Below are 55,676 nucleotides of genomic sequence, written 5' to 3'. Positions count from 1 at the left end.
CTGCGCCCGGGCCTGCGCGGTCGGATCCTGCCGGCTCTGCGCTGAACCCAGTCCCGACAGCCGCCGCTGGAATCGTGGTCTGCTATATTAGCTACATCCCGAATGACGACCGTCCGATCCACGAAGATGCAAGCCGCTCCCATTCCCGACAACGAGGCCGAGCGCCTGGCCGCGCTGTACGAATTGCTGATCCTCGATACGCCGCCCGAAGAACGCTACGACAAGATCGTCGAGTTCGCGGCCAACGAATTCGACGTCCCGATCGTGCTGGTCAGCCTGCTCGACACCAACCGCCAGTGGTTCAAGGCCAGCGTCGGCACCGACCTGTGCGAGACCGGCCGCGAGCACTCTTTCTGCTCGCACGTGATCCTGCGCGACGACATCCTGGTGATCCCCGATGCGCAGGGCGACGAGCGCTTCGCCGACAACCCGATGGTGGTCGGCGCTCCCCACATCCGCTTCTACGCCGGCGCCCCGCTCACCACCGCGCCCGGCATCCGCCTGGGCACGCTGTGCCTGATCGACCGCCGGCCACGCACGCTCGACGCCCTCGAACTGGGCATCCTCGGCACCTTGCGCGACCTGGTCGTGATGGAGATGCGGCGCGCAAGCGAGGCCGCCAATGGCTGAGCAAATAAAGAGCGGTGCGCAGATTCTGCTGGTTGAACCGGAGGCGCTGCTGCGGCGCACAGTGGTGATGACCGCGCGCAGCATGAACCTGGCCCAGGTGCACGAGGCGGCCAGCACCGAAGCCGCGCTGCGCATGCTGCGCTCGCGCACCTACCACGGCGCCGTGATCGCCGTCGAATGCCGCGGCAGCGGCAGCGCGCGCCGCTACGACCTGAGCCTGATCGACCAGCTGCGCTTCGGCGACGCCGGCAGGCAGGACATCCCGATTGCGATCATGGCCGACCAGGCCACGCCTGAATTGTTGAGCGAGCTACGTGATCGCAAAATCAGCCGGGTGATCCTGAAGCCGTTTCGGGCCAAGGTACTGTTGGAGACCATTGCCGGGTTCGGCGCGGCCAAGTCACCGGAGCGCGTGGTGTTTCCGGGCGCCTGATATGAATCTTTGCTCTTCTTTACGGCGCCATCCCCTATTAAGTCATCCGCACATCTATAATCGACCGGAAGTCACCCTGACCATTCTTGTTCAGTTCCTAAAAAAATAACCACATGGAAGTTATCAAATGGTTCTTGAATCTCCTTGGACGGGTAGATAAAACGGCACCACTATGGCCATGCTCCTGTACGGAACCGCCGTTTCACTTCGAGAACTACACAACTTTGGAAATTGGTGAAGACACTCACGGCGCCGATGTCTCTGTTTTAACGTGCAAGCATTGTGGTGATCTGTGGCTCACTTATCAGATCGAATGGCCGCATTATCGTCAGTCTGGTCGGTGGTGGCGCGTTAGAGTATCACCGGAGAAAAAGCATTCACTGACGACCGCTACGGCAAAAGAATTTGTTGAATGTTCTCCCGAAGCGTTTGCAGGCGGGAGCTTCTTCAATTCACATGGTCACCGGATCACGGCGCCGATCAATGTCGGGTAGCTGAAAAAAATGGCAGGTTCTCAAGGTTTCGTCGGGCGATAACTGATGGCCGAGCGCCTTACGTACGCTTCAGGCTGTGGTAAATATCGTTGCAAGAACAGCGCGCCAAATCTGTTATCTCGAAAGACACGTGGCGAGTCCATTCCGGCATCAAATTAACCGTCGAGGAACAATCAGAGACTATGTCGAATCACTCTTCTACAAAAGCATTTTACAGTTGGATTTGCGCAGCACCAGCAATCGCCGCCATCGGTTTAATGGTTCTGGAACACATGGATTTCGGGGCCAATGTAGGCATTTTATTGCCTCTCATTGGGATCATTGTTATCGCCGTACTTTTTGTCACCGCGCTGGCTGTCGGTTTGTCAACGCGCACTACACTCGCTAGTCTGCTGGGAATGTTCACAGGCTTGGTGTTGACTGTGGTGGTCGGTGTGTCGTTGATTTAGCAAGGCCGGCATTCAAATCCTCACAGCTGACCGATTCAAAAAATACCGATCGGACTGTCCATGCCATTGAACTTCCGTATTCGCATGAGTCGGTGATTCAGGACATAGTCGATCGGCGAGTGATGTTCGAAATTGTTTGATGGCGAGATGATGCCCGCAGGGTATTTCTTTTGCTTGCTCATCCACCTATCTGCACGCAGTATGTGGGCCGATGTCGTCAGCCGCACTCAATCCACGCTGCGCCACCACGCCTGCCCAGCATGCGGGCGCTTGAGGTCGAGCGCCTCCCCCATCTCGGGCGTGGTCAAACGCACATTGCCCTGCTGCGCCAACGCCACGATACGCTCGAACGGATCCTGCCAGCGGTGCATGCCAAGGTCGAAGGTGCCGTTGTGCACCGGCAGCAGCCAGCCGGCGTTCAGGTCCATGAAGGCTTGCAGCGTCTGTTCCGGCTGCATGTGCACGTCGGGCCACATCTTGTCGTAGGCGCCGGTCTCGAGCAGCGCGACGTCGAACGGGCCGTACTTGGCGCCGATCTCCTTGAAGCCCTTGAAGTAGCCGGTGTCGCCGCTGAAGAACAGGCGCAGGTCGTCGTGCAGGATCACCCACGAGGCCCACAGCGTCGAGTCGCGGTCGGTCGGCGTACGGCCCGAGAAGTGCTGGGCCGGCGTCGCCACCAGGGTGACCTGGCCGACTTTGGTCTCTTGCCACCAGTCGAACTGGCGCACCTTGGCGGCGTCGACACCCCACTTCACCAGGCGGTCGCCCACACCCAGCGGGGTCAGGAACACCTCGGTCTTGGCCGCCAGCTGCTTGATGGCGGCGTAGTCGAGATGGTCGTAATGGTCGTGCGACAAGATCACGGCCTTGATCGGCGGCAGCTCGTCGATCGTGATCGGCGGTGCATGGAAGCGCGCCGGGCCGGCCCATTGCACGGGCGATGCGCGCTCAGAAAACACCGGATCGGTCAGGTAGAACTCGCCCGCCAGCTTGATCAGCATGGTCGAGTGGCCGAGACGGTACAGGGTGTTGTCGGGCGCGTCCAGCACTGCGGCCCGGCTCAGCGCGCGCACCGGAACCTTGCCCTTGGGGACGGTGCCGGCCGGTTTGTCGATCATGGCCTTCCACCACAGGCCCGCCATCTCGCCGAAGCTGTACTGGCGCAGCGGCACAGGGTTGCGGAACTTGCCGTCGTGGTATTGCGGGGATGCTTGTGCGGACCCGTTGGCGGTCGCGGCGATGGAGGTGCAGGCAGCCATGATAAGAAGTGCTCTCAGAATGAAGGTGGCGAAGAATAAGCGCATGGTCTCGATGGATTCGCGTGGTGAATTCGTTAAAACTACACTACACAGTGTAGTGTCGAAAATTGAGGAAGTAAACTACTGAGTGTAAAATTCAGTCATGACCGCTTCTACCCGCCTCACCGACCGCAAGCGCAGCGCGATTCTCGCCGCTGCCGCCGAACAATTCCGTATCCACGGCTACGAAAACGCCAGCGTGGATGGCATCGCCGCGCTGGCCGAGGTGTCCAAGCGCACCGTCTACAACCATTTCCCCAGCAAGGAAACGCTGTTCGCCGAAACCATCCTGCAGATGTTCGAGAGCAGCGCCGGCATGCTGGAATTAAGCTACCGGCGCGACCTGAGCCTGCGCGAACAGCTCGAGGAACTGATGCGCCAGAAGATGCGCAGCCTGGCCGACCGCGACTTCCTGGACCTGGCGCGGGTGGCGATCGGCGAGGCGATCCACGCGCCCGAGCGCACGCTGCCGATCCTGGCCCGTCTTGGCGAACTGGAAGAAGGCGTGACGCGCTGGATCCGCGCCGCGCAGGACGACGGCCGGCTTAGGCCCGGCGACCCGGCCTTCGCCGCCACCCTGCTGCAGGGCCAGGTCAAGACCTTCGCCTTCTGGCCCCAGATCGCGATGGGCGCTGCGCCGCTGGCGCAGGTCGAGCAGGAGCGGGTGATCGACGCCGCCGTCTCCATGTTCCTCTCGTATTTCGCCGTCGACGCCGACTGAATCACCTTGGATCAGGCGCATTGACAACCCTCCGACGGTTTACATACACTGTTATATAACACGTTATGGAGATAGCAAAAATGGACGACATCCTGCGCGACCATGGGGCAGTGTTTTTAGGAAGCCGTCTGAAACGCCTGGGCGAACGGCTGCAGGCCGGCGCGGCGAAGGTCGCAACGTCGGCGGGATTGACGCTGCAGCCGGCCCAGATCCCCCTACTCGCCGCGCTCGGCGAGCGCGCGATGACGATCGGCGAAGTGGCCCAGTTCGTGGGCATCAGCCAGCCGGGGGCGACGCGCGGCATCGGCCAGCTGATCGAACTGGGCCTGGCGCAATCCCAGCAAGGCGAGGACGGGCGCCAGCGCACGGTGTCGCTCACCGAGGCCGGCCAGGCCGCGCTGGCGTGCACCAGGATGCAGGTGATGCCGCAGGTGGGCCAAGCCGTACTGGCGCTGCTGGGCGGGCAGGCCGATGACTTCATGCGCCAGCTGGCGCAGCTGGAAGACGCGCTGGAAGCGACGCCGCTCGAGGTGCTGGCGGCCCAGTCCACGCCCAAGCTGCTGCGCATCCGCGCATTCAGCGACGACCTGGCCGGCCACTTCCACGACATCAACGCCGAGTGGATCAACGAGATGTTCAGCCTGGAGGATACCGACCGCGAGGTGCTGCAGCATCCGCGCGCCAGCATCATCGAGCCCGGCGGCGAGATCCTGTTCGTCGAGGCCGAGGGGCTCGGCATCGTCGGCACCTGCGCGCTGCAGAAGACCGGCGCGGGTGGTTTCGAACTGACCAAGATGGGCGTGCGCAAGAGCGCGCGCGGCCTGAAGGCGGGAGAGTTCCTGCTGGCGGCGATGATCGGGCGCGCCATGGCGCTCGGGGCCGAGCCGCTCTACCTGCTCAGCAATGCCAAGTGCGCCGCCGCCGTGCACCTGTACGAAAAGGCCGGCTTCCGCCACGACGCCGAGATCATGGCGCGCTATGGCGCGCGCTACGAACGCTGCAACGTGGCGATGCGCTACGTGGCGCCAGCGGCCGGCGCTTGACGTCGCTGCGGCCGCCGGCGCAAGCCGGTCAGGCGGCGCGGTCGCTCTTCGCGGCGTCGCCGGCGCGCAGTGCCGCCGCGCGCCGTTCCCAGTAGTCGGCGTTCTCGATGCCCAGCGCCAGCGGATCGAATTCCGGATCCTTGCCGGCCGCCTTCTGCGCCTCGTAGTCGCGCAGGCACTTGAACGCCACCTTGTGCAACAGCAGGATCGCGATCAGGTTGAGCCAGGCCATCAGCCCGACGCCCATGTCGCCCAGTCCCCACGCCACGTCGGCGGTCTTCACCGCGCCATAGATGGTGGCCGCCACGATGCACAGCTTGAGCAGCACGTTGAGCCACGGGTGGCGGCCTTCGCGGTCCATCCAGGCGATATTGGTTTCGGCGATGTAGTAGTAGGCGACGATGGTGGTGAAGGCGAAGAACAGCAGTGCGATGGCGACGAACAGCGCGCCGAAGCCCGGCATCACGTTCTCGAGCGCGGTCTGGACGTAGCCGGGACCGGACGCCACGCCCTGCACGCCGACGAACATCGGAGTGCCGTCCGGCGCCTCGACGTTGTACTGGCCCGTGATCAGCAGCATGAAGGCGGTGGCCGAGCACACGAACAGGGTGTCGATGTACACCGAGAAGCCCTGCACCAGGCCCTGCTTGGCCGGATGGCTGACCTCGGCGGCCGAGGAGGCGTGCGGGCCGGTGCCCTGCCCGGCTTCGTTCGAATACACGCCACGCTTGACGCCCCACATGATGGCCAGGCCGAGGATGGCGCCGAACGCCGAATCCAGGCCGAAAGCCGAAGTGACGATCAGCTTGATGACGCCCGGCAGCGCTTCGATATTCATCACCACGATCACGAACGCCACCAGGATATAGGCCAGCGCCATGAACGGCACCACGATCTCGGCGAAGTGGGCGATGCGCTTGACGCCGCCGAAGATGATAAAGGCGAGCACCAGCGCCAGGCCGATGCCGGTCCAGGTCGGGTCGATGCCGGCTGCGGTGCGCAGGCCTTCGGCGATCGAGTTCGACTGCACGCCCGGCAGCAGCAGGCCGGTGGCGAACAGGGTGGCGATGGCGAAAGTCCAGGCATACCACTTCATGCCCAGGCCTTTTTCGATATAGAAGGCCGGGCCGCCGCGATACTGCTTGCCGACCTGTTCCTTGTAGACCTGGCCCAGCGTCGATTCGACATAGGCCGAGCTGGCGCCGAGGAAGGCCATCATCCACATCCAGAACACCGCGCCCGGGCCGCCGAAGGTGATGGCGGTGGCGACGCCGGCGATATTGCCGGTGCCGACGCGTCCGGCCAGGGTCATGGCCAGCGCCTGGAACGAAGACACGCCCTGCTCCGAACTTTTACCTTCGCGCATCAGGCGCGTCATTTCCACCACGTGACGCACCTGCAGGAAGCGTGAGCGCACCGAGAAATACAGGCCGACGCCCAGGCACAGGGCAATCAGCGCCGGGCTCCAGACCACGCCGTTGATGGCATTCACCAGATCAATCATCTCCACCTTTCGTTATGACAGTGGCGCAAAGCCATCTGCCTTATGACTATGTTGAAAAACAGTGCAACGGGAACATTGCAAAGATACAGGAAGTTGAATGTTCGTCCAGCAATTTTCGTGCCGCCCGACAATCGGTGCGCCATGGTAGGATCGCGCCATGGACCGCCGAACCGACTACAAGACCGCCCTTCTCATCGACGCCGTGATGCACGACGCCGCCGACCAACTGCGCCCCGCCGCGCACCAGCTGGCCCAGCAGGGCGTGCCGCTCGAAGTCAGCCTGCGCGTGCTGACCCGGCCGGCCGAACGGCGCCACCAGGTGACCGCGGAAGACGTGCGCAACGCGCCTTGACGGCCGGCGCCGCCGTGGAAGGAATCCTCTGATTTCCGGCTCTCCGGCGGGCGGCAGGGTTTGCTACACTCGGCTTACCAACAACAACACTGGAGACTTACCATGCGCCACTTGACCAAGGCCGGCCTGGCCGCCACCCTGTTCGCCCTGTCCGCCGCTGCCCTGGCCCAGAACGCCTCGCCGGTCGGCACCTGGAAAACCATCGACGACGAAACCGGCAAGCCGAAGGCGCTGGTGCGCATCACCGAAGACGCGGGCATCCTGACCGGCAAGATCGAAAAACTGTACCGCCCGGCCGACCAGGACCAGAATCCGACATGCGTGAAATGCAGCGACACGCGCAAGGGCCAGCCGATCATCGGCATGACCATCCTGTCGGGCCTGAAGAAGGACGGCAACGACTACAGCGGCGGCGAGATCCTCGACCCGGCAGCCGGCAAGACCTACAAGAGCAAGGCCACGCTGAAGGACAACGGCAGCAAGCTCGAAGTGCGCGGCTATATCGGCGCCCCGATGTTCGGCCGCAGCCAGACCTGGGTGCGCGAGCAATAAGCATCAGAACATCTCACCGGCGGCTCGGCGACGCGCCGCCATCATTTTTGCATCCGTTTCAATGACCCTGAACCAGGCCTACCTCTACCTCGGACTGGCGATCGTGTCCGAAGTGATCGGCACCACCGCCCTGAAAGCCTCCGACAGCTTCACCCGTCCCTTGCCGAGCCTGGTCACGGTCGGCTGCTATGCGCTGTCGTTCTACCTGCTCACCTTCAGCCTGCGCGTGCTGCCGACCGGCATCGCCTACGCGATCTGGTCCGGGGTCGGCATCGTGCTGATTTCGCTGGTAAGCTGGTTCTGGTTCAAGCAGACGCTGGACCTGGCGGCCATCGCCGGGCTGGCGATGATCGTCGGCGGCGTCATGGTGATCAACCTGTTCTCGAAGAGCGTCGGGCACTAGCAAACGTAGCGCTGTTCCCACGACGCCGGTTGTCGGCTATGCTGTGGTCAATACTTTTTGATCCGATCCGCCCGACAGCATGCCCTCGAACACCGTCTCCCGCGCCGCGCGCCCCGTCTTTCGCGGACGGGCGATGCGCGTGCTGCGCCTGCTGAGCCTGGCGGGCGGCGTGTTCGGCATCCTGCTGCCGGCCGCGCTGCTGGCCTCGACCGCGCACGGGATTCCCGACTGGGCCGAACCGTATATCGTGCTGGTCGGCCTGGCGCTGGCCTCGAGCGGCTTTTTCCTGGTGGCGATGACCGGGCACCGCATGAAGAGCGACCACCTGCTGCGCTCGCTCACGGCGCTGCTGTTGATGGTGCCGTTCGGCGCCAGCGCCATCGTCATCTGGCACGCCAGCAACATGATGATGGTCTACCTGTGCACTTTCCTGTTGGTGCTGACGGTGCTGCTCTATTTTTCTTTCATCTATCCACTGATGCACGTGCCGCAAAAAAAGATCGTGCCGAAACGGGCGCCGCGTCCGATCCAGTGGACACCGCTGCGGCGCAAGGCCGCGCCCGGCAGCCGCTATGGCCAGCCGGCTTCGCGCGTCATCCGCTAGCGCGACGGCTTGCTCAGCCGGGTACGCGCGACAATTTCACGACAAATTTTCTCACCGGAAGTGACAAATCGGCCGCGCCCGATTGGCACATTCTCATTAGTCAATATTGACTATGTGATATCGTGGCGCGACTGCCATTCCGGCAGGCCGTTTTCCCGTGACTTGCCATGAATCCGACAAATCCTCATCGTGCGTTGCGCAAGGAACCGTCATGATGTTCCTGCGTTTTGTCTGCCTTGCCGCCGGCATCCTGGTGCTGGTGGCGCCACCCATGATCCTGTTCCCGGTCGGCGCCGCGAGCCCGGACGCCCGCTTTGCCGCCGCCTTCCTGGCCTGTATGGCGTTGGCCTCGGACGCCTTCTTCCTGATCGGCATGGCCGGCCATCGCATGCGCCGCGTTCCGATGCTGCGCTTGCTCGCCGCGCTGCTGCTGGCGCCGCCTTCGCTGGCCAGTGCCGCCATCCTGTGGCAGGGCGGCGCGCCGGCGCTGCTGTGGATGTGCAGCCTGATGCTGGGCCTGGCGCTGGTGGTGTACCTGACCCTGGTATACCGCGTGGTGCGCGCCCAGGGCCATCGGCCGCTGCGCCGGCGCGAACCGCGCGAACCGCAGCTGCGCGCCCTGCCGCGCGCCTGAGCCGGCGGTGCTCCGGCCTTTCGCTACAGCCAGCCGGCGTCGCGCGCCATGCGGTAGGCCTCAACCCGATTGCCGGCGCCGAGCTTGCTGATTGCTTCCGACAGATAATTGCGCACCGTCCCTTCGGACAAGTGCACCTGGCGCGCGATCTCGCCGCTGCTGCGTCCCTCCCCCGCCAGGCGCAAGACTTGCCGTTCGCGCTCGGTCAGCGGATCGTTGCCGCTGTTCCAGCTTTCCAGCGCCAGCTCGGGGGCGATCGCACGGCCGCCGCCATGCACGGCGCGGATCGCCTGCGCCAGCGCCTCGACCGGCGCATCCTTGAGCAGGTAGCCACGCACGCCGGCCTGCATCGCGCGCCGCAGGTAGCCGCCCCGGGCGAAGGTAGTCACCACCACCACCTTGCAGGCCAGCTTGCGCTGGGCCAGCGCCTGGGCCAGTTCGATGCCGGTCAGGTGCGGCATCTCGATATCGGTCAGGACAATGTCGGGAACTAATTGTTCGGCCAGCGCCAGCGCCTCGCGGCCGTCGGCGGCGCCGCCGGCCACCTCGAAATCCGGCTCCAGCCGCAGCAGTGCGCTGAGGGCGCCCAGCACCAGTTTCTGGTCTTCGGCGATCAGGATGCGGATCATGCCGCCGCCTCCAGCGGCACCTGCAGCTCGAGCGCCAGGCCGGCCCCTGTTCCGGCTCCAGCACCGGCGCGCAGGGACAAGCGTCCGCCCAGCGCCGCCGCGCGCGCCTGCATGCCGTCCAGGCCATTGCCGGGTTTCAGGTCGTCGGTGCTGCGCAGGCGGCCGTCGTCCAGCACGCGCAGCACGGCGCGCGCCTGGCCGCCATGCTGCTCGCGTCCGAGCGTCAGCGTGCAGCGCGAGGCGCGCGCGTGGCGGATGATGTTGGTCACCGCCTCGCGCACGGCCAGCGCCACCACGTGCTCGGCGGCCGGCGCCAGTTCGACCCGCTCGACCCGTTCGTCCAGCGCCACGTCGGCCGCCAGCAGGCTGGCGCGGGCGCTGGCCAGGGCTTGCGCCAGGCCGCTGTCGCGGTAGCCGCTCACGGCGGTGCGCACCTCGGCCAGCGCGGCGCGCGCGGCCGCTTCGATGTCGGCGACTTCCCGGGCGCAGGCGCGCATGTCGTGCGGCGCCAGCTTGCCGGCCAGCTCGGCCTTGAGTGCGATCAGCGACAGCGAATGGCCGAGCAGGTCATGCAGGTCGCGCGAGATGCGTTCGCGTTCGGCGATGCGCGCCATGTGCTCCACCTCTTCCTGTTTGCGCATCAGCTGCCGGCGCGACGCGCGCATGCGCACGTCCATCATGGTCGACAGCCCCACCGGCAGCCCGACCAGCAGCAGCGGCAGCAGGAACACCATCTGCATCGGACCGGCCAGGAACGAAGCCGCGCCCCCGCAGGCGATCACGGCCAGCATGGCGCCGACCGCGCGCGGCGCCGTCGGCAGGCTGGCGCACATGGCGCAGGCGAAGATGAAGAAGCTGGCGGCGCCCGCGTTCCAGGGCGTCCACAGCACCCCGATCAGGCAACTGGCCGCCGCGCAAGCCGCCACCTGCCAGCCGCGCGCCCAGAAGCTGACGCAGTACAGCGCAATGAACAAGGCGATGGTCAGCGCCAGCAGCACCAGTTCCAGCGGTTCCGGCGTCACGTAGGCAAACTTCCAGAACATATAGCCCAGCGACAGCAGCCACAGGTATTGCAACTTGCCGTAGTCGGGCGGGATCCAGGGCCGCGCCAGCGCTTGCCGGATGGTGGTCATCATGGTTGGCTCCGTATTCTTATTGTTCCAGCAGGCGCACGTCCACCAGTTCGAAGCGATACTCGCCCGGTTGCGGTCCGGCACTGAATGCTAGCATGGCCACCGCTGCCGGATCGATGCCGGCGAAGGCGTTCAAGGGAATGCTGATTTCTTCCCACTCGGCCTTGGCGACGAACGCCACGCTGCTGGGCCGCATGTTACCGGCGCCCATCATCAGCACCTGGTAGGTCTTGCCGTCGCCGCGCACCCGGAAACGCAGGGTCTTGGCCGCGCTCAGGTCGGCCGCCCCCATCGGCTGGGCGCCGGGCATGAAGGCCACGCTGGACCAGGCGAACGGCAGGCCCGGCGCGACCGTCGCCTGCACCGCCAGCGGCGCCTGGCCGTCGGGCAGCGCCGGCAGGACGTCAAGCTTGACGCTCGACTTGCCGCCCGCGAACTGGTCGGTCGACGGCACCCAGCCGCTGCCGAAGGGACCGGCGAGGCGGGCGGCGCTGAAATCGCTGATGCGGCCGTCCGGTGGCAAGACCTGGCGCGTGGCGCCGCCGAGTTCGCGCGCCACTTGCTGGCGTTTGGCGTCGCGCAAGGCGGCCGTGCTCTGCCCGTCCTTCCAGACTTCGACGATGCGGCGCGTGGCCTTGATGTCCGCCGCCGGATTGCCGTCGACCAGCAGCAGGTCGGCCTTGCACCCCGTGGCGATGCAGCCGCGCCGGCCCAGCTTGAAGGCGGCGGCGGGCGCGCTGGTGGCGGCGGCCAGCGCCGCGGACGGACTCAGGCCGGCTTCGACCAAAGCCGCCAGTTCGCGGTGCATGCTGATGCCGTACAGGGTGCCGGCATTGCCGGCGTCGGTGCCGGCCAGGAGCGGCACCCCGGCCCGGTGCAGCGCCGCGGTGACCGCCTTCGGCGTGGCCAGCTGTTGCGGATTGGCCTGCGCGCCGTAGCGTGCCTTGAGCGTAGCGGCGCCTTCGCGGTTGACCAGCGCTGCCAGGCCGGGATCGGCCAGCAGGTCGTCGCCACGCACCCCGGCCATGCTTTCCAGCACGGCGAAGGTCGGGATCACGAATGCGTTCCTGGCTTTCGCCAGCCGCGCCAGGCTGGCGACCGCCTCCGGCTGCGGCGCGGCGCCCAGGAACAGGTGCACCAGCCCATCGGCGCCGGCTTCCAGCACGGCGCGCGCGTCAACCTCGTTGCTGACGTGGACCACGGCCAGCTTGCCGCGCCGGTGCGCGGCCTCGATCAGTGCGCCGGCAGTGGCGACGTCGAGCGACTTCATCTTGCTGGTGCCTTTGCCCCCTTGTTCCAGCACGATCTTGATGAAGTCCGAACCTTCGGCGATGCGCGCGTCGACGAAAGCCTGGGCTTGGTCCGGGCGAGTCAGGGTCGGGATCGGGAAGCCGTACTGGGTGCCATGGCCGTTCGGCGCCGTGGCCAGCGTGCCGGCCGAAAACATGTCGGCCGCGCCGGCATTGGTGCCGGCCGCCATGCTGCGTTTGACCTCTTGCATCACGGGCACGGCGGTGAACATGTCGACCTGGGTGGTGACGCCGAACATCAGCGGCAGGTCGAATTGCTTGAAGGCGTGGGTGTGGGCGTCGATCAGGCCCGGCAGCAGGGTGCGTCCGGCGCCGACGACGATACGCGCGTTGGCCGGCGCCGTGCCGCGAAAATCGGCGTCGACGATGACGCCGCCATCGAACAGCACCGAGCGCCGCTCGTGCATGCTCTTGCCGTCGAACACGCGCACGTTCTCGACCAGGGTGGCGGCGCCCAGCGCCAGGGTGGATAGCGTAAAACCGGCAGCGGCAAGTACTGCTTTCAGGACTGGAGTGGACATGGTTTCCTCACGGGTTGTGTGAAACCAGTATGCGCAGTCCGCCGCCGCGGCGGCAGAAGCGCTTGCCATCAATCCTGGATGACAAATGTCAGGTGCGCTATGACCGGCTTATGCCGGCGGCAGGTTGTCCCACAGGTCGCCCGTCGGGCTGATGCGCGGCGCGGCGACGCCGAAGTGGTGGTAGGCCAGCGGCGTGGCGATGCGCCCGCGCGGGGTGCGCTGCAGGTAGCCCTGCTGGATCAGGTAGGGTTCCAGCACGTCCTCGATGGTGTCGGCCGCTTCGCCGATCGCCGCCGCCAGGTTGCCGATGCCGACCGGGCCGCCGGCGAACTTGAACAGCACCGCTTCCAGCAGCTTGCGGTCCATCACGTCGAAGCCGACGGTGTCGACGTCCAGCATCTTCAGGGCGCGGTCGGCCATCTCGCGCGTGATCTCGCCATTGCCCTTGACCTCGGCGTAATCGCGCACGCGGCGCAGCAGGCGGTTGGCGATACGCGGCGTGCCGCGCGCACGCTTGGCCACTTCGCGCGCGCCGTCCTGGTCGATCGGCGCTTCGAGCAGCGCGGCGCTGCGCGCCACGATCTTGGTCAGTTCCTCGACGTTATAGAACTCGAGGCGCGCCACGATGCCGAAGCGGTCACGCAGTGGATTGGTCAGCATGCCGGCGCGGGTGGTGGCGCCGACCAGCGTGAACGGCTGCAGGTCGAGCTTGACCGAGCGCGCGGCCGGGCCTTCGCCGATCATGATGTCGATCTGGTAGTCCTCGAGCGCCGGGTACAGGATCTCCTCGACCACCGGCGACAGGCGGTGGATCTCGTCGATGAACAGCACGTCGTTCGGCTCGAGGTTGGTGAGCAGCGCGGCCAGGTCGCCCGGACGCTCGAGCACCGGGCCCGAGGTCTGGCGCAGGTTGACGCCCATCTCGCGCGCGATGATGTGGGCGAGCGTGGTCTTGCCCAGACCCGGCGGGCCGAACAGCAGCGTGTGGTCCAGCGCTTCGCGTCGTTTTCGCGCGGCACTGATGAAGATTTCGAGCTGGTCGCGGATCTTTTCCTGGCCGACGTATTCGTCCAGTTGCTTCGGCCGCAAGGCGCGTTCGATCGCTTCCTCGTTGGGCGAGGATGGCGCCGCATCGATGATGCGCTGCTCGGTGAAACTGTCGGTCTGGATACTCATATCGTATTTGCCTTAAGCCTTGGACAGCGCCTTCAGCGCGAACTTGATGCCGTCCGAGACGCTCGAACCGGCCGGCATGTTCTTGGTCGCCAGCAGCGCTTCCTTGTCGGAGTAGCCGAGCGCGGCCAGCGCATTCAGGACGTCGGTCTGGGTGTCGTCGCGCGCGGCGCCTGCGGTGACGCCGATGTCGGCGCCGAGTTTGCCCTTCAGTTCCAGCAGCAGGCGCTCGGCGGTCTTCTTGCCGATGCCGGGGACTTTGACCAGGCGCCCGGTTTCCTGCAGCGTGACCGCCTGCGACAGCTCGGCCACCGTCATGCCGGACAGGATCGCCAGCGCCATGCGCGCGCCGATGCCGGTGATCTTGATCAGCTGGCGAAACAGCGCGCGTTCGGACGCGGTGCCGAAGCCGAACAGCAGGTGGGCGTCTTCGCGCACCACCAGGTGCGTGAACAGCACGGTTTTTTCGCCGGTATGCGGCAGGTTGTAGAAAGTGCTCATCGGCACGTCGACTTCATAGCCGACGCCGTTGCAGTCGACCAGCACGTGTGGCGGCGTTTTTTCGAGCAGGGTTCCGGAGAGGCGACCGATCATCTGGGGTGTTCCTTGGATGTTTTCTTTAAACGCTTAAGAGACGAGACGGCTGTTCTTCATGCGCAGCGCCTGCATGTCGGGCGACAGCGAGCCCAGCAACGCCAGCGTGTCCATGCCGTGGGCGTGGCAGATCGCCACGCCGAGGGCGTCGGCGGCGTCGCTGCCCGGCAAGCCCGGCAGCTTGAGCAGGCGCGCGACCATGTCCTGCACCTGCGGCTTGGCCGCCTTGCCGGTGCCGACCACGGCCTGCTTGACCTGCACCGCAGTGTACTCCGCCACGTCCAGGTCGGCGCCGACCAGCGCAGTGATCGCGGCGCCGCGCGCCTGGCCCAGCAACAACGTGGATTGTGGATTCACGTTGACGAACACTTTTTCGATGGCCGCGCACTGGGGGCGGTAGGTGGCGACGATTTCGCTGACGCCGTGCAGGATGATCTTCAGGCGCGGCGGCAGCGCGCCCTCGAGCCCGGTCTTGATGGTGCCCGAAGCGATGTAGCGCAGCTTGGCGCCGTGTTTTTCAATGACGCCGAACCCCGTCGTGCGCAGGCCCGGGTCGATGCCGAGAATAATCATTATGGAATGTTACCCCGGCTGGGGGTGTTCGTGGGAAAAATACTGTGCAAAAACACAGGTGCGTATCCAATTGGACTACATCCTGTTTGATGTCCGTAGGGTTGGCGGGTTTCCCGCCGACGCGTTCAACGACCGGTTGAATGCAAGCACGGCATCCATTTCAATGCCGGTTGAACGCGTCGGCGGCGGCGCGCGGGGCCGCCGAGGCCGACCCTACGTTACTGCTGACTGCTGATCAATGACGGAAGTGACGCGTACCGGTGTACAGCATCACCACGCCGCGTTCGTCGGCCGCGTCGATCACTTCCTGGTCGCGCATCGAGCCACCCGGGTGGATCACGCAGGTTGCGCCGGCGTCGACCACGACATCCAGGCCGTCGCGGAACGGGAAGAACGCATCCGACGCCACCGCCGAACCCGCCAGCGACAGGCCGGCGTTCTGGGCCTTGATCGAGGCGATACGGGCCGAGTCGATGCGGCTCATCTGGCCGGCGCCGACGCCCAGCGTCATGCCGTTACCGCAGAACACGATCGCATTCGACTTGACGAACTTGGCCACGCGCCAGGCGAACATCAGGTCTTGCAGCTGCTGCTGGGTCGGCTGCTTCTTGCTGACCACGCGCACGTCGCCCAGTTCCACGTTCTTCGCATCCGGCGACTGCACCAGCAGGCCGCCGCCGACGCGCTTGACGTCGTAGGCGTTCTGGCCGGCGCCCAGGGCGATTTGCAGCAGGCGCACGTTCTGCTTGGCCGCCATGATCTGGCGCGCTTCAGCGGTGAACGACGGCGCGATCAGCACTTCGACGAACAGCTTGGCCAGCGCTTCGGCCGCCTTGCCGTCGACTTCGACGTTGAAGGCGATGATGCCGCCGAACGCCGAGGTCGGGTCGGTCTGCAGCGCGCGCGAGTAGGCGTCCAGCGCATCGACGCCGATCGCCACGCCGCACGGATTGGCGTGCTTGACGATCACGCAGCCGGCCGATTGCCCCAGGCCGCCGAGCGACTTGACGCATTCCCAGGCCGCGTCGGCGTCGGCGATGTTGTTGTACGACAGTTCCTTGCCCTGCAGCTGGGTGTAGTTGGCCAGCGCGCCGTCGATGGTGACGATGTCGCGGTAGAACGCGGCGCCCTGGTGCGGGTTCTCGCCGTAGCGCATGTCCTGCACTTTCTCGAAGCCCATGTTCAGGGTCTGCGGGAAGCTGGAACGGGTCGCGTGCGCGCGGTCTTCGCCCAGGCTGGTCAGGTAGTTGGTGATGGCGCCGTCGTATTGCGCGGTGTGCGCGAACACTTTCTTGGCCAGGCGGAACTTGGTCTCATAGCTGACCGGGCCGGTCGCTTCGCCGGCGCCCTTCATTTCGGCCAGCACCACGCCGTAATCAAGCGGGTCGACGATCACCACCACGTCGCGGTGGTTTTTGGCCGCCGAGCGCAGCATGGTCGGGCCGCCGATGTCGATGTTCTCGATTGCGTCTTCCAGCGAGCACTGTTCTTTGGCAACGGTCTGCTGGAACGGGTACAGGTTGACCACCACCATGTCGATCTGCGGAATGCCGTGCTCTTCCAGCTTGGCGACGTGCTCGGGGAAGTCGCGGCGGGCCAGGATGCCGCCGTGCACTTTCGGGTGCAGGGTCTTGACGCGGCCGTCCAGCATTTCCGGGAAGCCGGTGTAGTCGGCGACTTCGGTCACCGGCACGCCGTTATCCTGCAGCAGCTTGGCGGTGCCGCCGGTGGACAGGATGTTGACGCCCAACGCGCTCAGCGCACGTGCGAAATCGAGCACGCCGGTTTTGTCGGAAACGGAAATCAGAGCTTGTTTGATCATGGTGTGGCCTATGGTTGGTAATTCGTGCGGCGGGAGTGCGGACCTGGATTGGCCACACGCCACGACGCGCGGCCACGACATGCCACGCTTAGAGCAGCCCGTGCTCCTGCAGTTTCTTGCGCAAAGTGTTCCGGTTGATGCCCAGCATCTGGGCCGCGTGCGACTGGTTGCCGTCGGCGCGCGACATCACGACCTCGAGGACCGGCTTTTCGACGGTCAGCACCATCATGTCGTAGATATTGGACGGCTTTTGCTCGCCCAGATCGTTGAAATAGTCTTCAAGACTCTTTTGGACGACTTCCTGGATACTTTCTTTGCTCATGTCTTCTGCTGCTTCATCCTGGTGTTGATAAGTGCTCCGCTCTCGCGCAGCGCGTCCCCTGTTGTTCTTCTTCTGGTGCCTGCTATGCCGCGATCGCGTCGAGGGCAGGATGCGCGGGGCGGTATTGTAACCGCTCGCCATGCCGCCGTTGCGATTCAAAAAAGGCATCGACTGCGGCCAATTGCTCGGTGGTCGATTCCAGCAGGTTCATACGCTGGCGGAATTCTTCCCCACCCGGCAGATCCTGCACGTACCAGCCGATGTGCTTGCGCGCGCTGCGCACGCCGATGAAGTCGCCGTAGAAGGCGTAGTGCGCCGGCAGGTGCTCGTTCATCAGCGCGCGCACTTCTTCCACCAGCGGCGCCGGCAGGTGTTCGCCGGTGCGCAGGTAGTGGTCGATCTCGCGGCAGATCCAGGGCCGGCCCTGGGCGGCGCGGCCGATCATCACGGCGTCGGCGCCGGTGTAGTCGAGCACGAACTTGGCCTTTTCGGGCGTGGTGATGTCGCCATTGGCGACCACCGGAATCGCTACCTCCGCCTTGACGGCGCGGATGGTGTCGTACTCCGCCTCGCCCTTGTAGCCGTCGGCGCGGGTGCGGCCGTGGAGTGTCAGCATCTGGATGCCGGCCTGCTCGGCCATGCGCGCGATGCGCAGCGCGTTCTTGTTCTGGCGGTCCCAGCCGGTACGGAACTTGAGCGTCACCGGCACGTCGACGGCTTCCACCACGGCGTGCAGGATGCGCTCGACCAGGTCTTCGTGCTGCAGCAGGGCCGAACCGCACCAGCTGTTGCAGACCTTCTTGACCGGGCAGCCCATATTGATGTCGATGATCTGGGCGCCGCGCTCGACGTTGAACTTCGCGCAGTCAGCCAGGTCTTTCGGATCGGCGCCGGCGATCTGCACCGCCTTCGGTTCCATCTCGCCCGCGTGGTCGGTGCGGCGCGAGGTCTTTTCGCTGGCCCACAGGCGCGGATTCGACGCCGCCATCTCGGACACCGCGTAGCCGGCGCCAAGCTGCTTGCACAGCTGGCGGAACGGCCGGTCGGTCACCCCGGCCATGGGGGCGACGAAGACGTTATTTCGCAGATGATAAGGACCGATTTGCACAGAAGAAAATCACAAAAGTTTCTCGGGAACCTGCTATTTTACCCCAAGCGCTGCTCAAATTATCAGCACAATTTTTTCGATTGTTGCGCGTGCGATATTGGCAACGTGCTAAAAAAGGGGTTTGCTGGTGCGATCGGACAGCAACAACGGCCGCGTGTTTACGCAATGACGCAAGGTCTCCATACTGCCAAACCCGGCATTGGAGACAGCACTACCGGCTACGACAGCTCGTCCAGCACTTTGCGTTGCAGGTGCTCTACCTCACCCCAGCTCAGCAAGGTCAACTTTCCATCTTGCACCACGAAGCGGTTGACGCTCGCGTTGTGGATCTTGAAGTCGCGCGGCGTCTCCAGCGGCAGCCCGAGCGCCGCACGATAAGCGCACTCGAGCACCCCGCCGTGCGCCACCAGCGCCAGCGTCTTGCCCGGATGCTGTCCCGCATGCCCCAGGATCGCGCTCAATGCCCGGTCGAAGAACTGACGGAAGGTCTCCCCGCAATTCTCCCCTGGCGGCAGTTCGGCATCTACATTACGCGCCTGCCAGGCCGCAAACTGGAGCGGAAAGCGCGCCGCGATTTCGCTGTACAGCAGTCCTTCGAAGCCGCCATAACAGCGCTCGCGCAGCTTCGGATCGCGCAGGACACTATCCGACGATTGGCCACGCGCCAGCGCGATCGCCTCGGCCGTCTGGCGCGCCCGCCCCAGGTCGCTCGACAGCACCAGGTCGATCCGCTCGCCCGCCAGTGCCCGTCCCAGCGCCGCCGCCTGGCGCTCGCCTTCGGCATTGAGCGCGATATCCAGATGCCCCTGCAGCCGGCGTTCGGCATTCCAGGCGGTTTCGCCGTGGCGGATCAGGAGGATGGTGGTGGCGCCCGGCGGCGCGTGTTCGACAGTCGACGACATGAGGTTCCAGTGCCCGAACCTCGGGGCATGATCGGGTAGTGTTGAAGCACGCTCGTCAACCCGGCTTCAGGAAGCCGGGTTGACGAGCACGCGTGTAAAGCGGCGGACCTACTTCAGCTGGTCGGCCGCGCCATTGGCTTCCAGCGCCGGATTGAGCGAATACACGCCGAAGATGCGCGCCTCGTCCAGGATATGGCCACGGATCGCCATGCGCGCCTCCTGCCCCGTAAAGCGGCCGTCAAGCGGCAGGCGCGGGATGTCGAGCGCGTACAGCGTGAAGATATAGGCGTGCACCCGCTCGTCGTTCCACGGCGGACAGGGACCGTCGTAGCCATAGAACTCGCCGGCCATGTCGGGGTCTTGCGCGAACCAGCCGGTGTAGTCGTTGACGCCATGGCGCAGCTGGTGCTCGGTGCCGTTCTTGATGGTGAACGGCACCAGCGGCCCGGGCTTGCCGTGCGGCGTGACCATGTCCGAGAACATGCCTTCTGCCAGCGACTTGAGGCAGACCGGAATGTCGACCAGGGTCCAGTGGAAGAAGTCGACGCGCGGCAGCGAGGCCGGCACGCGGCGCCCTTCCTTGTTAACGTCGGTTCCATCGGACGGCACGTCGGGATCGTGGCAGATCAGCACCAGCGACTGGGTGCCGGCCGGCACGTCGTCCCAGGCGATGTGGGGGTTGCGGTTGCTCGACAGCTTGACGTGGGTGTCAGGATCGCTGACCGCGAACGCGCAGGCGGCGGGGATTTCCGCGCCGTCGGTGAATGAATCGCTCCAGATTCGCATGGTTCCTCCCTGGCTGGTAATTTTGACCGTGGCGGCCGGCGCGGGTTTCAGCGCGATGCCCCGACCGGATCAAACCGCAGCCAGAACGTGACCGGCCCATCGTTCACCAGAGACACCTGCATGTCGGCGCCGAATACGCCGGTCTGGACAATGCCATGCCGCTCGCGCGCCTGGCGCACGAGATAGTCGAACAGGCGCCGCCCGTCTTCCGGCGCGGCGGCCGGCGAAAACGACGGCCGGGTGCCGGAGCGGGTATCGGCCGCCAATGTAAACTGCGGCACCAGCAGCAGGCCGCCAGCGGTATCGGTGACGCTGCGGTTCATCTTGCCGGCCTCGTCCGAGAAGACCCGGTAGCCCAGCAGTTTGGTGAGCAACTGGTCGGCTTCGCGCTCGCTGTCGCCCTTTTCAGCGCATACCAGCACCATCAGGCCGGGACCGATGGCGCCGACGGTCTCGCCGTCGACGCGCACCGCCGCTTCGCTCACGCGTTGCAGCAGGCCAATCATGCGGACAAGGTGACGCGCGCGAACTTGCGCTTGCCGACCTGCACCACGAAGGTGGCGGCGTCGATCTGCAGACCCTTGTCGCTGACCACGGCGCCGTCGATGCGCACGCCACCCTGGTCGACCATGCGCATCGCTTCCGAGGTCGAGGCGCACAGGCCAGCCTGTTTCAACAGTTGCGGCAGGCCCAGCGGCGCGCCCGACAGCGCGACTTCCGGCACGTCGTCCGGGATGCCGCCCTTGCTGCGGTTGACGAAGTCGGCCAGCGCGTCGTCGGCCGCCTGGGCCGAGTGGAAACGCGTGACGATTTCCTTGCCCAGCGCAACTTTCGCGTCGCGCGGGTTGGCGCCGCCGTCGACCTCGGCCTTCAATTTGGCCAGTTCGTCGATCGAGCGGAACGACAGCAGGTCGAAATACTTCCACATCATCGTGTCCGAGATGCTCATCAGCTTGGCGAACATGGTGTTCGGCGCCTCGGTGATGCCGATGTAATTGTTTTTCGACTTGGACATCTTGTCGACGCCGTCCAGGCCTTCCAGCAGCGGCATGGTCAGGATGCACTGCGGCTCCTGGCCGTAATCTTTCTGCAATTCACGGCCGACCAGCAGATTAAATTTCTGGTCGGTACCGCCGAGTTCCAGATCCGACTGCAAAGCAACCGAATCATAGCCCTGCATCAAAGGATAAAGGAACTCATGCACCGCAATCGGAGTCCCACTCTTGTAACGTTTGGTGAAGTCGTCGCGTTCCATCATGCGCGCCACGGTGTAGCGCGAGGCCAATTGAATCATGCCACGCGCGCCGAGCGGGTCGCACCATTCCGAGTTGTAGCGGATTTCGGTGCGCGCCGCGTCAAGCACCAGCGACGCCTGGCGGAAGTACGTCATCGCGTTTTCCTCGACCTGCTCGCGGGTCAGCGGTGGACGGGTGGCGTTGCGGCCCGACGGGTCGCCAATCATCGAGGTGAAGTCGCCGATCAAAAAGATCACCTGGTGGCCCAGGTCTTGCAGCTGGCGCAGCTTGTTCAGCACCACGGTGTGACCGAGGTGCAGGTCGGGCGCGGTCGGGTCCAGGCCGAGCTTGATGCGTAGTGGCTTGCCGGTCTGCTCGGAGCGCGCCAGTTTCTGGGCGAATTCGCTCTCGATCAGGAGTTCATCGGCGCCGCGTTTGGCAATGGCGAGCGCCTCGCGCACCTTGTCGGTCAACGGCAAGGAAACAGGCGAATTCGCCGGGGCACCGTTACCGGAAGCAACTTTGGAAGTCATAGAATCTTGTAGGAAATTGGCTAAAACGGTTGTAGGACCACTTCTTTTGGTATAATTCACGATCCTGTTTTCGTTTCCTAAAGAAAACTTTACGAATCGATAAGAACATGGCCCTTGAAAGTTCAGCCGCAAATTTTAACTGATTGCATGAACCCTATACAGAAAATCACCCAAAACGGCCTGCTGCAGCTGGTGCCGAAGACCCGCAAGGCCCGCATGCTCGGCGCCGGCGCCGTCTTCCTCAGCATGTGCGCCTTTGGCGCCGTGGCTGTGGCCCCGATCGCATCCGATCCTTCCGACCTGCCCGTCCAGTCGGTGGCACAAGACCTGGAACTGCCGAACCTGGCCGACCAGATTGCCGCCCTCCAGCAAGACGAGCAGCAATTCATCCACGAAGAACGCATCCGCCGCGGCGATTCGCTCGGCTCGATCTTCACCCGCCTCGGCATCGAGGACGCCCAAGCCCAGAAGTTCGTTCGTTCCGACAAAGTCGCCCGTCGCCTGCTGTCGCTGCCTAACGGCAAGCGCATCCAGGCAGAGACCGACGAGAACGGCATGCTGCTGTCGATGAGCGCCACCGTCGTCGATGGCAAGAGCGGCAACGCGCGCACCATCACGGTCGAGCGCAAGGGCGAGAAGTTCGTCGCCCTCGACCAGCCGGCCAAGCTCGAGCGTCGCGTCGAAATGCGTTCGCGCGAGATCGCCTCGTCGCTGTACGCAGCAACCGACGACGCCAATATGGACGGCGGCACCATCCCTGATTCGGTGGTCGGCGAGATCATCGAGATGTTCTCGACCAGCATCGACTTCCGTTCGGACGTCAAGCGCGGCGACCGCTTCAACGTGGTGTACGAAACCTTCTGGCTGGACGGCGAACTGGTGAAGACCGGGCGCATCCTGGCCGGCGAATTCGTCAACCGCGGCACCAGCTACCAGTCGGTGTGGTACGAAGATCCGATCAGCAAGCAAGGCGGCTACTACAGCCTGGACGGCAAGGCGCTGAAAAAGGCCTTCCTCAAGTCGCCGCTGCAGTATTCGCGGATCTCGTCGGGCTTCTCGATGCGTACCCACCCGATCTCGGGCAAGTGGAAAGCGCACAAGGGCATCGACTACGCGGCCGTGACCGGCACCCCGATCCGCGCCGTCGCCGACGCTACCGTCGACTTCGCCGGTAACGGCAATGGCTACGGCAACATGGTCGTGCTCAAGCACTGGTCGAACTACAGCAGCGCCTACGCCCACATGAGCCGCATCGCTCCGGGCATGAAAAAAGGCGCCAAGATCAGCCAGGGCCAGGTGATCGGCTATGTCGGCTCGACCGGCTGGTCGACCGGCGCCCACCTGCACTACGAATTCCGTGTCGCAGGCGTGGCCCAGGATCCGAACAAGTTCAAGTCGCTGGTCCAGCAACCGCTGAGCCAATCCGAACTGGCACGCTTCCGCATGGCAGCTGCCGAGATGAACCACCGCTTCTCGCTGCTGGCGCCAAGCGGCAACGGCATGGCGGCGCGCTGATCCAGTTGTAACAACGCAACACCGACGCCCTCCGTCGCATGCAAATGCCGGAGGGCGTTTTGTTTTGGGCGCATCCAACGCAGGCGGAAAAACAATGAACGCGACACCTTCCCTCTTCATCGGCCTGATGTCCGGCACCAGCCTCGACGGCGTCGACGGCGTGCTGGCCGACTTTTCCAACGGCGCGATCCAGACCCTGGCCGCCGCCTTCACCCCCTTCCCGCCGGAACTGCGCGCCGAACTGATGGCGCTGCAGGCCGCCGGCCCGAACGAACTGGAGCGGGAAGCGCTGGCCGCCAACGGCCTGGCCCTGGTCTACGCCGACTGCGTGCGCGCCCTGCTGCCGTCCAGCCCCGGCCCGGTCACGGCGGTCGCCGCCCACGGCCAGACCATCCGCCACCGCCCCGAACTGGGTTTTACGCGCCAGACCAACAACCCGGCGCTGCTGGCCGAGCTGACCGGACTGGACGTGGTGGCCGACTTCCGCAGCCGCGACGTCGCCGCCGGTGGCCAGGGCGCGCCGCTGGTGCCGGCCTTCCACCATGCGGCCTTCGGCACGCCGGGCACCAGCCGGGTGGTGGTGAACATCGGCGGCATCGGCAACATCAGCGTGCTGCACGCGGATGGGCGCGTGACCGGTTTCGATACCGGCCCAGGCAATGTCTTGATGGATTTGTGGATCGCGCGCCACCACGGCCGCGCCTATGACCAGGATGGCGCCTGGGCCGCTTCGGGCGCGGTTGATCCGGCGCTGCTGGCCACGCTGCTCGACGAACCCTATTTTCGCCAGCCGGCGCCCAAGAGCACAGGCCGCGACCTGTTCCACGAACAGTGGCTGAATGACAAGCTGGGGCAGCATCCGGACCTGGCGCCGGCCGACGTCCAGGCAACCCTGCTGCGCCTGACCGCGACCACCATCGCGCAAGCGATCCAGGGCGAAGGCGTGACGCCGGACGCAGTCTACGTCTGCGGCGGCGGCGCCTATAACGGCGCACTGCTGCGCGCCATCGGCGCCGAGCTGGGCGGCGTGAAAGTGGAATCGACGGCGGCGCTGGGCGTGGCCCCGAACCGGGTCGAGGCGCTGGCCTTCGCCTGGCTGGGCTGGCGCTGCCTGCAGCGCGAGCCGGGCAATCTGCCGGCGGTCACCGGCGCCCGCGGCCTGCGCGTGCTGGGCGCGCTGTATCCTGCATGATGCACCCCCATCGCGCACGCTGCCAAAATGCAAACGGCCCGCTTGCAGCGGGCCGTCGACTACCCGGAACGATCCGGGTGGCGTGGCGTGGAACTCAGGCCGAGAACGACGAACCGCAACCGCAGGTCGAGGTGGCGTTCGGATTCTTGATCACGAACTGCGCGCCTTCGAGGTCATCCTTGTAGTCGATTTCGGCGCCGACCAGGTACTGGTAGCTCATCGAATCGATCAACAGCTGGACGCCGTTCTTTTCCATCGTCGTGTCGTCATCGTTGACGATCTCGTCGAAGGTGAAGCCATACTGGAAGCCCGAGCAGCCGCCGCCCTGCACGAAGACGCGCAGTTTCAGATCGGGATTGCCCTCTTCTTCGATCAGCTGTGCAACTTTCTCTGCGGCGCTGTCGGTGAAGTTGATTGGTACGGGAATAGTGTCGTGCTCAAGCACTTCTGCGACTGCGTTCATGGGAAAACTCCTGAAAGATCAAACTCCGCCCATTATAGACGGTTGGGGAAAGTCATGCTGCCGACCCTTCGACAATGTCGGTCAGATGAAACACCGGCTCATCGTAGGCCGGCTGCGGCTCGTGGGTGAGCTTGCCGGTGACGAGCGCGCCGCCGTGCATTTCGAGCAGGCGGTAGTGTACATCCCCATGTATGCGGCCTTTCGGCTGTAATTCAAGCAGTTCCGACGAATAAACGGCCCCGGCGATGAAGCCGTTCACCACCAGGCTGGCGCAGCGCACCTCGCCCTCGATGCGCGCGTGTTCGGACACGATCAGCATGCTGTCGGCGCCGTCCAGCGCGACCACGTTGCCGTGCACCTCGCCGTCGATGCGCAATCCGCCGCTGAACTTCAGGTCGCCCTCGATGCGGGCCGAGATCCCGACCAGGCTGTCAATTTCGCTTTTGGCTTGTCGACCGAACATGGAACCACCTCTGCAGAAAAGAGCGCGCCTGGCGCGGATTGACCGTTGAACTCGATTAAGTCCAACGATCAATTTACCCTGCTCAACAGTGCTCGCCTTGATCTGCGTCGCGTGGCCACCCGGGATTGAAGTTTATGGCAACAGTGCAATCTGCTTGAGCCCGGTCGACTCTTCCAGGCCGAACATCAGGTTCATGCACTGCACCGCCTGGCCCGAAGCGCCCTTGACCAGGTTGTCCTGCACCACCAGGATCACGACCATGTTACTGCCTTCCGGACGGTGCAGCGCCAGGCGCAGCATGTTCGAGCCGCGCGTCGAGCGGGTCTCAGGGTGCGCGCCGAACGGCATCACGTCGACGAACTCGCTGTCCTTGTATTGCTCTTCGAACAGGGCCTGCAGCGCGGCGTTGTCGATCTCCTTCGTCAGGCGCGCGTACAGGGTCGCGTGCATGCCGCGGATCATCGGCACCAGGTGCGGGGTGAAGATCAGGCCGACCTTCTGCTCGGTGAAGCGGGCCAGCTGGGCCGAGGTTTCCGGGGTGTGGCGGTGACCGTGCACGCCATAGGCCTTGAAGTTGTCGCTCGACTCCGAGAACAGCGTGCCGATCTCGGCCTTGCGGCCGGCGCCGGAGACGCCCGACTTGCAGTCGGCGATCAGGCTGCCGGCGTCGATGATGCCGGCTTTCAGCAGCGGATAGAAGCCCAGCTGCATGGTGGTCGGGTAGCAGCCCGGATTGGCGACCAGGCGCGCGCCCTTGATGTCGTCGCGGTTCAGTTCCGGCAGGCCATATACCGCTTCCTCGATCAGCTCGGGCGCGGTGTGCTCGATCTTGTACCATTTCTCGAAGGTGGCGCGGTCCTTCAGGCGGAAGTCGGCCGCCAGGTCGATCACCTTGACGCCGGCCGCCAGCAGCTCGGGCGCCTGGGCCATCGCCACGCCGTGCGGGGTGGCGAAGAACACCACGTCGCACGATTTCAGGTCGGCCTTGTCCGGGCTCGAGAACGCCAGGTCGACGCGGCCGCGCAGCGACGGGAACATGTCGGCCACCGGCATGCCGTCTTCCTTGCGCGAGGTGATCGCGGTCAGTTGCACGTCAGGGTGAACGGCCAGCAGCCGCAGCAATTCCACGCCCGTGTATCCGGTTCCGCCAACGATGCCAACTTTGATCATGTCCATTCCTTCTAGAAAATTGGTTTCCTGCCGATGCTGCAGGACGAAAGCGCAATTTTAACAGCCTGACCAGATGGCCGCGCACCGGCCGGCGCCGGCCTGGCATCAGGCCGGCGCATCCACCATGGTTTCCGGATAAAAGATGGCGCGCGCATCCAGCGTCGACTGCAGGCCGACCTGCTCGCCGTGTTGCGCCAGCCAGTCGCCGGCAGCCTGGCGTCCGACCGCGTGCAGATGCTGCAGGAACGGCCACTCATTGTTGAACTTGCTCGAGATGTCGAGGTTCTGCAGCTCGCCGTTGCCGGTGACCATGTGCAGGCGCACCGCCGCCGCATGGGTCTGTTCAGCCTGCTCTTCGTCGAGCAGCATGCCGAAATGCTGGATCGCGCTGATCTCGCGGATGAAGGCGGTATTGAAGGCGATCTCGCTGGCGCGGTTGGCGATGTCGGCCACGCTCAGCGGCAGGCGGTTGCGCGCGATCGGGTTGTTCTGGACGATCAGGATGTCGCCCGCCCCACCCCCGCTGGCCAGCGGCGCCAGCGAGGGATTGCCGGCGAAGCCGCCGTCCCAATACGTTTCGCCCTCGACCTCGACGCCGGAAAACACTTGCGGCAGGCAGGCCGAGGCCGCCAGGCGGCAGGCATCCATCTCATCGCGTGTGAAAATCTTGCCCTTGCCGGTGCGCACATTGGTGGCGGTGACGAACAGGCCGATCTCTGCGCAACTGCGCACGCGCCCGAAATCGATGAGCGAGCCGAGCAGAGTGCACAGGGGATTGATGCTGACCTGGGTCATTGGCGGCGGCATCACCGCGCTCATCAGCTGCAGCAGGTGGTAGGCGGGCGAGGCCTGCATCGAGCCCTGGCCGGCCAGGTAGTCGGCCGGCGTGCGGCGCATCGGGCTGAACAGGCTCATGGTGCCGAGCGTCTGCCAGAACCGGTGCAGGGCCTGGCGCGCGCCTTCGCGTCCGCCACCCTGGGCAAAGCCGTCGAGCATCACCGCTGCATTGATGGCGCCGCCGCTGGTACCAGACACGGCCGTGATGTCGAAACGCTCGTCCTCCAGCAGCCGGTCGAGGACGCCCCAGCCGAAGGCGCCATATGAACCGCCGCCCTGCAGGCCGAGACTGAGCTTTTTCGTGGGTGTGTTCACTACAGGATTCCAGGAAGGTTGAGGTGCTGCGAAGTCTACTATGCAGCCCCGGCCGCCCCCGTTTCCTTTCCCACGCACAAATAAGCAAAGTGGGGGACGAAAAAAAACCGCCGGCACAAGGGCGGCGGTTTTTTCGTATTGCAGCACAAGGCTGCAATGGTGAAACGAATTAACGCTTCGAGAACTGCTTCGCGCGACGTGCTTTACGCAGGCCGACTTTCTTACGCTCGACTTCACGCGCGTCACGGGTGACGAAGCCGGCACGTGCCAGATCGCCCTTCAGTGCTGCGTCGTAGTCGATCAGAGCGCGGGTGATGCCGTGACGGACGGCGCCAGCCTGGCCCGATTCGCCACCGCCGTGCACGTTGACCTTGATGTCGAAACGTTCGACGTTGCCGGTCAGTTCCAGCGGCTGACGGATCACCATCAGGCCGGTTTCACGCGAGAAGTATTCCGATGCCGGTTTACCGTTCACGATGATCTGGCCGGTGCCCGATTTGATGAACACGCGAGCGACTGCACTCTTGCGACGGCCGGTGCCGTAGTTGTAGTTACCGATCATGTCAGTTCCTTAGAGGGTCAGTGCTTGTGGTTGCTGAGCAGCGTGCGGGTGGGTGCCTTCCGCGTACACTTTCAGCTTCTTGATCATGGCGTAGCCGAGCGGGCCCTTAGGCAGCATGCCTTTGACGGCCTTCTCGAGTGCGCGACCTGGGAAACGCTGTTGCATTTTCAGGAAGTTGGTTTCGTAGATACCGCCCGGGTAGCCCGAGTGACGGTAGTACGTTTTTGCGGTGGCCTTGGTGCCGGTCACGCGCAGTTTGCCTGCATTGATCACAACGATGAAGTCACCGGTGTCGACGTGCGGGGTGAATTCCGGCTTGTGCTTGCCGCGCAGTCGGAGTGCCACTTCGCTGGCAACACGTCCGAGGACCAGGTCCGTCGCGTCAATGACAAACCAGTCGCGCTGGACTTCGTGGCCCTTAGCGGAAAAAGTTTTCATGTTTATTCCAAAAATTAAAATTGCTCAAATGGTGGTTCCGCCCCGCAGGTTTGTTACAACCCGCAGCGGACTCGGCCTTATTGTCTTTTCCTGAGCAAACGGAAAGCCGACGATCATAACCGAACAATGGCTTGCGAGTCAATCCGTACGTGAATGCGGTCACCCTGTTGTCGTTTTTCTCGCGCGCCGTTTTCTATGCGCTTCATCCACTGTGCATTCCTTGATGCGGCCTTGAAACAATCGGTTGACCGCAGAAACACCGCGACCATACTATCGTCGCAACATGAAGGAGATGTTGTGAAGAAATCCCAGATTCTGCTCACTGCACTGGCGTGGCTGACCGCAGGCCTGACCCATGCCGCGGCCCAGAGCGCCGCCGCTCCTGCCAAACAGGAACGCAGCTGCCATCTGCCCGGCGCCACCGAAGCCCTGCGCTGCGTCAAGCTGACGGTCCCGCTCGATTATGCGAAGCCAGGCGCCGGCACGCTGAAACTGCACGTCACCGTGGCCCCGGCCTTCCGCCAGGGCACGCGCAACGATCCGCTGTTCGTGCTGGCCGGCGGCCCCGGCCAGGCCGGCAGTGACGTGCTGATGCTGCTGCCGGCCGCGCTGGACCGGGTGCGCGCCACGCGCGACATCGTCTTCATCGACCAGCGCGGCACCGGCCTGTCGGGCAAGCTCAGCTGTGAGAGCAAGCCGGAACACGAACTGATGAGCGAAGAGCAGCTCGAAGAAGAGCTACGCGCCTGCATCCGCGCCAGCAAGGCGCCGTTCGGCGCCTACACCACGGCCGCCGCCGCGCGCGACCTGGAACAGGTGCGTAGTGCCCTCGGCTACGCCAGGGTCAACGTCTGGGGCGGTTCCTACGGCACCCGCCTGGCCCAGGCTTACGCGCGCGCCTATCCGGCCAGCGTGCGCAGCCTGGTGCTGGACGGCGTGGCCGCGCCCGAGCAGGTGATTCCGGCCGGCGGCCGCGACGGCCAGGCCGCGCTCGACGCCCTGTTCACCCAGTGCGAGCGCGACGCCGGCTGCAGCAAGGCCTTCCCGCAACTGCGCGGCGAGTTCGACGCCCTCGTGAAAAAGCTCGACGCCGGCGGCATCAAGCTGTCGCTGCCCGATCCGCGCACCGCGCAGCAGGTCGACTTCACATTGACCAGCAGCCGCTTCCTCGGCACCGTGCACAACATCCTGTATTCGCCGGGCGACGCGCGCCGCCTGCCGTTCCTGCTGCACAGCGCCGCCCGCGGCCGCTGGCAGCCCTTCATCGCGCGCCAGAACCTGGCCGGCGACTTCGGCGGCGACGCCAGCATGGCCATGCTGCTGCACTTCGCCGTGGTGTGCGCCGAGGACGTGCCGCGCATGACGCCGGAACTGCTCGAGCAGGACGACGCCGTGCTCACCCGCCCGCTGGCCGAGAAGATCCCGGCGCTGTGCAAGACCGTCAACGTGGCGCCGGTGCCGTATGCGGCGCCGACCCGGATCGAGGCGCCGGCCCTGCTGCTCTCGGGCGCGCTCGATCCGGTAACGCCGCCGCACCGCGCCGCCAGCGCCGCCAGACACATGGCGCGCGCCCAGCAGGTGGTGGTGGCGAATGCCGGCCACGGCGTCTCGCAGCTGGGCTGCGCGCCGCGCCTGCTGCGCGCCTTCCTCGACCGTCCGCAGGAAAAACTCGACACCGCCTGTCTGGCCGAGATCCCGGCGCCCACGTTCCAGCTCGGCGCCGCCGGGCCGCAACCCTGAATCCCTCGAATCCACGTTCGGACCCTCCATGATCGAAGTCCATGATGTACGCAAGCAGTTCGGCGCCGTGCAGGCGCTGGGCGGCGTTTCCTTCACCGCGCGCGACGGCCAGATCACCGCGCTGCTCGGGCCCAACGGCGCCGGCAAGACCACCCTGCTGCGCACCCTGGTCGGCCTGCTCAGGCGCGACCACGGCGCGATCCTGATCGGCGGCGTCGATCCCGAGAAGGATCCGATGGCGGTGCGCCGCAACATCGGTTTTCTCACCGACCAGTTCGGGCTGTACGAACGCCTCACCACGCGCGAATACCTGGAGTATTTCGGCGAACTCAATGGCATGCAGCGCCCCCTGCTGCGCGCGCGCATCGGCGAAGTGTCCGAGCTGCTCGGCATGGACGAGATCATGGAACGCCGCACCAAGGGCTTCTCGCAGGGCCAGCGCATCAAGGTGGCGCTGGCGCGCACCCTGCTGCACCGTCCGCGCCACCTGCTGCTCGACGAACCGAGCCGCGGCCTGGACGTGATGAGCACGCGCGCCCTGCGCACCGCGCTGAACGCGCTGCGCGAAGACGGCTGCTGCGTGATCATGGCCACCCACGTGATGCAGGAAGTGACGGCCCTGTGCGAAGACGTGATCGTGATCGCCAAGGGCCATACCGTGGCCCAGGGCTCGCCCCAGGACCTGTGCCGCCGCACCGGCATCGCCAGCCTGGAAGACGCATTCGTGAGCCTGGTCGGCACCGAGGAAGGCATCGCATGAAATCCAAGATCCGGATCGTGTTCTGGAAAGAGCTGCGCGAAACCCTGCGCGAGAAGCGCACCCTGAGCCTGCTGCTGCTGTTCACGCTGATGTACCCGGTGCTGATCGGCTACGTGATGCACCAGATGATCGACAAGAACACCCGCACCGAACGCGAAGGCATCGAGCTGGCGATCATCGGCGGCGCGCAGGCCCCGACCCTGGTGTCGCAGCTGCGCCAGAAGAACGTCACCGTCAACCAGGTGGCGCCGATGGACGAGGAAGCGATCGCCGCCCTGCTCCATGCGCGCAAGACGGCGGCGGTGCTGCGCCTGTCCGATGACTTCGTCGAGAACTACGGCGCCATGCGCCCGGCGCGCATCGACCTGTGGTTCGATTCGGCCGCCGAGAGCGGGCCGCAGCGGCGCCAGATCGAAGAGGTGCTGCAGGCCTACAGTTCCAACATCGCCAGCGCGCGCCTGCTGGCGCACGGCGTGTCGCCGGCCACGCTGTCGCCGATCCAGGTGCAGCGCTACGACACCGGCACCAACGCCTCGCGCTCGGCGATGGTCATCGGCGGCATCATCGGCATCCTGTTCTTCCCGGCCTTCATGCTGACCATGTCGGCCGCCGTGGACAGCACCGCCGGCGAGCGCGAACGGCGCTCGCTCGAGGTGCTGATGGCGCAGCCGATCCGCACCTGGGAGCTGGTGTGCGGCAAATGGCTGGCCGCCAGCGTGCCGGCGGTGGTCGGGGTGACGCTCGAGCTGCTGCTGGCGCACGCGATCCTGGCCTGGATGCCGCTCGAGGAAATCGGCATGTCGTGGAGCCTGGGCTGGGGCGAGATGCTGCTGGTGTGCCTGGTGACGGCGCCGCTGTCGCTGCTCTCGGGCGCGCTGTACATCGCGCTGGCGATGAACGCCAAGTCGTTCAAGGAAGCCCAGACCACGCTCAGCTTCGTGATGATCATTCCCCTGATCCCGGGCTTCGCGGTATCGGCGCTGGAACTCAAGACGGCGTCGTGGATGTACCTGGTGCCGACGCTGTCGAACCAGACCCTGCTCAAGGAGCTGGCCAAGAGCAGCGAGCTGGGGGCGCTGCCGTTCGTGCTGACCTTCTTCAGTTCATTGATCCCGGCGTTGTTGGTGGTGGCGTTTGCCAGCTGGCGCATGAAGAGCGAGCGCTACGTGCTGGCGGTGTAAGGACCAGGTGGCCGGCGGCCGGCACGACGCCGGCGCCTGCCGTACAATCGAGCACATGAAAAACCGGGCGCGATCGCTCAACGTGGAGAATTGAAATGGAAGTGAAAGTCAGCTGGAACGGCCCGTCGGGCATGAGTTTCCGGGCCGAGACCGGCAGCGGTCACATGGTGACGATGGATGGCGCGCCCGAGGGCGGCGGCCACAACCTGGCGCCGCGTCCGATGGAGCTGGTGCTGGTCGGGACCGGCGGCTGCACCGCGTACGACGTGGTGCTGATCCTCAAGCGCGGCCGCGAGGACGTGCGCGGCTGCGAAGTGACGCTGCAGGCCGAACGCGCGGAAGTCGATCCGAAGGTGTTCACCAGGATTAACTTCCACTTCGTGGTCAGCGGGCGCAACCTGAAGCCGGCAGCGGTGGAGCGGGCGGTGACGCTATCGCACGACAAGTATTGCTCGGCGTCGATCATGCTGGCGCAGATGGCCGAGATCACGCATTCGGTGGAAATCGTCGAGGTTTGAGGCCGTGATCGACAGCGCTCGATTACACCTTTATCTTAAAGACCGTCATTCCCGCGCAGGCGGGAATGACGGTTTTTCATTTAGCGGAAGAATGGCGACAACGTGACGCGAGCGCCTTCATCAAACCCGATACGCCGCCGTCGTCATCACCTTCGCCATCGCCCGCATCGCCAGCTTGACCGGCAGCGGCATCTCCGCCGCCCCCATCGCCTGCGCCGCATCGGCGTGCTCGATCTCGTCGATCCGCATCTGGTCCACGATCGCGCGCGACTTGGCGTCCTGCGGCGGCAGCAGTTCAAGATGGCTGTCCAGGTGCGCCTCGACCTGGCGCTCGGTCTCGACCACGAAGCCCAGGCTCACTTTATCTCCCAGCTTGGCCGCCACGCTGCCCATCGCATAGGCGCCGGCATACCACAGCGGATTCAATACGCTCGGCTGCGAACCGAGTTCGGACAGGCGCTGGGCGCACCAGGCCAGATGGTCTTCTTCCTCGCGGCCGGCCTGCTCGAACTGGGCGCGCAGGGCCGGGGTGCTGGCGAAGCTGCCCTGGGCGTCGTACAGCGCCTGCGCGCACACTTCGCCCACATGGTTCACCCGCATCAGGCCCGCGGCGTGGCGCCGCTCGGCGTCGCTCAATTCGCTGTCGACCGCCAGCGCGCCCGGATTCGGGCGCGACATCGCGGCCACGCCGCCCACCACGCGCAAGGCCTTGTCGAAGCCGACGATCAGATGGTCCAGGGGGCTGATGAAACGGTGTGCAATCATGGGGTTCTCGCTGTGTAGTCGCCGAAAACCGCCATTATAGACCTGGGCCCTGCTATGGGGAGCCGGGCTCGGGCGCCTCGCCCGACGCCTGGCCTTTGCTGCGCGCAATCCAGTCGGCCACCGGCCCCTCTGGCTCGATGCCCGAGATATTCTTGGCCACACCCAGGTTCAGCTCCAGCAAAAACGGGATCGACGCCTGCGGCACGTCCGGGAACTGGCGCCGGAACGCGTCCATGAAGCGCTCGCACTCCACCGTCGGCACCACCCTGGCCCCGCTCATGAACTGCAGCACGCTGGTGATGGTGTGGCCCGGCCCCAGCGTGTGGTAGATGAAGCGGTTGTAGGCACGGTCGACCTGCTTGAAATCGATCGCCTCTTCCGTCATCAGGTTCGCCAGGTAGACCAGCCCCAGCGCGACGCGGAACCAGTCGGTCGATTCGGCGCGCGAACGCCCTTCGCGCATCAGGAGCAGCAGCTTGTCTTGGGTGGCAGGGTTCATGAGGCAATTATCCACATTTCAAGGACGCACGCCTGCGCGCTTGAAGAAAAATTACGCAAAGAAAGCCCAGCCGCATCCTGGTCCCCCGATAATGCAGTCTGGGGCGCGGTTTGGCCCGTGTGTCGCAGCGGGCCCGACCCGGCCGTGGCTTTTTAATAGAATGCAAGTGTGTAGAAGTGCGCCAAAATAAACTAAAGCAACAGTGCGGCGGTCCACCATGACAGGACCGGCGCTCAGGTGTCAGGAGCCGTCATGCAATTAAAGATCCGTCATTTGTCCAAGACCTACGCCAACGGCGTGGTCGCGCTGGACCGCGTCACGCTCAACATCCCGCCCGGGATGTTCGGCCTGCTCGGTCCCAACGGCGCGGGCAAATCGACGCTGATGCGGATCCTGGCCACGCTGCAGGAATGCGATTCCGGCTCGGTGTTCCTGGACGATATCGACGTGCTCGACGAAAAGGACGCGGTGCGGCGCCTGCTCGGCTACCTGCCGCAGGACTTCGGCGTCTACCCGCGCGTCAGCGCGCTCGAGCTGCTCGACCACTTCGCCCAACTCAAGGGCCTGTCGCACAAGGGCCGCCGGCGCGAGGTGGTCGACGGCCTGCTGCAGCAGACCAACCTGTGGGAAGTGCGCGAGCAGCGCCTCGGCACCTTCTCGAGCGGCATGCGCCAGCGCTTCGGCATCGCCCAGGCGCTGTTGGGCGACCCGCGCCTGATCATCGTCGACGAGCCCACCGCCGGCCTCGACCCGCAGGAGCGGGTGCGCTTCCACAACCTGCTGTCGGACATCGGCGAAGAGCGCACCGTGCTGCTCTCGACCCACATCGTGTCCGATGTGGCCGACCTGTGCGCGCGCATGGCGATCATCAACAAGGGCCAGGTGCTGCTGTGCGGCGAGCCGCAGGAACTGATCTACGGGATCGAAGACTTCATCTGGGCCCGCTTCGTGACCAAGGCCGAACTGCCCGACTACCAGGCGCGCCACACCGTGATCTCGACCCGCCTGCTGAGCGGGCGCACCCTGATCCACGTCTACGCCGAGGATGACCCGGGCGACGGCTTCGAACCGGCCCGCGCCAGCCTGGAAGACGTGTACTTCGCCACCATCGCCGGCCTGCACAACCCGGCGGCCGGGAACTGCTGACCGTGCGCGCGCTCTTCGTCATCGCCCGCTTCGAGGCGGCGCAGCGCCTGCGCCTGCTCTCGACGTGGGTCTATTTCACGGTGTTCCTGGCCCTCGGCATGCTGTGGATCGCAGCCGCCGGCGGCGCCCTGCGCGACCTGGCGGTGACCTTCGGCGGCCAGGTGCTGATCAACGCGCCGCGCCAGATCGCCCTCACCTGCGCGGTGCTCGGTTCGCTCGGCTCGATCGTGGTGGCGGCGGTGATGGGGCGCGCGGTGCAGCAGGACTTCGAGCACGAGATGCACCACTTCTTCTTCAGCGCCCCGATCCGCAAGACCGACTACGTGTTCGGACGCTTCCTGGGCGCGTTCGCGACGCTGGCGCTGGTATTTTCCAGCATCGTGATCGGCAGCTGGCTGGGCGGCTACGTGCCCGGCATCGCGCCCGAGCGCATCGGGCCGGCCAGCCTGGCCACCTTCGTCAAGCCCTACCTGTTCACGCTGCTGCCCAACCTGTTCATCTTCGGCGCCATCTTCTTCGTGCTGGCGGCGCTGACGCGGCGCATGCTGCCGGTGTACGTGGCGGCGGTGGTCATGACCATCGGCTACATCGTGGCGCCGTCGCTGGCGCGCGACCTCGATTTCAAGACCTTCGCCGCCCTGATCGATCCGTTCGGCACCACCGCCCTGATCCGCCTGACGGAATACTGGCCGCTGGCCGAGCGCAACCTGCGCCCGGTCGACCTGGAAGGCGTGTACCTGCTCAACCGCCTGCTGTGGGGCGGCTTCGCGCTGCTGGCGCTGCTGCTCGGCTACTGGCGCTTTCATTTCATCGGCGCCCAGGATGCGCGCGCGCGCGCCGTTGCTGCATCGGCCGCATCGGCCACTACCGCGCCCACGCTGACGCGGGCCGCGCGCGACACCCAGGCCGCGCCCGACTTCGCGGCGCGCAGCATGCTGCTGCTGGCGCTGCGCTCGGCCTGGGGCGAGTTGCGCGGACTGCTCGGCAACATCTATTTCGCCGCGCTGGCCCTGGGCGCGGTGCTGACGCTGGGCGCCGGCGCCATCGACCTCAGTCCGGTGAACGGCGCCGGCGCCTGGCCGCTCACCTATCTCGTGCTGGGGCTGATCCGCGCCACGCTGGCGCCATTCATGCTGGCCGCCACCATCCTGTTCGCGGGCGAGCTGGCGTGGCGCGAACGCGAGACCCGCATCGCCCAGATGGTCGACGCGCTGCCGGTGGCGGGCTGGCTGCCGCTCGCTTCCAAGACCCTGGCCCTGGTCGGCCTGCAGGCCTGCCTGCTGCTGCTGGCGATGGTGGTCGGGATGCTGATCCAGACGTTCAAGGGCTGGTTCGGCCTCGAGCCGGGCCTGTACCTGCACGCGCTGTTCACGCTGGTGCTGCCACAGTATGCGCTGGTCGCGGTGCTGGCGATCGCGGTGCACGCCATCGTCAACCACAAATACCTGGCCAATTTTTTACTGGCCGGCTGGCTGCTGGCGATGCTGGCGCTGTCCGGCACCAGCCTCGATCACCCGCTGCTGCGCTACGCCTTCACGCCGAGCTTCCAGTATTCCGAATTGAACGGCTTTGGCCACTACCTGCTGCGCGAGCGCCTGTTCCTGCTGTACTGGAGCGGCGCGGCCCTGATCCTGCTGGCGCTGGCGCGCCTGCTGTGGCCGCGCGGCGTCGACACCCGCTGGCGCGAGCGCCTGCGCCTGGCGCGCCTGAACCTGGCGCCGCCGGTCGCCGGCGCCTTCGCGCTGGGCCTGGCGCTGCTGGGCGGCGGCGGCGCCTTCCTGGCGTGGGAACTGGCGGCCGGCGGCTACCTGAGCGCGCACGGGCAGGACAGCCTGCGCGCCGGTTACGAACAGCGCTACGCGCGCTTCGCCACGCTGGCGCAGCCGCGCGTGGCCGACGTCGACCTGCGCGTGGCGCTGCGGCCGGAAGCGCGCGCGATGACGGTCAAGGGCACCTACCGGCTCGAGAACCGCACGGCGCAGCCGATCGCCGACCTGGTGCTGTATCAGGACCGCGGCGCCGGGTTCACGCCACGCTTCGCCCCATCGCACAGCGCCAGTCTGGTGCTGGCCGACCGCGAACGCGGCTTCTATCACTACCGCCTGGCCACGCCGCTGGCGCCGGGCGAACGCATGGTCTTCGCGTTCGACCTCGGCTACGCGCCGCGCGGCCTGTTCGGCGCCGGCAGCCAGTTGCCGGTGCTGGCCAACGGCACCCTGTTCACCGATGCGGTGCTGCCGCGCATCGGCTACCAGCGCTCGGTCGAGCTGAGCGACGAGCGCGACCGGCGCCGCTTCGGCCTGCCCGCGCGCGCCGCCGGCGCGCACGATGGTGAGCCGGACTGGATCGGATTCCACGCCGTGGTCAGCACCAGCCCGGACCAGATCGCGATCGCGCCCGGCACGCTCGAACGCGAATGGGTCGACGGCGGCCGGCGCCACTTCGAATACCGCACCGACCGCCCGATGCCGAACGCCTATGCCTTCCAGTCGGCGCGCTACGAGGTGCGCCACGACCGCTGGCAGGACGTGTCGATCGACGTGTTCCACCACCCCAGCCATGCGGCCAACGTCGAGCGCATGATCCGCGGCGCCCAGGCCGGCCTGGACTACGGCGCGCGCAACTATGGACGCTATCCGCTGCGCGAGCTGCGCATCGCCGAATACGCGCGCGGCGCCGGCGAGGTCCCGACCTATCCGGGCCTGATCCCGTTCGTGGAGAGCGGCGCCTTCATCGCCCGCGTCGACACCGGTTCGGCCAGGGACATCGACTATCCGTTCTACGCCAGCGCGCAGCAGACCGCGCGCCAGTGGTGGGGCCTGCAGCTGGCGCCCGCGGACGGTCCGGGCGCCGGGGTGCTGACCGGCGGCCTGGCCGAGTACACGGCGCTGATGACGATGCGGCGCGCCTTCGGCCCGGAACACATGCGGCGCTTCCTGCGCCACGACCTGGACGCCTACCTGTCCGGACGCGCCCAGGAACGCCGGCGCGAGCTGCCGCTGGCGCTCGGGCGCGGCCAGGACTACGCCGCCACCCGCAAGGGCGGCCTGGCGCTGTACCTGCTGGCCGACCTGCTGGGCGAGGCGCGCGTCAACGCCGTGCTGCGCGAGCTGCTCGAAAGTCACGCCTACAAGGGAGCGCCCTATCCCACGGCCGCCGGCCTGGCGGACGCGCTGCGCCAGATCGCGGCGCCGGAGAAGGCCTACCTGATCGACGACCTGTTCGACGCGATCGTGCTGTACGAGAACCGCGCCGACAGCGCCGTCGCGCGGCGCCGCGCCGACGGCCGCTACGAAGTCACGATCCAGGCCCACGCCGGCAAGGTGCGCGTGCTCGACAGCGGCGAAGAGCAGCCGCTGGTGCTGCGCGACTGGGTCGAATTCGGCGTCGACGACGCTACCGGCCGGCCGCTGGCGCGCGAGCGGCGCCTGGTGGCGCAGGCCGGGCAGACGGTGACGCTGGTGGTCAATGCGCCGCCGGCGCGCGCCGGGATCGACCCCGACAACAAGCTGATTGACCGCAAACCGTCGGACAATATGGTCGGCGTCGACAACTTGTAATCTTCGCGCTATGATCGAGCCAAAAATTCGAGACAAAATTGCGGGAGGAAGATCATGTCGAACCTGGTCGTAGAAATCACCGAAAAGATCCAGATGCTGAGCGTCTCGGAAAAGAACGAAGTGCTGCGCGTGCTGCTGCAGGATATCGATGGCGCCGACCAGGACGCCGACGAAGCGTGGCAGAACGAAGTGGTGCGGCGCGTCAAGGCGATCCACAACGGGGAAGCCGCGATCGTGGCGCTGAAGGAGTGGCAGGACTAAACGCGCGGCGCGCGTTCCAGCATAAAAAAAACCGCGGCAAGCCGCGGTTTTTTTTATGTCCGTCGCATGGACGGAAAACCGACCGCCCTATTTCTTGGCGACGGCCGCGGTCGCCTTTTTCGCCGGCGCCTTGCGTGCAGCCGGCTTGGCCGCCGGCTTCCTGGCAGCGGCTTTGGCCGGGGCCTTGGCGGCGGCCTTGCGCGCCGGCTTCACGGCAATCGCCGCGCCATCCGCACCGTCGGCCGCTGCGCCGTCGGCGCCATTGGCGGCATCGGCGCCCTTGGCCTTGGCGCCCGGCTTGGCCTTGCGCTCCTCGAACTCGAAGCTGATCTTGCCATCCTTGCCGCGCACCAGGAAAGCCTTGAAGGCGCGCCGGGTGCGCTGCGACACGAAGCCCGGCAGCAGGTCGGTCTTGCCTTCGTTGAGCAGTTTGGCCATCTGCTCGGGCAGGATTTCCTGTTGCAGGATGATGCGGCCGCTGCGGAAGTCGCAAGTCTTCGGCTTGGCCACGCTGTTCTCGCAAACATAGGCCAATGGCATTTCGTACACGCCGCCCGTGCACTTCGGGCAAGGGCCGAGCGGGGTCTGGGCGCTGAAGTCGACGCCTTCGCCCTCTTCGCTCTCGTCGTCCTGGCCAAAGTCGAACTCGAGCTTGAAGTTCTTGATCTCTTCGTCGCGCACGATGCGCAGGATCGCCGCGAACGGACGGCCCATCTTGGAGCGGAAGCCCTGCAGCGGACCGATGGTGCGGTTCTTCAGCAGTTCCTCGACTTCCTCGATCTCGAACTGGCGGCTGCCCGGCGTCTTGCTCATCGAGAAGTCGCACTTGGTGCAGGCGAAGCGGCGGTAGTTTTCCTTGACCACGCCGGCGCAGTTCGGGCACGGGTTGACCAGGGTCGCGTACTCGCCCGGAATCGTATCGTTGTCGTATTCCTTGGCGCGCTTGACGATGATCTGGGTCATCTGCGCGATTTCACGCATGAACTCTTCGCGCGAGATCTTGCCCTTTTCCATCTGCGACAGCTTGAATTCCCATTCGCCGGTCAGCTCGGGCGCGGTGAGTTCGTTCACGCCCAGGCCGCGCAGCAAGGTCATCAGCTGGAACGCTTTCGCGGTCGGCATCAGCTCGCGCCCTTCGCGCAGCAGGTACTTTTCGGTCAGCAAGCCCTCGATGATGGCGGCGCGCGTGGCCGGCGTGCCCAGGCCCTTGCCGGCCATGGCGTCGCGCAGCTCGTCCGAGTCGACCAGCTTGCCCGCGCCTTCCATCGCCGACAGCAGCGTCGCTTCGTTGTAGCGCGCCGGTGGCTTGGTGACGAGGCCGTTGGCCGTCAGCTTGTCGGCCAGCACGCTCTCGCCCTTGGCCACCGGCACCAGGTTGGCGCCGTCCTTGTCGTCCTGCTTGCCGTACACCGCCAGCCAGCCCGGGTTGGTCATCACCTTGCCCTCGGTCTTGAACTGGTGGCCCGAGACTTCGGTGAAACGGGTGGTGACCAGGAACTCGGCGGCCGGGAAGAACACCGCCAGGAAGCGGCGCGTGACCAGGTCGTACAGCTTCTGTTCCGGCTCGGACAGGTTCTTCGGGATCACGCCGGTCGGGATGATGGCGAAGTGGTCCGAGATCTTGGTGTTGTCGAAAATGCGCTTGTTCGGCTTGACCCAGCCACCCTTGGTGATCTGCTTGGCGAATTGATTGTAGTTGTTGGTCTCGGCCAGCGCGTCGAGCGTGCTCTTCACGGTGCCGATATAGTCTTCCGGCAGGTGGCGCGAATCGGTACGCGGGTACGTCAATACCTTGTGCTTTTCGTACAGCGCCTGGGCCAGGCCCAGGGTGTTCTTGGCCGAGAAGCCGAAGCGGCCGTTGGCCTCGCGCTGCAGGGACGTCAGGTCGAACAGCGCCGGCGCCATCGAGGTGGTCGGCTTCGATTCCTCGGTGACGACGCCCTGCTTGCCGCGGCAGGCGGTGGCGATCGAGTCGGCGGCGGCCTTGCTCCACAGGCGCTCGGCGCGCTTCTCGGGGTCGTTCTCGTCTTTCTTGAACTTGGTGTCGAGCCAGCGGCCTTCGTAGACGCCGGCGGCGCACACGAACTCGGCGCGCACTTCCCAGTAGTCGCGCGGCACGAACTTCTTGATCTTTTCTTCGCGCTCGACCACGATCGACAGGGTCGGGGTCTGGACCCGGCCGACGGTGGTCAGGTAAAAGCCGCCCTCCTTCGAGTTGAACGCGGTCATGGCGCGGGTGCCGTTGATGCCGATCAGCCAGTCGGCTTCGGAGCGGCAACGGGCGGCGTCGGCCAGCGGCAGCATCTCGTCGTCGCTGCGCAGGTTGGCGAAGCCTTCGCGGATCGCGTTGGCCGTCATCGATTGCAGCCACAGGCGCTTGACCGGCTGCTTGGCTTTTGCATTCTGCGCGATCAGGCGGAAGATCAGTTCACCCTCGCGCCCCGCGTCGCATGCGTTGATCAGGGTGGTGACGTCCTTGCGCTTGATCAGCTTGTTGAGCACCTTGAGGCGCGATTCGGTCTTGGCGATCGGATTCAGCGCGAAGTACGGCGGGATCATCGGCAGGTGGGTGAAGCTCCACTTGCCGCGCTTGACGTCGTATTCCTCAGGCACGGCGATCTCGAGCAGGTGGCCGACGGCGGACGAGAGGACGTAGTCGTCGGACTCGAAGTACTCATCGTGCTTGGTGAAGCCGCCGAGCGTCTTCGCGATGTCGTTCGCGACCGATGGCTTCTCGGCGATGATGAGGGATTTGGTCATAGTGTTTCTCGTCTTGCTCTTTATATAGTGTGTTTTGCCCGGGGCACGATGCCCGGGCATCATACATGCTCACAGACAATACGGCGAAAACGTCCATAGTGTCTGGTTGGTAACAATCCCAATTAAGCGGCCAATGATAAGCGTGTTCTCGCGCTCCCCGCAAGTAGGGGTTACGCCGCAATGTGGTGCAGACACGCCGCTTGGTGCCTGAGGAAAACAGCAATTTCTGCGCAAAAATAGAGCGCAAGAAAAGCAAAAACGGGGCGCGCAGGCCCCGTTGTCGTGTGTTGCGGGGACGACGGCGTCGTCCCGTGAAGAATCAGTGCAGCAGGCGCGGTTCCTGCTCGTCATCGTCGCCGAACAGGTCGTCGAACATCAGCGCGTCCGGCTCCTTGCCCTGGCTCCACAGCACCATCAGCACGATGATCTTGAGCTTGCTCAGGGCAATCGGCGACTCGTCGCAGGCCAGCGCGCGCTCGATCACGATCTCGCGCTGGATGGGACCGAGCACCTTGGCGCTTTCGAGGAAGGCGATGAAGCCGATCGCAGCGCTGCCGAGCTCGATGTACTCTTCGTCCACGTAGTAGCGGGTACCGGTGGAAGCATCGATCGTCTCGGGCAAGGGCGCGTCGGTGAGCCCGGTCAGCCAGTCGAGGGCTTCCGAGATTTCGATGTCGTCGAAGCCGACGGCGGACAGCTTGCGAGCCAGGGCTGCCGGCTCGGGGCAGGCGTCGGGACGGTAGTACGTCTCGTAGAGATAGACCAGGATGTCGAACATAGTGACGCTACTGTAGCAGCTAAGCTCGCCGAGGTACAAGTGCAGCACGCTCGCTTCGCTGCCTGCTGGAAAAAACGTTGTATCGCGGCCTTATCCGATCTACCAGCTTACCCAATTCCTATTAAAAACAAGAACATACAATTTATAAACTGGGTGAAATGAAGCACAAGCTTTTTATGCGAGTGGATCATTTTTTTGCTGCAATTTAGGCCTGTTAGCGCCAGATTCGCTGCACCCTTCCGCCGGGTAATTGCGCCACCAAACCGGCCAGTTCCAGGCCGAGCAAACGGCCGCCGAGGTCGCCCGCATCGCCGCCCAGGCGCGCCAGCAAGTCGTCCAGCGCCACCGGTTCGACGCCCAATGCGAGCAGCAGCGCATCCTCGTCGCCGGCATCGGCGCCGGCATCCCCCGCGCGGGCGGCCACCGGCGCCGCCAGCGGCGACACCTGCATCGCTTCCAGCACCTCTTCCACCGTCTCGACCAGCTGGGCGCCGTCGCGGATCAGGCGATGACAGCCCTTGGCCAGCGCCGAATGGATCGAGCCGGGAAGCGCGAACACCTCCCTGCCCTGCTCGGCCGCCATCTGGGCCGTGATCAGCGAACCGGACTGGGCCGCGGCCTCGACCACCAGCACCCCGGCCGCCAGCCCGCTGATCACGCGGTTGCGGCGCGGGAAGTTGGCCGCCAGCGGCGGCGTGCCGAGCGCATATTCGCTGACCAGGCAGCCGTGCGCGGCGATGCGGTGCGCCAGCGCGCGGTTGCGCGCCGGGTACACGCGGTCGAGGCCGGTGCCGACCACGGCGATGGTCGAACCGGCGCCACGCAGCGCGCCTTCGTGGGCCGCGGTGTCGATCCCCAGCGCCAGCCCCGAGACCACGCACAGGCCGGCGGCAGAAAGCGCGGCGGAAAACGATTCGGCGTCGAGCTTGCCCTGCACGCTGGCGTTGCGGCTGCCGACCACCGCCACCAGCGGCCGCGCCAGCAGTTCACGGCGGCCACTGATATACAGCAGCAGGGGCGGATCGGGGATCTCGGCCAGCGCTGCCGGATAGTCGGGGTCGTGGAAGGTGATGAGGTGGTGGCCGGGGCGGGCCAGCCAGTCGAGCGTGGTCTGGACCAGCACGTGGAATGCGGGCGTGGGCGGCGCACACAAGGCCTGCGCCTGGGAAGATGAAACATGCGCGGCCAGCGCCGCCTGGCCGGCGCGTAGCACCGCGCCGGGAGAACCGAACACGGACAGCAGCAGGTGCGCGCTGCGGCACCCCACGCCGTCGGCCTGCTCCAGGCGCAGCCAGTCGGCGATCAGGGCCGCCCGGTCAGGCGGCCTGGCGCCGGATGCTGCAGTGGCGATGTGAGGCTCCGTGTCCTGCACGGCGAATTCACTCCGGTGATTTGGCGACGTCGCCCACCTGCACCGGCGCCGTTACCTGCATGATCAAGCCGTACGACACATTGTTGAACACGCGGAAGATGAACAGGCTGCCGTATTGCTCGTCGGGCAGCTTGAGCGTCGACCGGCCCATGCCGAGGAAGCCTTTGCTCTCGGGGTCGGGCACCGTCTTCCCGAGATGATAGAGCTGCAGCACGGCGCCGATATCGAGTCCGTCAAGCGTGCCCCGATTGACAGTCACCACCTGGCTCTGGCCGGCATAGGTGACGCCGGCATAGATCGACATGATGCGCGCGTCGACCGGCGCCAGCGGCGCATGCGGCACGTAGTTGCGCACCGGCTGCGGCGAGGCCGGCACCAGCAGGTCGCCGACGCCCATTTCCTGCAGCGTATTGCTTACCACGAAGGTGTGAACGTCGACGCCGGGCCTGGCTTCGCTGATCAATTTGACGCTGCCCAGGTAGGCGGCCTCGTGCGCCAGCACCTTGCCGCTCTGCGGGTCGCGCAACGGGTTACCGGGGCGGAACACCTGGAAGCTGGTGCTGCCCTTCAGGTTGCCGCGCACGTAGACGCGGTCGCCCTCGCCCAGGTAGACGCGGCCCTCCTGCGACGCGGCGATGCGCGGCGCGCCGGCCAGCTCGTCGGCCTCGACCACCAGCGGCTGGGTCAGGTAGGGTTCGATCGCGCCGGCCGGGATCGCCGGCACCGCGCTCTGCTCGAGCGACTCGCTGCGTACCTGCGGCGACAGGCGCAGCACGGGCGGCTCGCCGCGGCCGTCGCCAGCGGCGCCGCTGCCGGGACGGTTCAGCGACAGGCGGCCGCGCGCGCGGTCGAAGTACACGATCTGGCCCGGATAGATCCAGTGCGGGTTGCGGATTTCGTCGCGGTTCATGCCCCAGACTTGCGGCCAGCACCATGGGTTGCGCAAGAAAGTCCCGGAAATATCCCACAGGGTATCGCCCTTGACCACGACGTGCTGGTCGGGGGCATCGGGGCGGAAGGTGCAGCCGGGAGCTTGCGCGTGGGCGGAAGGTGCGCTGAAGGCGGCAACGGCGACCAGCGCGACGGCAGCAGCGCGCGTCGCGACTGTGCTAAAATTTTTCATTGAAGACGTCCGTTATGTGCGGCGTTGGGAATTGAACGATCACCTATCACCGGCCGTGCGGCGCTTTCGCCCCGGCTGATACGCAAGAGACAACACACTTGTGACAGCATGATGGTACCGCTCCCTGTCCTGAAAAGGGTTGCCGTATTGAATCAAATTCTGCACATAAATCCCTGAACTAGCAAGAATATCTGCCGTTTGGCGGAGCGTTCCCGTTGTAGCGTTTGCATTTATGCACGCGCCCTTGATGTGCTGTCATCACTGCTGCGAATCACAGCTGTTTATCCATTCGAAACCGAACTGACTATGGCCTTACTGAATATCCTCCGCTACCCCGACCCGCGCCTGCACAAGATCGCCGCGCCGGTTACCGAATTCGGCACCGATCGCCTGCGCAAGCTGGTGGCCGACATGGCGGAAACCATGTATGACGCGCCCGGCGTCGGCCTGGCCGCGACCCAGGTCGACGTGCACGAGCGCGTGGTGACGATCGACGTCAGCGAAGCGCAGGACAAGCTGATCGTGTTCATCAATCCCGAGATCACCTGGGCCAGCGACGAAAAGCAGGTCTACGACGAAGGCTGCCTGTCGGTGCCCGGCGTGTACGACGGCGTGGAGCGCCCGGCGCAGGTCAAGGTGCGTGCCTTCGATGTCGACGGCAAGGAATTCAACATCGACGCCGATGGCCTGCTGGCCGTGTGCATCCAGCACGAGATGGACCACCTGATGGGCAAGGTGTTCGTGGAATACCTGTCGCCGCTGAAGCGCAACCGCATCAAGGCCAAGCTGCAGAAGGAAGAACGCGGCATGGCGCGCGACGCCGCCCAGCGTTCGGCGCGCCGTTGATCGCGGCGGCTGCATGAAAGTCGTTTTCGCCGGTACTCCCGAGTTCGCCGCTGTCGCCCTGCGCGCCCTGCACGAGGCCGGCTTCGAGATCCCGCTGGTCCTGACCCAGCCCGACCGCCCGGCCGGGCGCGGCATGCAGTTGCAGGCATCTGCTGTGAAACAATATGCGGTGGCGCACGGCATGCCGGTGGCGCAGCCGCTGTCGCTGCGCACCGACAGCAAGGACCCGCAGCGCGCCGAAGAAGCGCGCGCCGCCCACGCACTGCTGGAGTCGATCGAATACGACGTGATGGTGGTCGCCGCCTACGGCCTGATCCTGCCGCGCAGCACGCTCGACATCCGTCCCTGCATCAATATCCACGGTTCGCTGCTGCCACGCTGGCGCGGCGCCGCGCCGATCCACCGCGCGATCGAATCGGGCGATGTCGAGACCGGCGTGACCATCATGGAGATGGAAGAAGGCCTGGATACCGGGCCGATGCTGTTGATCGAACGCTTGCCGATCGAGGATGGCGACACCACCGGCAGCCTGCACGACAAGCTGGCCGAGCTGGGCGGTCGCATGATCGTCGCGGCGCTGCGCAAGATGGGGGCCGGCGAACTGCCGGCAACGCCGCAGCCGGAGCAAGGCGTGACCTACGCGGCCAAGATCAGCAAGGAAGAAGCGAAGCTGGACTTTGCCTTGCCGGCTGAGGTGCTGGCGCGCAAGATCCGCGCGTTCAATCCGTTCCCGGGCGCAAATGGCGTGGTGGAAGGTGTCGCGGTCAAGATCTGGCAGGCGCAGGCGGTTGCCGGCAGCGGCGCGCCGGGCGAGGTGCTGCAGGCCGATGCGCAGGGGATCGTGGTCGCTTGCGGTGACGGTGCGTTGCGCTTGAACGAATTGCAAAAGCCGGGCGGCAAGCGTCTGGCAGCGACGGAGTTCCTCAAAAGTTTCCCGTTGGCGGGATTGCGGTTCGCTTGATCGCAGATCGTCGGATCCATTGCTGAACCAAAACGACGCGCACAATGCGCGTCGTTTTTTTTCGTCAGCCAAAAAACATCATCCCCGCGAAGGCGACGCCTGCACGGGGATGACGTTGATGGGCCAACGAATGTCGCCCCGGCGCTGGCTGCACCAGCACCGCATTCAGAACAACTTACTCCGAACGTCCAGCACGCTGCGCATCCATATGCTCACGCAGCACCTGATTGATACGGGTCTGGTAACCGGGACCTGCCGACTTGAACCAATCGAGCATGTCCACGTCCAGGCGGATCGTGACGATCTGTTTCACGCCATTGCTGGCGGCTTGAGGCTTCGATGCTACGCCCGACTCCGGGTTGCGGTCCATAGGCTGATCCCAATCCGGTTGGTATTCTTTGTTCATGCGATTATCCCATCTCTACGTTCGCCTCTCCACGGAGGCGGACTTTGATTGTCGTCGCGTTATGTATCGTAAAGATTGCGGTTGTGCCGCTATTTGTAACGCCGTGTAACACAGAAGCCCGTGAATACATAAGGATACATACACAGATTGTCACGACGGCCGTCCCGAAGCCATCCCGGCGGCATGCCGTATAATGGCAGACCGCCCAACAGTCAACGGCCTGTCAAGCCGCACTTCCAGGAAAACCCCACCATGAACGCCCGCACCAACGCCATTTCCCCGATCGAATCCCAGCTGCGCGACATCCTCGCACGCCGCATCATGATCCTGGACGGCGCCATGGGCACCATCATCCAGCAGTACAAACTGGACGAAGCGGCCTACCGCGGCGAGCGTTTCGCCGACTTCGCCGCGCCGGCCAGCGCCGGCAACCGCGAGTTGTTCGTCAAGGGTAACAACGAGCTGCTGACCCTGACCCAGCCGCACGTGATCCAGGAAATCCACGAGCGCTACCTGGCCGCCGGCGCCGACCTGGTCGAGACCAATACCTTCGGCGCCACCGGCGTGGCGCAGGAGGATTACCACATGGCGCACCTGGCCTACGAGATGAACGTCGAGGCCGCCAAACTGGCGCGCGCCGCCTGCGACAAGTACTCGACCCCGGACAAGCCGCGCTTCGTCGCCGGCGCCCTCGGACCGACCCCGAAGACCGCGTCGATTTCGCCCGACGTCAACGACCCAGCGGCGCGCAACATCACCTTCGACCAGCTGGTCGCGTCGTATCACGAGCAGGTAGCAGGCCTGGTCGACGGCGGCGCCGACGTGCTGCTGGTCGAGACCATCTTCGACACCCTGAACTGCAAGGCGGCGCTGTTCGCGATCGACCAGTACTTCGACGAGCATCCCGAGACGCCGCGCCTGCCGCTGATGATCTCGGGCACCGTCACCGACGCCTCGGGCCGCATCCTGTCGGGCCAGACCGTGCCGGCGTTCTGGAACTCGGTGCGCCATGCCAGGCCGCTGACCATTGGCCTCAATTGCGCGCTCGGCGCGGCGCTGATGCGCCCCTACGCGCAAGAGCTGTCGCAAATCGCCGATACCTTCGTCTGCATCTACCCGAACGCCGGCCTGCCCAACCCGATGAGCGACACCGGCTTCGACGAGCTGCCGGCCGACACCTCGGCGCTGCTGCGCGAGTTCGCCGAAGCGGGCTTCATCAACATCGCCGGCGGCTGCTGCGGCACCACGCCCGAGCACATCGCCGCGATCGCGAAGATCCTGGAAACGCAGACGCCGCGCCAGGTGCCGGAAGTGCCGGTCGCGATGCGCCTGTCGGGCCTGGAGCCGTTCACCATCGACGAGTCGTCGCTGTTCGTCAACGTCGGCGAACGCACCAACGTCACCGGCTCGAAAGCGTTCGCGCGCATGATCCTCAACGAGCAGTTCGACGAGGCGCTGTCGGTGGCGCGCCAGCAGGTCGAGAACGGCGCCCAGGTCATCGACATCAATATGGACGAAGCGATGCTCGATTCGCAGGCGGCGATGACGCGCTTCCTGAACCTGATCGCGTCGGAACCGGACATCTCGCGCGTGCCGGTGATGATCGACTCGTCCAAATGGTCGGTGATCGAGGCCGGCCTGAAGTGCGTGCAGGGCAAGGCCATCGTCAACTCGATCTCGATGAAGGAAGGCATCGACGAATTCATCCGCCAGGCGCGCCTGTGCCGCCGCTACGGCGCGGCCGTGATCGTGATGGCCTTCGACGAGCAGGGACAGGCCGACACCTTCGCGCGCAAGATCGAGATCTGCGAGCGCGCCTATAAAGTGCTGACCGAGCAGGTGGGCTTCCCGCCGGAAGACATCATTTTTGATCCGAACATTTTCGCGATCGCCACCGGCATCGAGGAACACGACAACTACGCCAACGACTTCATCGAGGCCACCGCCTGGATCCGCGCCAACCTGCCGCACGCGAAGATCTCGGGCGGCGTGTCGAACGTCTCGTTCAGCTTCCGCGGCAACGATCCGGCGCGCGAAGCGATCCACACCGTGTTCCTGTACCACGCGATCAAGGCCGGCCTCACGATGGGCATCGTCAACGCCGGCATGGTCGGCGTCTACGACGAGCTCGATCCCGAGCTGCGCGAGCGCGTCGAAGACGTGGTGCTGAATCGCCGCAAGGATGCCACCGAGCGCATGATCGAATTCGCCGGCACCCTGAAGGCCGGCGGCGCCAGGCAGGAGCAGAACCTGGAATGGCGCAACGCCCCGGTCGAGAAGCGCCTGGCGCATGCGCTGGTGCACGGCATCACGCAGTGGATCGTCGAGGACACGGAAGAAATGCGCCAGCAGGTGCTGGCCGCCAAGGGGCGCCCGATCCACGTGATCGAAGGCCCGCTGATGGACGGCATGAACATCGTCGGCGACCTGTTCGGACAGGGCAAGATGTTCCTGCCGCAGGTCGTGAAATCGGCGCGCGTGATGAAGCAGGCCGTGGCCCACCTGGTGCCGTTCATCGAGGAAGAAAAAGCGGAAGAAGAACGCCGCACCGGCATTGTCGCCAAGCCGAAGGGCAAGATGGTGATCGCCACCGTCAAGGGCGACGTGCACGACATCGGCAAGAACATCGTCTCGGTGGTCCTGCAGTGTAATAACTTCGAGATCGTGAACATGGGCGTGATGGTGCCGTGCGCCGACATCCTGGCCAAAGCCAAGGAAGAAAACGCCGACATGGTGGGCCTGTCGGGCCTGATCACGCCGTCGCTGGAAGAGATGGCGCACGTGGCGCGCGAGATGCAGCGCGACCCGTGGTTCCGCGAGCGCCAGGTGCCGCTGCTGATCGGCGGCGCCACCACCAGCCGCGCCCACACCGCCGTGAAGATCGCGCCGCACTACGACGGTCCGGTGGTGTACGTGCCGGACGCCTCGCGCTCGGTCTCGGTCGGCCAGGCGCTGGTGACCGAAGACACGCGCGATGCCTACATCATCGAACTGGCCCAGGACTACGAACGCATCCGCATCCAGCACGCCGGCAAGAAGGCGCTGCCGATGCTGACGCTGGAACAAGCGCGCGAGAATAAAGCAAAGCTCGAGTACGCGCCGGTGAAGCCGAAGTTCATCGGCCGCCGCATGTTCAAGAACGTCGACCTGAACCTGATCGCGCGCTACATCGACTGGGGTCCGTTCTTCCAGACCTGGGACCTGGCCGGCCCCTACCCGGCCATCCTGACCGACGAAGTCGTGGGCGAAGCGGCGACCAAGGTATTCGCCGAAGGCCAGGCCATGCTGAAAAAGATCATCGAAGGCCGCTGGCTGACCGCCAACGGCGTGATCGCGCTGCTGCCGGCCAACAGCGTCAACGACGACGACATCGAGATCTATACCGATGAAGGCCGCGAGAAAGTCGACTTCACCTGGTACGGCCTGCGCCAGCAAGGCGTCAAGCCGACGGTGGACGGCGTGCAGCGTCCCAACCAGTGCCTGGCCGACTTCGTCGCGCCGAAAGACAGCGGCACGCCGGACTACATCGGCATGTTCGCGGTGACGGCGGGTCTCGGCATCGAGAAGCACGAGCAGCGCTTCGAAGCGGCGCACGACGACTACTCGTCGATCATGCTCAAGTCGCTGGCCGACCGCCTGGCCGAAGCGTTCGCCGAATACCTGCACCAGCGCGTGCGTACCGACCTGTGGGGTTATGCGGCGGACGAGGACTTGTCGAACGAAGCGCTGATCGGCGAAGCGTACCAGGGCATCCGTCCGGCGCCGGGCTATCCGGCCTGCCCGGAGCACACGGTCAAGGCCGACATGTTCCGCACGCTGCAGGCCGAAGAGATCGGCATGGAGCTGACCGAGTCGTACGCCATGTACCCGGGCGCGGCGGTGTCGGGCTTCTACTTCGCGCATCCGGAATCGAAGTACTTCGTGGTCGGCAAGATCGGCGAGGACCAGGTCGCCGACATGGCGCAGCGGCGCGGCATGGAGCGCAGCGAGCTCGAACGCCACCTGGCGCCGAACCTGTAATCGCCTCCCCAAAACGCCGCGAACTTCGCGGCGTTTTTTCTGGTCGAAAGCGAATGGGATCCTTCCGGATTCCATCAATTTGCGCGGAGGCCATCATGGCAATGCACTTCTCGACCCGGCGCTGGCAAGACCAGATCATCCTGTTGATCGGCGTCTGGCTCATCGTCTCGCCGCTGGCGTTCGGCTATCCGTCGGATTCGGCGCCGGCGATCAACGCCTACGTGGCCGGCATCATCATGGCAGTGCTGGCGGCGTTCGACCTGTACAAGACCTATGTGTGGGCGGTGGTGCTGAACATCGTGGTTGGCGCCTGGGTGGCAGTGTCGCCCTGGCTGGTGGACACCGTGCCCGATCGCATGATGACGACCAGCCTGCTCGTCTCCGGCATCGCGACGGTGGTGCTGGGGCTATGGGAATTGCGCACCGATCCCGAGCTGCATCGGCAGTGGACCAAGACCGGGGCGGCCGGATAAAGGAACGGACGAACGCGTGGACGGGAAACCCGTCCACCCTACGATGCTTTGACGGGCTGTCATGGACCGTAGGGTGGACGGCTTCGCCGTCCACGCGTTCAACCCACGTCAACAACTGCCCGTTCGCGACGACGGCCACGTGCGATCACATCGCGTACCGCACCACCTTGTCGCTCCACTCGAACGCCGACACTTCGAGCTCGGCCAGGTCGTCGCCGTCGATCGCCAGCGCCTGCAGGGTCGACAGCACCCCGTCCTGCCCATCCGCCTGCGCCTCGTCCATGCGCTCGAGCGATTCGGCCAGGCGCAGCAGTTCGCCGAAGAAGCCGCCGCGCCCCAGCAGTGCGGCGCGCACTTCGTCGATCACCGGAATCTGCTCCACGATGTCGCGCATCGGCATGCAGAACAGCGTGTCCATCAGCGACATCATGCCTACCGTGAAGGCGATGTCGGCCACGTTCTTCTGCGCCGGACGCAGGCGCTGGGCCAGCAGTTCCATCAGGCGCGCGCGGGTGGTGGCCAGCATCAGGAGCGGGCTCTGGCTGTGGCCGCGCACGTCGGCTTCGGCGAACAGCAGAATCTGCAGCCAGCGCTGCAGCTGGCGCCGGCCCAGCAGCGTCACGGCCTGGCTGACCGATTCGATGCGCCTTCCCGCCCCCACCGCCGGCGTGTTCACCAGGCGCAGCAGGTTCATGCCGAGCGTGACCTCGCGCTTGACCAGCGCTTCGATCGCGCCGTTGTCGGCGTCCGACGCCACCAGGTCCATCAGCGCCAGCACCGTGGTCTGCGAGGGAGAGAGCTTGCGCCCGCTGATCACGGTCGGCCTGGCGAAATAATATCCCTGGAAGTAATCGAAGCCGACGTCGAGGCAGGTGCGGTATTCGGTGTGGTTCTCGACCTTTTCCGCCACCAGCCGCTTGCCGGTGGTGCGCAGGCGCGGCGCCAGCGACAGCAGGGTCACCGGCGCCAGCGCGCGCAGGTCCATCTTGACGAAGTCGATCACCGGCAGCAGGCGCGGCAGCGCCTGGCCGTGGCTGGAGGCCTCGGCCGCGAAGCGGAAACCGTGGCCGGCCAGCACCCGCATGCGCTCGATGACGGCGTCGTCCGGCTCGACCGAGCGCACCAGTTCCAGCACCGTGCGCTCGCGCGGCAGGAAGGCGAAGATGTCGCTCATCAAGCCGTCACGGTCGATGTTCAGGAAGGCGGTGGCGTCGCCGATCGCGCGCGGCAATCCGAGCTGGGCTGCGTGGTGCAGCACGCCGGCGCTGGCGGCCAGGCCGGAGTCCGCATGTGCCCCACCCTGCGCACTGCCGCGAAACAGCAGCTCGTAGCCGAACAGCGCCTGGTTACGGTCCAGCACCGGCTGGCGCGCGAGGTAGAAATTACGCATGCGCAGAGGCTGGGAAGCCTCGTCGAGGCTGGCGTTATCGGTCATGGCGTCTCTCTTCGTCGCGGCAACGTGACTACTGTACCGCATCAGCGATTCAATGCTTGAATTAGTGAACTAATTTACTCGGAGAATGATAGCAAAATATCACCACTTCCGACATCAGGCATTGTCTGAACGACGATTATTGTGGCAAGCCGTCCACGAACAGTTTCAGTTCGCCGGGCTGGAATTGAGTCCAGGTTTCGTTGTTGGTGAGCGGTTCGGTGACGATGATCGCGACCCGGTCGTTGGGCGTGGTCACCTGCGAGAAGTCGACCGACAGATCCTCGTCCGACAGGCAGGCCGTAACAAACGGATATTGCCGTACCACGTAGCAGAGCTTGGTCGAGCAATGGGTGAACAGCGCCGTGCCGTCCGACAGCATCATGTTGAAGGTGCCGTGGGCGGCGATGCCGGGAATGATGCGCGCCAGGGCGGCGCGCAAGGCGGCGTGGTCCGGCGCATGCTCCGGCCCATCGCCGAACTCCTGGCGCAGGCATTGCAGCAGGTAGCAGAACGCCAGCTCGCTGTCGGTGCTGCCCACCGGACGGAACGGCCCGTCGAGCGGCGGCGCAAAGTCCTTCAGATCGCCGTTGTGGGCGAACACCCAGTAGCGGCCCCACAGCTCGCGCACGAACGGGTGGCAGTTCTCGAGCGCCACCTGGCCCACGGTGGCCTTGCGGATGTGGGCGATGACGTTGGTCGACTTGATCGGATAGCGCTTGATCAGCTCGGCGATCGGCGAAGCAATCGCGGCCTGGTGGTCGACGAAATGGCGCACCCCGCTGCCCTCGAAGAAGGCGATGCCCCAGCCGTCATGGTGGGTATCGGTACGCCCGCCGCGGTGGGCGAAGCCGGTAAAAGAGAAAACAATGTCGGTAGGGACATTGCAATTCATTCCGAGTAGCTGGCACATGGCCGCAGCTTACCATGCCGGCCGCGCCCATGGCTTTCGCGGCCGGGCGGATTGACCCTCAAAATGCGAATGAATATAATAGTCATTCTCATTTACAAAAAGAATCCAGGGTTTCCATGAACACTTTGCAGTCGCCTACCTACGATAATTCTCCGGTTTGCCGTCAGAAGCGGCTGGCCCGCCTGGTCAAGCTGGCCCTGAACGGCGCCGTCGTGGCGCCGATCGCCCTGCTGCCACTGGCAGCCCAGGCCCAGCAAAGCGCCGGCCAGCAGATCGAGAGCGTCGTCATCACCGGCGCCAGGGGCGACGCCGAAGCGCCGTACATGAACGGCGGCGTGGCGCGCCGCGGCAGCCTCGGCGTGCTGGGCGCGGGCGACGTCATGGACACCCCGTTCAATACCACCAACTACACCTCGAAGATGCTGGAAGACGTGCAGGCGCGCACCCTGGCCGACGTGGTCGTCAACGACGCCTCGGTGCGCCTGATGACCTCGACCGGCGGCTTCAGCGAAGACTTCCAGATCCGCGGCTTCAACGTCACCAGCGGCGACGTCGGCCTGAATGGTTTGTATGGTCTGACTTCGTCGAACCGCATGCCGGCCGCGATCATGGAACGCGTGGAAGTGCTGAAAGGCCCGGGCACGCTGATGTACGGTATCAGCCCGAGCGGCGGCGTCGGCGGCAACATCAACATCGTCACCAAGAAGGCCGGCGACAAGCCGCTCACGCGCGTCACCGGCACCTTCGAGAGCCAGGCCATCCTCGGCGCCCACGTCGACGTCGGCCGCCGCTTCGGCGAGAACGGCGAATGGGGCGTGCGCTTCAACGGCGTCTACCGCAAGGGCGACACCACGCTCGACGACGGTCAGATGGAAGCGAGCGTGCTGGCCCTGGCGCTGGACTACCGTTCGAGCAATCTGCGCTGGACCCTCGACACCTATGCCCAGCGCGAAGACACCGACACCTTCCGCGCCCAGACCGGCTTCCGCCCGGGCATCCGCAGCATTCCGAAGGCGCCGTCCGGCCACCGCGCGCTGTATCCCGGCGCCGAGCTGACGCTGCGCGATGCCACCATCTCGTCGCGCGTCGAGTACGACCTGAACCGGAACGTGATGCTGTACGCGACCGGCGGCTACCGCTACGGCGCCAGCGAGCAGGATTTCCCGTCGGTGCGCGGCAACGACGCGATCGACGCCAACGGCAATATGCGCGTCAGTAACGCCTGGTACGATGCGGCCTCGCACAACAAGACCGGCGAAGTCGGCGCGCGCTTCAACTTCAACACCGGCGGCATCAAGCACGTGGCCGCGGTGTCGGCGTCGGCGCTGGAAACCGAGGCCGGCAGCTTCTACCTGACCGCCACCAGCGCTCCCGTCGTGTCGAACATCTATTACCCGGCGCCGCTGCCGGTCATGAGCGGCGAGCGCCGCGCCACCACGCTCAACTCGC

55 protein-coding genes (1 of these 55 cut by a window edge) are annotated in these 55,676 nt (G+C 65.4%); 25 read left to right on the top strand and 30 right to left on the bottom strand.

All coding sequences use genetic code 11. The annotated features are described in order from the left end of the window. Positions 1–126: 126 nt before the first annotated feature. The 4 genes from QPK27_RS10720 to QPK27_RS10705 all read left to right on the top strand — a co-directional run bounded on the left by QPK27_RS10720 (position 127) and on the right by QPK27_RS10705 (position 2,006). The gene (locus QPK27_RS10720; RefSeq protein WP_290418222.1) at positions 127–630 is read left to right on the top strand and encodes a GAF domain-containing protein; all 504 of its coding nucleotides are present in this window, start codon (positions 127–129) and stop codon (positions 628–630) included. Further along, positions 623–1,063 carry a response regulator gene (locus tag QPK27_RS10715; RefSeq protein WP_290418221.1) on the top strand — a complete coding sequence of 147 codons (441 nt, stop codon included), beginning with the start codon at positions 623–625 and terminating at the stop codon, positions 1,061–1,063. The genes QPK27_RS10720 and QPK27_RS10715 overlap by 8 nt, the downstream gene beginning before the upstream one ends. Positions 1,064–1,176: 113 nt before the next feature. Continuing rightward, positions 1,177–1,557 carry a hypothetical protein gene (locus QPK27_RS10710; protein WP_290418220.1) on the top strand — a complete coding sequence of 127 codons (381 nt, stop codon included), beginning with the start codon at positions 1,177–1,179 and terminating at the stop codon, positions 1,555–1,557. A gap of 89 nt (positions 1,558–1,646) precedes the next feature. Continuing rightward, positions 1,647–2,006 carry a hypothetical protein gene (locus QPK27_RS10705; protein ID WP_290418219.1) on the top strand — a complete coding sequence of 120 codons (360 nt, stop codon included), beginning with the start codon at positions 1,647–1,649 and terminating at the stop codon, positions 2,004–2,006. A gap of 227 nt (positions 2,007–2,233) precedes the next feature. On the opposite strand, the gene QPK27_RS10700 is transcribed toward QPK27_RS10705, so the two are convergent. Further along, complete coding sequence (locus tag QPK27_RS10700) at positions 2,234–3,265, bottom strand: MBL fold metallo-hydrolase (protein ID WP_290418218.1); 1,032 nt, start codon at positions 3,263–3,265, stop codon at positions 2,234–2,236. Positions 3,266–3,407: 142 nt separating this feature from the next. On the opposite strand from QPK27_RS10700, the gene QPK27_RS10695 reads away from it, so the two are divergent. Beyond that, entirely contained in the window at positions 3,408–4,025 is a 618-nt protein-coding gene (locus QPK27_RS10695; RefSeq protein ID WP_290418217.1) for a TetR/AcrR family transcriptional regulator, read from the top strand. 80 nt (positions 4,026–4,105) lie between these two features. After that, positions 4,106–5,068 carry a bifunctional helix-turn-helix transcriptional regulator/GNAT family N-acetyltransferase gene (locus QPK27_RS10690; RefSeq protein WP_290418216.1) on the top strand — a complete coding sequence of 321 codons (963 nt, stop codon included), beginning with the start codon at positions 4,106–4,108 and terminating at the stop codon, positions 5,066–5,068. A gap of 28 nt (positions 5,069–5,096) precedes the next feature. On the opposite strand, the gene QPK27_RS10685 is transcribed toward QPK27_RS10690, so the two are convergent. After that, positions 5,097–6,572, bottom strand: coding sequence for a sodium:alanine symporter family protein (locus QPK27_RS10685; protein WP_290418215.1), 1,476 nt, complete (start codon positions 6,570–6,572; stop codon positions 5,097–5,099). Positions 6,573–6,729: 157 nt separating this feature from the next. Here QPK27_RS10685 and QPK27_RS10680 point away from each other — a divergent pair, with 157 nt between their 5' ends. The 5 genes from QPK27_RS10680 to QPK27_RS10660 all read left to right on the top strand — a co-directional run bounded on the left by QPK27_RS10680 (position 6,730) and on the right by QPK27_RS10660 (position 9,117). Next, positions 6,730–6,924, top strand: a complete 195-nt coding sequence (locus tag QPK27_RS10680) for a hypothetical protein (protein WP_290418214.1) — start codon at positions 6,730–6,732, stop codon at positions 6,922–6,924. A 102-nt stretch (positions 6,925–7,026) separates the two neighbouring features. Continuing rightward, a complete protein-coding gene (locus QPK27_RS10675) occupies positions 7,027–7,476 on the top strand; it encodes a DUF2147 domain-containing protein (protein WP_290418213.1) in 450 nt (149 codons plus the stop codon). 61 nt (positions 7,477–7,537) lie between these two features. Next, positions 7,538–7,879 (top strand): multidrug efflux SMR transporter, encoded by a 342-nt coding sequence (locus QPK27_RS10670; RefSeq protein WP_290418212.1) that lies wholly within the window; start codon positions 7,538–7,540, stop codon positions 7,877–7,879. Between the two features lie 79 nt (positions 7,880–7,958). Then, positions 7,959–8,483 carry a hypothetical protein gene (locus QPK27_RS10665; protein WP_290418211.1) on the top strand — a complete coding sequence of 175 codons (525 nt, stop codon included), beginning with the start codon at positions 7,959–7,961 and terminating at the stop codon, positions 8,481–8,483. Positions 8,484–8,694: 211 nt separating this feature from the next. Then, positions 8,695–9,117, top strand: a complete 423-nt coding sequence (locus QPK27_RS10660; protein ID WP_290418210.1) for a hypothetical protein — start codon at positions 8,695–8,697, stop codon at positions 9,115–9,117. Between the two features lie 23 nt (positions 9,118–9,140). On the opposite strand, the gene QPK27_RS10655 is transcribed toward QPK27_RS10660, so the two are convergent. From QPK27_RS10655 to tyrS, 13 genes are all read right to left on the bottom strand, one after another. Then, positions 9,141–9,746, bottom strand: coding sequence for a response regulator transcription factor (locus QPK27_RS10655; protein ID WP_290418209.1), 606 nt, complete (start codon positions 9,744–9,746; stop codon positions 9,141–9,143). After that, positions 9,743–10,882: a sensor histidine kinase gene (locus tag QPK27_RS10650; protein ID WP_290418208.1), complete on the bottom strand. Its 1,140-nt coding sequence runs from the start codon at positions 10,880–10,882 to the stop codon at positions 9,743–9,745. The genes QPK27_RS10655 and QPK27_RS10650 overlap by 4 nt, the downstream gene beginning before the upstream one ends. Before the next feature lie 16 nt (positions 10,883–10,898). Further along, positions 10,899–12,710, bottom strand: a complete 1,812-nt coding sequence (locus QPK27_RS10645; RefSeq protein ID WP_290418207.1) for a CIA30 family protein — start codon at positions 12,708–12,710, stop codon at positions 10,899–10,901. Between the two features lie 108 nt (positions 12,711–12,818). Next, positions 12,819–13,886: a Holliday junction branch migration DNA helicase RuvB gene (gene ruvB / locus QPK27_RS10640; RefSeq protein WP_290418206.1), complete on the bottom strand. Its 1,068-nt coding sequence runs from the start codon at positions 13,884–13,886 to the stop codon at positions 12,819–12,821. A 12-nt stretch (positions 13,887–13,898) separates the two neighbouring features. Beyond that, positions 13,899–14,477, bottom strand: coding sequence for a Holliday junction branch migration protein RuvA (gene ruvA / locus QPK27_RS10635; RefSeq protein ID WP_290418205.1), 579 nt, complete (start codon positions 14,475–14,477; stop codon positions 13,899–13,901). A 33-nt stretch (positions 14,478–14,510) separates the two neighbouring features. Continuing rightward, positions 14,511–15,050 carry a crossover junction endodeoxyribonuclease RuvC gene (gene ruvC, locus QPK27_RS10630; protein ID WP_290418204.1) on the bottom strand — a complete coding sequence of 180 codons (540 nt, stop codon included), beginning with the start codon at positions 15,048–15,050 and terminating at the stop codon, positions 14,511–14,513. A gap of 235 nt (positions 15,051–15,285) precedes the next feature. Then, positions 15,286–16,872, bottom strand: coding sequence for a bifunctional phosphoribosylaminoimidazolecarboxamide formyltransferase/IMP cyclohydrolase (purH, locus tag QPK27_RS10625; protein ID WP_290418203.1), 1,587 nt, complete (start codon positions 16,870–16,872; stop codon positions 15,286–15,288). 88 nt (positions 16,873–16,960) lie between these two features. Continuing rightward, on the bottom strand, positions 16,961–17,194 hold the full coding sequence (locus QPK27_RS10620) for a helix-turn-helix domain-containing protein (RefSeq protein WP_290418202.1): 234 nt from the start codon (positions 17,192–17,194) through the stop codon (positions 16,961–16,963). A gap of 82 nt (positions 17,195–17,276) precedes the next feature. Next, positions 17,277–18,302, bottom strand: a complete 1,026-nt coding sequence (gene dusB / locus QPK27_RS10615; protein WP_290418201.1) for a tRNA dihydrouridine synthase DusB — start codon at positions 18,300–18,302, stop codon at positions 17,277–17,279. A gap of 218 nt (positions 18,303–18,520) precedes the next feature. Next, complete coding sequence (locus tag QPK27_RS10610) at positions 18,521–19,204, bottom strand: histidine phosphatase family protein (RefSeq protein ID WP_290418200.1); 684 nt, start codon at positions 19,202–19,204, stop codon at positions 18,521–18,523. Between the two features lie 108 nt (positions 19,205–19,312). Beyond that, entirely contained in the window at positions 19,313–19,990 is a 678-nt protein-coding gene (locus QPK27_RS10605; protein ID WP_290418199.1) for a YbhB/YbcL family Raf kinase inhibitor-like protein, read from the bottom strand. Between the two features lie 47 nt (positions 19,991–20,037). Then, positions 20,038–20,496 carry a D-aminoacyl-tRNA deacylase gene (gene dtd / locus QPK27_RS10600; RefSeq protein WP_290418198.1) on the bottom strand — a complete coding sequence of 153 codons (459 nt, stop codon included), beginning with the start codon at positions 20,494–20,496 and terminating at the stop codon, positions 20,038–20,040. Then, entirely contained in the window at positions 20,493–21,758 is a 1,266-nt protein-coding gene (gene tyrS / locus QPK27_RS10595) for a tyrosine--tRNA ligase (RefSeq protein WP_290418197.1), read from the bottom strand. The genes dtd and tyrS overlap by 4 nt, the downstream gene beginning before the upstream one ends. A gap of 147 nt (positions 21,759–21,905) precedes the next feature. Here tyrS and QPK27_RS10590 point away from each other — a divergent pair, with 147 nt between their 5' ends. Both QPK27_RS10590 and QPK27_RS10585 read left to right on the top strand, forming a co-directional pair. After that, a complete protein-coding gene (locus QPK27_RS10590; protein ID WP_290418196.1) occupies positions 21,906–23,273 on the top strand; it encodes a M23 family metallopeptidase in 1,368 nt (455 codons plus the stop codon). 94 nt (positions 23,274–23,367) lie between these two features. Then, positions 23,368–24,465 carry an anhydro-N-acetylmuramic acid kinase gene (locus QPK27_RS10585; RefSeq protein WP_290418195.1) on the top strand — a complete coding sequence of 366 codons (1,098 nt, stop codon included), beginning with the start codon at positions 23,368–23,370 and terminating at the stop codon, positions 24,463–24,465. A gap of 94 nt (positions 24,466–24,559) precedes the next feature. Here QPK27_RS10585 and erpA read toward each other — a convergent pair whose 3' ends face one another. From erpA to rplM, 6 genes are all read right to left on the bottom strand, one after another. Next, positions 24,560–24,928, bottom strand: a complete 369-nt coding sequence (gene erpA / locus QPK27_RS10580) for an iron-sulfur cluster insertion protein ErpA (protein ID WP_290418194.1) — start codon at positions 24,926–24,928, stop codon at positions 24,560–24,562. Between the two features lie 52 nt (positions 24,929–24,980). Next, positions 24,981–25,391, bottom strand: coding sequence for a polymer-forming cytoskeletal protein (locus QPK27_RS10575; protein WP_290418193.1), 411 nt, complete (start codon positions 25,389–25,391; stop codon positions 24,981–24,983). A gap of 132 nt (positions 25,392–25,523) precedes the next feature. After that, on the bottom strand, positions 25,524–26,561 hold the full coding sequence (gene argC, locus QPK27_RS10570) for an N-acetyl-gamma-glutamyl-phosphate reductase (protein WP_290418192.1): 1,038 nt from the start codon (positions 26,559–26,561) through the stop codon (positions 25,524–25,526). Positions 26,562–26,666: 105 nt separating this feature from the next. Beyond that, a complete protein-coding gene (locus QPK27_RS10565; RefSeq protein WP_290418191.1) occupies positions 26,667–27,713 on the bottom strand; it encodes a patatin-like phospholipase family protein in 1,047 nt (348 codons plus the stop codon). Between the two features lie 169 nt (positions 27,714–27,882). Continuing rightward, positions 27,883–28,275 (bottom strand): 30S ribosomal protein S9, encoded by a 393-nt coding sequence (gene rpsI / locus QPK27_RS10560; RefSeq protein ID WP_290418190.1) that lies wholly within the window; start codon positions 28,273–28,275, stop codon positions 27,883–27,885. Positions 28,276–28,284: 9 nt separating this feature from the next. After that, complete coding sequence (rplM, locus tag QPK27_RS10555; protein ID WP_005667902.1) at positions 28,285–28,713, bottom strand: 50S ribosomal protein L13; 429 nt, start codon at positions 28,711–28,713, stop codon at positions 28,285–28,287. A gap of 297 nt (positions 28,714–29,010) precedes the next feature. On the opposite strand from rplM, the gene QPK27_RS10550 reads away from it, so the two are divergent. The 4 genes from QPK27_RS10550 to QPK27_RS10535 all read left to right on the top strand — a co-directional run bounded on the left by QPK27_RS10550 (position 29,011) and on the right by QPK27_RS10535 (position 32,912). Further along, positions 29,011–30,453 carry an alpha/beta fold hydrolase gene (locus QPK27_RS10550; protein ID WP_290418189.1) on the top strand — a complete coding sequence of 481 codons (1,443 nt, stop codon included), beginning with the start codon at positions 29,011–29,013 and terminating at the stop codon, positions 30,451–30,453. A gap of 28 nt (positions 30,454–30,481) precedes the next feature. Then, entirely contained in the window at positions 30,482–31,213 is a 732-nt protein-coding gene (locus QPK27_RS10545; RefSeq protein WP_290418188.1) for an ATP-binding cassette domain-containing protein, read from the top strand. Beyond that, positions 31,210–32,394 (top strand): ABC transporter permease, encoded by a 1,185-nt coding sequence (locus QPK27_RS10540; RefSeq protein WP_290418187.1) that lies wholly within the window; start codon positions 31,210–31,212, stop codon positions 32,392–32,394. The genes QPK27_RS10545 and QPK27_RS10540 overlap by 4 nt, the downstream gene beginning before the upstream one ends. A gap of 95 nt (positions 32,395–32,489) precedes the next feature. Next, positions 32,490–32,912, top strand: a complete 423-nt coding sequence (locus QPK27_RS10535; protein WP_290418186.1) for an OsmC family protein — start codon at positions 32,490–32,492, stop codon at positions 32,910–32,912. 120 nt (positions 32,913–33,032) lie between these two features. On the opposite strand, the gene coq7 is transcribed toward QPK27_RS10535, so the two are convergent. After that, positions 33,033–33,677 carry a 2-polyprenyl-3-methyl-6-methoxy-1,4-benzoquinone monooxygenase gene (gene coq7, locus QPK27_RS10530; RefSeq protein ID WP_290418185.1) on the bottom strand — a complete coding sequence of 215 codons (645 nt, stop codon included), beginning with the start codon at positions 33,675–33,677 and terminating at the stop codon, positions 33,033–33,035. Positions 33,678–33,729: 52 nt separating this feature from the next. Beyond that, entirely contained in the window at positions 33,730–34,176 is a 447-nt protein-coding gene (locus tag QPK27_RS10525; protein WP_290418184.1) for a hypothetical protein, read from the bottom strand. Positions 34,177–34,428: 252 nt separating this feature from the next. On the opposite strand from QPK27_RS10525, the gene QPK27_RS10520 reads away from it, so the two are divergent. The 3 genes from QPK27_RS10520 to QPK27_RS10510 are packed head-to-tail and all read left to right on the top strand — an operon-like array spanning position 34,429 to position 39,143. Beyond that, positions 34,429–35,322, top strand: a complete 894-nt coding sequence (locus tag QPK27_RS10520) for an ABC transporter ATP-binding protein (RefSeq protein ID WP_290418183.1) — start codon at positions 34,429–34,431, stop codon at positions 35,320–35,322. A gap of 2 nt (positions 35,323–35,324) precedes the next feature. Then, a complete protein-coding gene (locus tag QPK27_RS10515; RefSeq protein WP_290418182.1) occupies positions 35,325–38,882 on the top strand; it encodes a hypothetical protein in 3,558 nt (1,185 codons plus the stop codon). Positions 38,883–38,936: 54 nt separating this feature from the next. Beyond that, entirely contained in the window at positions 38,937–39,143 is a 207-nt protein-coding gene (locus tag QPK27_RS10510; RefSeq protein ID WP_290418181.1) for an addiction module protein, read from the top strand. An 87-nt stretch (positions 39,144–39,230) separates the two neighbouring features. Here the strand turns inward: QPK27_RS10510 and QPK27_RS10505 are convergent, their stop codons facing one another. The 4 genes from QPK27_RS10505 to QPK27_RS10490 all read right to left on the bottom strand — a co-directional run bounded on the left by QPK27_RS10505 (position 39,231) and on the right by QPK27_RS10490 (position 45,176). Next, entirely contained in the window at positions 39,231–41,903 is a 2,673-nt protein-coding gene (locus QPK27_RS10505; RefSeq protein WP_290418180.1) for a DNA topoisomerase III, read from the bottom strand. Positions 41,904–42,222: 319 nt separating this feature from the next. Beyond that, a complete protein-coding gene (locus QPK27_RS10500; protein WP_290418179.1) occupies positions 42,223–42,681 on the bottom strand; it encodes a DUF494 family protein in 459 nt (152 codons plus the stop codon). A 214-nt stretch (positions 42,682–42,895) separates the two neighbouring features. After that, positions 42,896–44,053 carry a DNA-processing protein DprA gene (dprA, locus tag QPK27_RS10495; RefSeq protein ID WP_290418178.1) on the bottom strand — a complete coding sequence of 386 codons (1,158 nt, stop codon included), beginning with the start codon at positions 44,051–44,053 and terminating at the stop codon, positions 42,896–42,898. Positions 44,054–44,060: 7 nt separating this feature from the next. Beyond that, entirely contained in the window at positions 44,061–45,176 is a 1,116-nt protein-coding gene (locus QPK27_RS10490; RefSeq protein ID WP_290418177.1) for a LysM peptidoglycan-binding domain-containing protein, read from the bottom strand. A gap of 306 nt (positions 45,177–45,482) precedes the next feature. Here QPK27_RS10490 and def point away from each other — a divergent pair, with 306 nt between their 5' ends. Further along, positions 45,483–46,022 (top strand): peptide deformylase, encoded by a 540-nt coding sequence (def, locus tag QPK27_RS10485; RefSeq protein WP_290418176.1) that lies wholly within the window; start codon positions 45,483–45,485, stop codon positions 46,020–46,022. A gap of 13 nt (positions 46,023–46,035) precedes the next feature. Continuing rightward, positions 46,036–46,983 carry a methionyl-tRNA formyltransferase gene (fmt, locus tag QPK27_RS10480; protein ID WP_290418175.1) on the top strand — a complete coding sequence of 316 codons (948 nt, stop codon included), beginning with the start codon at positions 46,036–46,038 and terminating at the stop codon, positions 46,981–46,983. Between the two features lie 175 nt (positions 46,984–47,158). Here fmt and QPK27_RS10475 read toward each other — a convergent pair whose 3' ends face one another. Next, positions 47,159–47,353: a BrnA antitoxin family protein gene (locus tag QPK27_RS10475; RefSeq protein WP_374047050.1), complete on the bottom strand. Its 195-nt coding sequence runs from the start codon at positions 47,351–47,353 to the stop codon at positions 47,159–47,161. Between the two features lie 288 nt (positions 47,354–47,641). On the opposite strand from QPK27_RS10475, the gene metH reads away from it, so the two are divergent. Together metH and QPK27_RS10465 are read left to right on the top strand one after the other, a co-directional pair. Next, positions 47,642–51,409 carry a methionine synthase gene (gene metH / locus QPK27_RS10470; protein WP_290418173.1) on the top strand — a complete coding sequence of 1,256 codons (3,768 nt, stop codon included), beginning with the start codon at positions 47,642–47,644 and terminating at the stop codon, positions 51,407–51,409. A 95-nt stretch (positions 51,410–51,504) separates the two neighbouring features. After that, positions 51,505–51,882 (top strand): SPW repeat protein, encoded by a 378-nt coding sequence (locus tag QPK27_RS10465; RefSeq protein WP_290418172.1) that lies wholly within the window; start codon positions 51,505–51,507, stop codon positions 51,880–51,882. Positions 51,883–52,027: 145 nt separating this feature from the next. On the opposite strand, the gene QPK27_RS10460 is transcribed toward QPK27_RS10465, so the two are convergent. Then, positions 52,028–53,317 carry an EAL and HDOD domain-containing protein gene (locus QPK27_RS10460; RefSeq protein ID WP_290418171.1) on the bottom strand — a complete coding sequence of 430 codons (1,290 nt, stop codon included), beginning with the start codon at positions 53,315–53,317 and terminating at the stop codon, positions 52,028–52,030. A gap of 136 nt (positions 53,318–53,453) precedes the next feature. Beyond that, positions 53,454–54,227 carry a class II glutamine amidotransferase gene (locus tag QPK27_RS10455; protein WP_290418170.1) on the bottom strand — a complete coding sequence of 258 codons (774 nt, stop codon included), beginning with the start codon at positions 54,225–54,227 and terminating at the stop codon, positions 53,454–53,456. Positions 54,228–54,343: 116 nt separating this feature from the next. On the opposite strand from QPK27_RS10455, the gene QPK27_RS10450 reads away from it, so the two are divergent. Further along, on the top strand, positions 54,344–55,676 hold the 5' portion of the coding sequence (locus tag QPK27_RS10450) for a TonB-dependent siderophore receptor (RefSeq protein ID WP_290418169.1). The gene runs 869 nt beyond the window's last position; 1,333 of the gene's 2,202 nt are visible here — the first part of the coding sequence; its start codon is at positions 54,344–54,346; its stop codon lies beyond the right edge, outside the window.

This window comes from Massilia sp. YIM B02443, from assembly GCF_030411955.1.
GTDB lineage: Bacteria > Pseudomonadota > Gammaproteobacteria > Burkholderiales > Burkholderiaceae_D > Telluria.
This window is presented reverse-complemented; position numbering and strand designations above follow the sequence as displayed.

Bases quoted from the DNA above. Each gene is read 5' to 3' on its own strand.
- QPK27_RS10475 (WP_374047050.1), bottom strand. From the start codon at position 47,353: ATGGACCGCAACCCGGAGTCGGGCGTAGCATCGAAGCCTCAAGCCGCC.
- ruvC (WP_290418204.1), bottom strand. From the start codon at position 15,050: ATGATTATTCTCGGCATCGACCCGGGCCTGCGCACGACGGGGTTCGGC.
- rplM (WP_005667902.1), bottom strand. From the start codon at position 28,713: ATGAAAACTTTTTCCGCTAAGGGCCACGAAGTCCAGCGCGACTGGTTT.
- QPK27_RS10525 (WP_290418184.1), bottom strand. From the start codon at position 34,176: ATGAACCCTGCCACCCAAGACAAGCTGCTGCTCCTGATGCGCGAAGGG.
- QPK27_RS10610 (WP_290418200.1), bottom strand. From the start codon at position 19,204: ATGTCGTCGACTGTCGAACACGCGCCGCCGGGCGCCACCACCATCCTC.
- QPK27_RS10490 (WP_290418177.1), bottom strand. From the start codon at position 45,176: ATGAAAAATTTTAGCACAGTCGCGACGCGCGCTGCTGCCGTCGCGCTG.
- QPK27_RS10655 (WP_290418209.1), bottom strand. From the start codon at position 9,746: ATGATCCGCATCCTGATCGCCGAAGACCAGAAACTGGTGCTGGGCGCC.
- QPK27_RS10590 (WP_290418196.1), top strand. From the start codon at position 21,906: ATGAACCCTATACAGAAAATCACCCAAAACGGCCTGCTGCAGCTGGTG.
- QPK27_RS10620 (WP_290418202.1), bottom strand. From the start codon at position 17,194: ATGAGCAAAGAAAGTATCCAGGAAGTCGTCCAAAAGAGTCTTGAAGAC.
- QPK27_RS10510 (WP_290418181.1), top strand. From the start codon at position 38,937: ATGTCGAACCTGGTCGTAGAAATCACCGAAAAGATCCAGATGCTGAGC.
- QPK27_RS10715 (WP_290418221.1), top strand. From the start codon at position 623: ATGGCTGAGCAAATAAAGAGCGGTGCGCAGATTCTGCTGGTTGAACCG.
- tyrS (WP_290418197.1), bottom strand. From the start codon at position 21,758: ATGACTTCCAAAGTTGCTTCCGGTAACGGTGCCCCGGCGAATTCGCCT.
- QPK27_RS10645 (WP_290418207.1), bottom strand. From the start codon at position 12,710: ATGTCCACTCCAGTCCTGAAAGCAGTACTTGCCGCTGCCGGTTTTACG.
- QPK27_RS10505 (WP_290418180.1), bottom strand. From the start codon at position 41,903: ATGACCAAATCCCTCATCATCGCCGAGAAGCCATCGGTCGCGAACGAC.
- QPK27_RS10710 (WP_290418220.1), top strand. From the start codon at position 1,177: ATGGAAGTTATCAAATGGTTCTTGAATCTCCTTGGACGGGTAGATAAA.
- rpsI (WP_290418190.1), bottom strand. From the start codon at position 28,275: ATGATCGGTAACTACAACTACGGCACCGGCCGTCGCAAGAGTGCAGTC.
- QPK27_RS10670 (WP_290418212.1), top strand. From the start codon at position 7,538: ATGACCCTGAACCAGGCCTACCTCTACCTCGGACTGGCGATCGTGTCC.
- ruvA (WP_290418205.1), bottom strand. From the start codon at position 14,477: ATGATCGGTCGCCTCTCCGGAACCCTGCTCGAAAAAACGCCGCCACAC.
- QPK27_RS10520 (WP_290418183.1), top strand. From the start codon at position 34,429: ATGCAATTAAAGATCCGTCATTTGTCCAAGACCTACGCCAACGGCGTG.
- QPK27_RS10720 (WP_290418222.1), top strand. From the start codon at position 127: ATGCAAGCCGCTCCCATTCCCGACAACGAGGCCGAGCGCCTGGCCGCG.
- QPK27_RS10465 (WP_290418172.1), top strand. From the start codon at position 51,505: ATGGCAATGCACTTCTCGACCCGGCGCTGGCAAGACCAGATCATCCTG.
- QPK27_RS10535 (WP_290418186.1), top strand. From the start codon at position 32,490: ATGGAAGTGAAAGTCAGCTGGAACGGCCCGTCGGGCATGAGTTTCCGG.
- QPK27_RS10545 (WP_290418188.1), top strand. From the start codon at position 30,482: ATGATCGAAGTCCATGATGTACGCAAGCAGTTCGGCGCCGTGCAGGCG.
- ruvB (WP_290418206.1), bottom strand. From the start codon at position 13,886: ATGAGTATCCAGACCGACAGTTTCACCGAGCAGCGCATCATCGATGCG.
- coq7 (WP_290418185.1), bottom strand. From the start codon at position 33,677: ATGATTGCACACCGTTTCATCAGCCCCCTGGACCATCTGATCGTCGGC.
- QPK27_RS10665 (WP_290418211.1), top strand. From the start codon at position 7,959: ATGCCCTCGAACACCGTCTCCCGCGCCGCGCGCCCCGTCTTTCGCGGA.
- QPK27_RS10680 (WP_290418214.1), top strand. From the start codon at position 6,730: ATGGACCGCCGAACCGACTACAAGACCGCCCTTCTCATCGACGCCGTG.
- QPK27_RS10700 (WP_290418218.1), bottom strand. From the start codon at position 3,265: ATGGCTGCCTGCACCTCCATCGCCGCGACCGCCAACGGGTCCGCACAA.
- QPK27_RS10585 (WP_290418195.1), top strand. From the start codon at position 23,368: ATGAACGCGACACCTTCCCTCTTCATCGGCCTGATGTCCGGCACCAGC.
- QPK27_RS10605 (WP_290418199.1), bottom strand. From the start codon at position 19,990: ATGCGAATCTGGAGCGATTCATTCACCGACGGCGCGGAAATCCCCGCC.
- QPK27_RS10575 (WP_290418193.1), bottom strand. From the start codon at position 25,391: ATGTTCGGTCGACAAGCCAAAAGCGAAATTGACAGCCTGGTCGGGATC.
- QPK27_RS10660 (WP_290418210.1), top strand. From the start codon at position 8,695: ATGATGTTCCTGCGTTTTGTCTGCCTTGCCGCCGGCATCCTGGTGCTG.
- QPK27_RS10690 (WP_290418216.1), top strand. From the start codon at position 4,106: ATGGACGACATCCTGCGCGACCATGGGGCAGTGTTTTTAGGAAGCCGT.
- QPK27_RS10540 (WP_290418187.1), top strand. From the start codon at position 31,210: ATGAAATCCAAGATCCGGATCGTGTTCTGGAAAGAGCTGCGCGAAACC.
- dtd (WP_290418198.1), bottom strand. From the start codon at position 20,496: ATGATTGGCCTGCTGCAACGCGTGAGCGAAGCGGCGGTGCGCGTCGAC.
- QPK27_RS10455 (WP_290418170.1), bottom strand. From the start codon at position 54,227: ATGTGCCAGCTACTCGGAATGAATTGCAATGTCCCTACCGACATTGTT.
- metH (WP_290418173.1), top strand. From the start codon at position 47,642: ATGAACGCCCGCACCAACGCCATTTCCCCGATCGAATCCCAGCTGCGC.
- def (WP_290418176.1), top strand. From the start codon at position 45,483: ATGGCCTTACTGAATATCCTCCGCTACCCCGACCCGCGCCTGCACAAG.
- QPK27_RS10460 (WP_290418171.1), bottom strand. From the start codon at position 53,317: ATGACCGATAACGCCAGCCTCGACGAGGCTTCCCAGCCTCTGCGCATG.
- QPK27_RS10675 (WP_290418213.1), top strand. From the start codon at position 7,027: ATGCGCCACTTGACCAAGGCCGGCCTGGCCGCCACCCTGTTCGCCCTG.
- erpA (WP_290418194.1), bottom strand. From the start codon at position 24,928: ATGAACGCAGTCGCAGAAGTGCTTGAGCACGACACTATTCCCGTACCA.
- QPK27_RS10500 (WP_290418179.1), bottom strand. From the start codon at position 42,681: ATGTTCGACATCCTGGTCTATCTCTACGAGACGTACTACCGTCCCGAC.
- fmt (WP_290418175.1), top strand. From the start codon at position 46,036: ATGAAAGTCGTTTTCGCCGGTACTCCCGAGTTCGCCGCTGTCGCCCTG.
- QPK27_RS10685 (WP_290418215.1), bottom strand. From the start codon at position 6,572: ATGATTGATCTGGTGAATGCCATCAACGGCGTGGTCTGGAGCCCGGCG.
- argC (WP_290418192.1), bottom strand. From the start codon at position 26,561: ATGATCAAAGTTGGCATCGTTGGCGGAACCGGATACACGGGCGTGGAA.
- purH (WP_290418203.1), bottom strand. From the start codon at position 16,872: ATGATCAAACAAGCTCTGATTTCCGTTTCCGACAAAACCGGCGTGCTC.
- QPK27_RS10650 (WP_290418208.1), bottom strand. From the start codon at position 10,882: ATGATGACCACCATCCGGCAAGCGCTGGCGCGGCCCTGGATCCCGCCC.
- QPK27_RS10695 (WP_290418217.1), top strand. From the start codon at position 3,408: ATGACCGCTTCTACCCGCCTCACCGACCGCAAGCGCAGCGCGATTCTC.